The sequence below is a fragment of the Maritimimonas sp. 2210JD6-3 genome, from assembly GCF_056591795.1.
This window is the reverse complement of the sequence record NZ_JBWQOJ010000002.1, coordinates 57,672-115,342: the sequence shown is the minus strand read 5'-3', so window position 1 is coordinate 115,342 and position 57,671 is coordinate 57,672. Positions and strand designations below refer to the sequence as shown.

General features: G+C 32.4%; 51 protein-coding genes and 1 pseudogene (2 of these 52 cut by a window edge). 33 read left to right on the top strand and 19 right to left on the bottom strand.

The genetic code is table 11. The features are described 5' to 3' along the window. The 5 genes in view from nagB to AC1EUY_RS01970 are tightly spaced (at most 25 nt apart) and all read left to right on the top strand, a layout consistent with a single transcriptional unit that may run on beyond the window. Nucleotides 1-90, top strand: the 3' end of a protein-coding gene (gene nagB / locus AC1EUY_RS01990) for a glucosamine-6-phosphate deaminase (RefSeq protein WP_480193823.1). The gene continues 1,833 nt to the left of window position 1, outside the view; only the last 90 of its 1,923 coding nucleotides appear in the window; the start codon falls outside the window, past its left edge; its stop codon occupies nt 88-90. A 10-nt stretch (nt 91-100) separates the two neighbouring features. Next, nucleotides 101-2,140: a family 20 glycosylhydrolase gene (locus AC1EUY_RS01985; RefSeq protein ID WP_480193822.1), complete on the top strand. Its 2,040-nt coding sequence runs from the start codon at nt 101-103 to the stop codon at nt 2,138-2,140. Between the two features lie 5 nt (nt 2,141-2,145). Then, a complete protein-coding gene (locus AC1EUY_RS01980) occupies nt 2,146-2,694 on the top strand; it encodes a LacI family DNA-binding transcriptional regulator (RefSeq protein WP_480193821.1) in 549 nt (182 codons plus the stop codon). Nucleotides 2,695-2,704: 10 nt separating this feature from the next. Further along, nucleotides 2,705-3,565: an N-acetylglucosamine kinase gene (locus AC1EUY_RS01975; protein ID WP_480193820.1), complete on the top strand. Its 861-nt coding sequence runs from the start codon at nt 2,705-2,707 to the stop codon at nt 3,563-3,565. A gap of 25 nt (nt 3,566-3,590) precedes the next feature. Beyond that, complete coding sequence (locus tag AC1EUY_RS01970) at nt 3,591-6,851, top strand: VCBS repeat-containing protein (RefSeq protein WP_480193819.1); 3,261 nt, start codon at nt 3,591-3,593, stop codon at nt 6,849-6,851. Nucleotides 6,852-7,179: 328 nt separating this feature from the next. Here the strand turns inward: AC1EUY_RS01970 and AC1EUY_RS01965 are convergent, their stop codons facing one another. Together AC1EUY_RS01965 and AC1EUY_RS01960 are read right to left on the bottom strand one after the other, a co-directional pair. Further along, nucleotides 7,180-8,865 carry a sodium:solute symporter family protein gene (locus AC1EUY_RS01965; RefSeq protein ID WP_480193818.1) on the bottom strand — a complete coding sequence of 562 codons (1,686 nt, stop codon included), beginning with the start codon at nt 8,863-8,865 and terminating at the stop codon, nt 7,180-7,182. Between the two features lie 4 nt (nt 8,866-8,869). Continuing rightward, nucleotides 8,870-9,124: a DUF4212 domain-containing protein gene (locus AC1EUY_RS01960; RefSeq protein ID WP_480193817.1), complete on the bottom strand. Its 255-nt coding sequence runs from the start codon at nt 9,122-9,124 to the stop codon at nt 8,870-8,872. A gap of 63 nt (nt 9,125-9,187) precedes the next feature. Here AC1EUY_RS01960 and AC1EUY_RS01955 point away from each other — a divergent pair, with 63 nt between their 5' ends. Continuing rightward, a complete protein-coding gene (locus AC1EUY_RS01955; protein ID WP_480193816.1) occupies nt 9,188-9,970 on the top strand; it encodes a sulfite exporter TauE/SafE family protein in 783 nt (260 codons plus the stop codon). 325 nt (nt 9,971-10,295) lie between these two features. Here the strand turns inward: AC1EUY_RS01955 and AC1EUY_RS01950 are convergent, their stop codons facing one another. From AC1EUY_RS01950 to AC1EUY_RS01935, 4 genes are read right to left on the bottom strand one after another with little or no spacing between them, the layout of a single operon-like run. Continuing rightward, nucleotides 10,296-11,192 (bottom strand): Ppx/GppA phosphatase family protein, encoded by an 897-nt coding sequence (locus AC1EUY_RS01950; RefSeq protein WP_480193815.1) that lies wholly within the window; start codon nt 11,190-11,192, stop codon nt 10,296-10,298. 2 nt (nt 11,193-11,194) lie between these two features. After that, nucleotides 11,195-11,698, bottom strand: coding sequence for a SixA phosphatase family protein (locus tag AC1EUY_RS01945; RefSeq protein ID WP_480193814.1), 504 nt, complete (start codon nt 11,696-11,698; stop codon nt 11,195-11,197). Between the two features lie 49 nt (nt 11,699-11,747). Beyond that, on the bottom strand, nt 11,748-12,395 hold the full coding sequence (gene pdxH / locus AC1EUY_RS01940; RefSeq protein ID WP_480193813.1) for a pyridoxamine 5'-phosphate oxidase: 648 nt from the start codon (nt 12,393-12,395) through the stop codon (nt 11,748-11,750). A 1-nt stretch (nt 12,396) separates the two neighbouring features. Continuing rightward, entirely contained in the window at nt 12,397-13,866 is a 1,470-nt protein-coding gene (locus tag AC1EUY_RS01935) for a sodium:solute symporter (protein ID WP_480193812.1), read from the bottom strand. A 126-nt stretch (nt 13,867-13,992) separates the two neighbouring features. Here AC1EUY_RS01935 and recR point away from each other — a divergent pair, with 126 nt between their 5' ends. Next, entirely contained in the window at nt 13,993-14,610 is a 618-nt protein-coding gene (gene recR, locus AC1EUY_RS01930) for a recombination mediator RecR (protein WP_480193811.1), read from the top strand. 1 nt (nt 14,611) lies between these two features. Here the strand turns inward: recR and AC1EUY_RS01925 are convergent, their stop codons facing one another. Next, entirely contained in the window at nt 14,612-15,469 is an 858-nt protein-coding gene (locus tag AC1EUY_RS01925) for an AraC family transcriptional regulator (RefSeq protein ID WP_480193810.1), read from the bottom strand. A gap of 85 nt (nt 15,470-15,554) precedes the next feature. Between AC1EUY_RS01925 and AC1EUY_RS01920 the strand changes: the two genes are divergently transcribed. After that, nucleotides 15,555-16,277: a phytanoyl-CoA dioxygenase family protein gene (locus AC1EUY_RS01920; protein WP_480193809.1), complete on the top strand. Its 723-nt coding sequence runs from the start codon at nt 15,555-15,557 to the stop codon at nt 16,275-16,277. Nucleotides 16,278-16,308: 31 nt separating this feature from the next. Beyond that, nucleotides 16,309-17,118 carry a sugar phosphate isomerase/epimerase gene (locus tag AC1EUY_RS01915; RefSeq protein ID WP_480193808.1) on the top strand — a complete coding sequence of 270 codons (810 nt, stop codon included), beginning with the start codon at nt 16,309-16,311 and terminating at the stop codon, nt 17,116-17,118. Here AC1EUY_RS01915 and AC1EUY_RS01910 read toward each other — a convergent pair. The 6 genes from AC1EUY_RS01910 to AC1EUY_RS01885 form a co-directional block, all read right to left on the bottom strand. Further along, the gene (locus AC1EUY_RS01910; RefSeq protein ID WP_480193807.1) at nt 17,108-18,346 is read right to left on the bottom strand and encodes a TCR/Tet family MFS transporter; all 1,239 of its coding nucleotides are present in this window, start codon (nt 18,344-18,346) and stop codon (nt 17,108-17,110) included. The genes AC1EUY_RS01915 and AC1EUY_RS01910 overlap by 11 nt on opposite strands. Before the next feature lie 256 nt (nt 18,347-18,602). Beyond that, a complete protein-coding gene (locus AC1EUY_RS01905; protein WP_480193806.1) occupies nt 18,603-19,214 on the bottom strand; it encodes a hypothetical protein in 612 nt (203 codons plus the stop codon). Nucleotides 19,215-19,338: 124 nt separating this feature from the next. Next, complete coding sequence (locus AC1EUY_RS01900; RefSeq protein ID WP_480193805.1) at nt 19,339-19,893, bottom strand: CopD family protein; 555 nt, start codon at nt 19,891-19,893, stop codon at nt 19,339-19,341. Continuing rightward, nucleotides 19,894-20,925, bottom strand: a complete 1,032-nt coding sequence (hemH, locus tag AC1EUY_RS01895) for a ferrochelatase (protein ID WP_480193804.1) — start codon at nt 20,923-20,925, stop codon at nt 19,894-19,896. It lies immediately after the preceding gene. Between the two features lie 237 nt (nt 20,926-21,162). Beyond that, a complete protein-coding gene (locus AC1EUY_RS01890; RefSeq protein ID WP_480193803.1) occupies nt 21,163-21,336 on the bottom strand; it encodes a hypothetical protein in 174 nt (57 codons plus the stop codon). 71 nt (nt 21,337-21,407) lie between these two features. Then, entirely contained in the window at nt 21,408-22,991 is a 1,584-nt protein-coding gene (locus tag AC1EUY_RS01885; protein ID WP_480193802.1) for a M28 family peptidase, read from the bottom strand. Nucleotides 22,992-23,186: 195 nt separating this feature from the next. Between AC1EUY_RS01885 and AC1EUY_RS01880 the strand changes: the two are divergent. Further along, nucleotides 23,187-23,441 (top strand): annotated as a pseudogene (locus tag AC1EUY_RS01880) (transposase); the annotation flags it as partial. Nucleotides 23,442-23,532: 91 nt separating this feature from the next. On the opposite strand, the gene AC1EUY_RS01875 reads toward AC1EUY_RS01880, so the two are convergent. Next, nucleotides 23,533-24,948 (bottom strand): S41 family peptidase, encoded by a 1,416-nt coding sequence (locus tag AC1EUY_RS01875; protein WP_480193801.1) that lies wholly within the window; start codon nt 24,946-24,948, stop codon nt 23,533-23,535. Between the two features lie 67 nt (nt 24,949-25,015). Next, on the bottom strand, nt 25,016-25,819 hold the full coding sequence (locus tag AC1EUY_RS01870; protein ID WP_480193800.1) for a helix-turn-helix transcriptional regulator: 804 nt from the start codon (nt 25,817-25,819) through the stop codon (nt 25,016-25,018). 259 nt (nt 25,820-26,078) lie between these two features. Between AC1EUY_RS01870 and ligA the strand changes: the two genes are divergently transcribed. Together ligA and AC1EUY_RS01860 are read left to right on the top strand one after the other, a co-directional pair. Beyond that, a complete protein-coding gene (ligA, locus tag AC1EUY_RS01865) occupies nt 26,079-28,073 on the top strand; it encodes an NAD-dependent DNA ligase LigA (RefSeq protein ID WP_480193799.1) in 1,995 nt (664 codons plus the stop codon). A 597-nt stretch (nt 28,074-28,670) separates the two neighbouring features. Then, on the top strand, nt 28,671-29,324 hold the full coding sequence (locus tag AC1EUY_RS01860) for a lysoplasmalogenase (RefSeq protein ID WP_480193798.1): 654 nt from the start codon (nt 28,671-28,673) through the stop codon (nt 29,322-29,324). On the opposite strand, the gene AC1EUY_RS01855 is transcribed toward AC1EUY_RS01860, so the two are convergent. Beyond that, entirely contained in the window at nt 29,317-29,640 is a 324-nt protein-coding gene (locus AC1EUY_RS01855) for a YbaB/EbfC family nucleoid-associated protein (protein ID WP_480193797.1), read from the bottom strand. The two genes, AC1EUY_RS01860 and AC1EUY_RS01855, sit on opposite strands and share 8 nt — an antisense overlap. A gap of 100 nt (nt 29,641-29,740) precedes the next feature. Between AC1EUY_RS01855 and AC1EUY_RS01850 the strand changes: the two genes are divergently transcribed. The 3 genes from AC1EUY_RS01850 (at nt 29,741) to capB (ending at nt 34,307) form a co-directional block, all read left to right on the top strand. After that, complete coding sequence (locus AC1EUY_RS01850; protein ID WP_480193796.1) at nt 29,741-31,831, top strand: S9 family peptidase; 2,091 nt, start codon at nt 29,741-29,743, stop codon at nt 31,829-31,831. Nucleotides 31,832-31,889: 58 nt separating this feature from the next. Continuing rightward, nucleotides 31,890-32,927, top strand: coding sequence for a cysteate synthase (gene capA, locus AC1EUY_RS01845; RefSeq protein ID WP_480193889.1), 1,038 nt, complete (start codon nt 31,890-31,892; stop codon nt 32,925-32,927). A gap of 132 nt (nt 32,928-33,059) precedes the next feature. Continuing rightward, the gene (gene capB / locus AC1EUY_RS01840) at nt 33,060-34,307 is read left to right on the top strand and encodes a cysteate-C-fatty acyltransferase (RefSeq protein WP_480193795.1); all 1,248 of its coding nucleotides are present in this window, start codon (nt 33,060-33,062) and stop codon (nt 34,305-34,307) included. 49 nt (nt 34,308-34,356) lie between these two features. Here capB and tsaD read toward each other — a convergent pair whose 3' ends face one another. Further along, nucleotides 34,357-35,388 (bottom strand): tRNA (adenosine(37)-N6)-threonylcarbamoyltransferase complex transferase subunit TsaD, encoded by a 1,032-nt coding sequence (gene tsaD, locus AC1EUY_RS01835; RefSeq protein WP_480193794.1) that lies wholly within the window; start codon nt 35,386-35,388, stop codon nt 34,357-34,359. A 167-nt stretch (nt 35,389-35,555) separates the two neighbouring features. On the opposite strand from tsaD, the gene AC1EUY_RS01830 reads away from it, so the two are divergent. The 5 genes from AC1EUY_RS01830 to AC1EUY_RS01810 all read left to right on the top strand — a co-directional run bounded on the left by AC1EUY_RS01830 (nt 35,556) and on the right by AC1EUY_RS01810 (nt 43,627). After that, nucleotides 35,556-39,983, top strand: a complete 4,428-nt coding sequence (locus AC1EUY_RS01830; protein ID WP_480193793.1) for a translocation/assembly module TamB domain-containing protein — start codon at nt 35,556-35,558, stop codon at nt 39,981-39,983. Between the two features lie 95 nt (nt 39,984-40,078). Further along, on the top strand, nt 40,079-41,065 hold the full coding sequence (gene pfkA, locus AC1EUY_RS01825) for a 6-phosphofructokinase (RefSeq protein WP_480193792.1): 987 nt from the start codon (nt 40,079-40,081) through the stop codon (nt 41,063-41,065). Between the two features lie 10 nt (nt 41,066-41,075). After that, nucleotides 41,076-42,071 (top strand): type I glyceraldehyde-3-phosphate dehydrogenase, encoded by a 996-nt coding sequence (gap, locus tag AC1EUY_RS01820; RefSeq protein WP_480193791.1) that lies wholly within the window; start codon nt 41,076-41,078, stop codon nt 42,069-42,071. Between the two features lie 53 nt (nt 42,072-42,124). After that, on the top strand, nt 42,125-42,745 hold the full coding sequence (locus tag AC1EUY_RS01815) for a LysE family translocator (RefSeq protein ID WP_480193790.1): 621 nt from the start codon (nt 42,125-42,127) through the stop codon (nt 42,743-42,745). A gap of 21 nt (nt 42,746-42,766) precedes the next feature. Continuing rightward, nucleotides 42,767-43,627: a hydroxymethylglutaryl-CoA lyase gene (locus AC1EUY_RS01810; protein WP_480193789.1), complete on the top strand. Its 861-nt coding sequence runs from the start codon at nt 42,767-42,769 to the stop codon at nt 43,625-43,627. Between the two features lies 1 nt (nt 43,628). On the opposite strand, the gene AC1EUY_RS01805 is transcribed toward AC1EUY_RS01810, so the two are convergent. After that, on the bottom strand, nt 43,629-44,360 hold the full coding sequence (locus tag AC1EUY_RS01805; protein ID WP_480193788.1) for an SIMPL domain-containing protein: 732 nt from the start codon (nt 44,358-44,360) through the stop codon (nt 43,629-43,631). Between the two features lie 59 nt (nt 44,361-44,419). Between AC1EUY_RS01805 and AC1EUY_RS01800 the strand changes: the two genes are divergently transcribed. The 10 genes from AC1EUY_RS01800 (at nt 44,420) to guaB (ending at nt 53,581) form a co-directional block, all read left to right on the top strand. Next, nucleotides 44,420-45,961 (top strand): bifunctional metallophosphatase/5'-nucleotidase, encoded by a 1,542-nt coding sequence (locus tag AC1EUY_RS01800; RefSeq protein ID WP_480193787.1) that lies wholly within the window; start codon nt 44,420-44,422, stop codon nt 45,959-45,961. 64 nt (nt 45,962-46,025) lie between these two features. Further along, entirely contained in the window at nt 46,026-46,379 is a 354-nt protein-coding gene (locus AC1EUY_RS01795) for a DUF6686 family protein (protein WP_480193786.1), read from the top strand. Nucleotides 46,380-46,512: 133 nt separating this feature from the next. Further along, nucleotides 46,513-47,685, top strand: coding sequence for a porin (locus AC1EUY_RS01790; RefSeq protein WP_480193785.1), 1,173 nt, complete (start codon nt 46,513-46,515; stop codon nt 47,683-47,685). A 115-nt stretch (nt 47,686-47,800) separates the two neighbouring features. Further along, complete coding sequence (locus AC1EUY_RS01785; protein WP_480193784.1) at nt 47,801-48,340, top strand: FMN-binding protein; 540 nt, start codon at nt 47,801-47,803, stop codon at nt 48,338-48,340. A gap of 3 nt (nt 48,341-48,343) precedes the next feature. Next, nucleotides 48,344-48,841, top strand: coding sequence for a hypothetical protein (locus AC1EUY_RS01780; RefSeq protein WP_480193783.1), 498 nt, complete (start codon nt 48,344-48,346; stop codon nt 48,839-48,841). Nucleotides 48,842-48,926: 85 nt separating this feature from the next. Continuing rightward, nucleotides 48,927-49,646, top strand: coding sequence for a hypothetical protein (locus AC1EUY_RS01775; protein ID WP_480193782.1), 720 nt, complete (start codon nt 48,927-48,929; stop codon nt 49,644-49,646). 71 nt (nt 49,647-49,717) lie between these two features. Further along, the gene (locus AC1EUY_RS01770; RefSeq protein ID WP_480193781.1) at nt 49,718-49,945 is read left to right on the top strand and encodes a FeoA family protein; all 228 of its coding nucleotides are present in this window, start codon (nt 49,718-49,720) and stop codon (nt 49,943-49,945) included. After that, on the top strand, nt 49,942-51,909 hold the full coding sequence (gene feoB / locus AC1EUY_RS01765) for a ferrous iron transport protein B (RefSeq protein WP_480193780.1): 1,968 nt from the start codon (nt 49,942-49,944) through the stop codon (nt 51,907-51,909). The genes AC1EUY_RS01770 and feoB overlap by 4 nt, the downstream gene beginning before the upstream one ends. Further along, on the top strand, nt 51,909-52,034 hold the full coding sequence (locus tag AC1EUY_RS01760; RefSeq protein WP_480193779.1) for a FeoB-associated Cys-rich membrane protein: 126 nt from the start codon (nt 51,909-51,911) through the stop codon (nt 52,032-52,034). Before feoB ends, AC1EUY_RS01760 begins: the two co-directional genes overlap by 1 nt. Nucleotides 52,035-52,105: 71 nt before the next feature. Next, the gene (gene guaB, locus AC1EUY_RS01755; protein WP_480193778.1) at nt 52,106-53,581 is read left to right on the top strand and encodes an IMP dehydrogenase; all 1,476 of its coding nucleotides are present in this window, start codon (nt 52,106-52,108) and stop codon (nt 53,579-53,581) included. Between the two features lie 40 nt (nt 53,582-53,621). Here the strand turns inward: guaB and AC1EUY_RS01750 are convergent, their stop codons facing one another. Then, entirely contained in the window at nt 53,622-53,768 is a 147-nt protein-coding gene (locus AC1EUY_RS01750; protein WP_480193777.1) for a hypothetical protein, read from the bottom strand. A gap of 655 nt (nt 53,769-54,423) precedes the next feature. On the opposite strand from AC1EUY_RS01750, the gene AC1EUY_RS01745 reads away from it, so the two are divergent. The 3 genes in view from AC1EUY_RS01745 to AC1EUY_RS01735 are tightly spaced (at most 26 nt apart) and all read left to right on the top strand, a layout consistent with a single transcriptional unit that may run on beyond the window. Next, a complete protein-coding gene (locus tag AC1EUY_RS01745) occupies nt 54,424-55,200 on the top strand; it encodes an exonuclease domain-containing protein (RefSeq protein ID WP_480193776.1) in 777 nt (258 codons plus the stop codon). A 2-nt stretch (nt 55,201-55,202) separates the two neighbouring features. Further along, nucleotides 55,203-55,688: an ABC transporter ATPase gene (locus AC1EUY_RS01740; protein ID WP_480193775.1), complete on the top strand. Its 486-nt coding sequence runs from the start codon at nt 55,203-55,205 to the stop codon at nt 55,686-55,688. A 26-nt stretch (nt 55,689-55,714) separates the two neighbouring features. Continuing rightward, nucleotides 55,715-57,671: the 5' portion of a serine hydrolase domain-containing protein gene (locus AC1EUY_RS01735; protein WP_480193774.1), read on the top strand. Its footprint extends 974 nt past the window's final position; 1,957 of the gene's 2,931 nt are visible here — the first part of the coding sequence; its start codon is at nt 55,715-55,717; its stop codon lies beyond the right edge, outside the window.

Here is a 57,671-nt window from a genome sequence, read left to right as displayed (position 1 = left end):
GATAGAAATAGATTGACGGCAGATAAGTATCATAAATTAGGATTAGCAGATTATGCCGCGATTGAAGCATTTAAGAGACATTATTTTTAAGACATTTTTTTTGAAAAGATACACATACATACTGCTGTTTTTTATTACAGTAAAGATTTTTGGGCAAATAGATATTCAAGAGAAATATGATCTACTCCCTTGGCCAAAATCTGTTACTGAAAATAATGAATTATATACAATCAAGCCAAATTTTACTATCGGAGTCAATTATTTAAATGATAGATTGAAATTAGGAACGACCAAGTTTTTGAGAAGATTGACAGGTAGAACAGGTATTTTTATAAATGAGGGTTTTGCATTTAAGCTTGATAGTATAAAGACTCCTTCTTTAATTATTAAAATCGAAGAAGAAGCGAAATTATCAATTGATCTTGACGAATCTTATGATTTAGAGGTGACAGGCGGAAAAATAACTTTGAAATCTAAGAATGATGTTGGAGCCTTAAGAGGTCTTGAAACGTTATTACAGTTGTTAGATTATAATTCAAGTGAATATTATTTTAAAGGTATTGAAATTAGAGATATCCCTAGGTTTCAATGGAGAGGATTAATGATAGATGTAGCGAGACATTATCAACCATTATCGGTTCTTAAGCGAAATCTAGATGCCATGGCTGCCGTTAAAATGAATGTATTTCACTGGCATTTAACAGATGATCAAGGTTTTAGGATAGAATCTAAAATCTATCCAAAATTACATGAGTTGGCGTCTGACGGACAGTATTATACACATCATCAAATTCGTGAAGTAGTAAATTATGCTAATTTACTCGGAATTAGAGTGATACCTGAAATTGATGTGCCAGGACATGCTTCAGCTATCCTTACCGCATACCCAGAAATTGGTAGTAAAGATACGTTCTATAAGATAGAACGCTTTGCTGGAATTTTTGACCCAACATTAGACCCTACTAACGAAAAAACTTACGAGTTTTTAGATAAATTATTTAAAGAAGTTTCTGCACTTTTTCCAGATGATTACTTTCACATTGGTGGCGATGAAAATGAAGGAAAGCATTGGGATGAAAATAAAAAAATTCAAAAATTTAAAAAACAAAATAAACTACTAACGAATCATGACCTACAAACGTATTTTAATATAAGACTAGAAAAAATATTAAAAAAGTACAATAAAAAACTAATGGGTTGGGATGAGATCATGACACCAAATATGCCTAAAACTGCTATAATACATTCATGGCGAGGCAAACACGAAGGCTTTGAAAATGGAACTTTGGTTGAAGCGGTAAAGAAAGGTTATCAATCTGTATTATCGAACGACTATTATATTGATAGAATGCAATCTGTAGAACACTACTATACTTGTGACCCCATTGGAAATAATATTTTAAACGAGCAAGAAAGTAGAAGAGTATTAGGTGGCGAGGCTACTATGTGGAGTGAATTGGTAACTCCATTAACTATTGATTCGAGAATATGGCCTAGAACAGCTGCAATTGCAGAACGTTTTTGGTCTCCCAAAAATATAAGAAATATGAATAGCTTATACAGAAGACTTGGTATAGTAAGTTTTAGATTAGAAGAATTAGGGATTTCACATATAAAGAATCGCGACGTTATTCTTAGAAATATAACGAATAGCCAAAGTATAAATTCATTACAAACACTCGTTGATATTGCTGAACCTTTAAAGATTTATAGTAGAAACATGGGAGGAACAGAGTATAAATCATTTTCTCCATTTACTTTATTTGCCGATGCATGTACATCAGATGCTTCAGATGCATTAAATTTTAAATTTCTTGTAAAAAACTATTTGAATACACCTAATGAGGAGTATAAAAACCAGATTTTGTTCTATCTAAATAAATGGATTTTAGGATATAACGAGTTTAGGTCTTTGAAGATGAATCCAATCCTTGCTGATATAAAACCACACTACAAAAAACTGTATTATGTCGCTCAACATATAAAGCAATTATTAGGTTCTGATACATTGGTAAATACTGAGTTTTTAAAAGTTCAAGAAAATCTTGAAAGTTTAAAGACTCCTTTTGCTGATGTAGAAATCCAAATTATTAAAGAACTAGAGCAGCTTATAAACTTTTTACAGAATACTAAAAACTAGGTAAAATGACACTAAAAGATATTGCGAAAATTTCTGGATGCTCAATTTCAACAGTTTCAAAAGCATTGAATGATAGCCACGAAATAAGTAAAAAAACAAAGCTTAAAATATCTAAAGTAGTCTCGAAGTACAATTACAAGCCTAATTATTATGCAGCTAATCTTAAAAAGAAACAAAACCTTATTCTCGGGGTACTATTACCTAATTTAAACGAAGATCATTATTTAAAACTACTCGATGAAATTATAGAAGAAACAAGTAAATATGGACACCGAGTGATGACGTATCAATCTAGTAACCAAATATCTAAAGAGAGAAATTATATTAAACTTTTATCTGATGATATAATTGATGGGTTAATTTTTTCTCCTGTTGAAGAGGTAAGTTATTTATCAAACGATATTTTTTGGATAGCTCAACAAAATAATTATCCAGTAAAGTTTATTTCTAGAAAACGCAATGACAGAGAAAATTCTTTTGATTCTGGAAAAACTTTAGTTGATGATTTAATTGACAAAATTAAAAGAGGAGAATCGAAATTAATGGTCTCCTAAATTTAAAGATATGGTTATAGTAGCTGATAGCGGTTCTTCAAAGTGTGATTGGGTAATTTGTGATAGCAATGACAAAAAAATAAAAAGAATAAGAACGAAAGGATTAAATCCTAATATACTAAACACGATTCAATTATCTAAAATATTGCATAAAAGCGACTTATTTACGATTAAAGAAATTGTGACGAAAGTGTATTTTTTTGGTGCTGGTTGTAGAGCATTAAGAAATCAGAAGAAAATTAAAAAAGTACTTAATCTTTTTTTTCCAAAAGCAGCTATAATAGTAGAAGAAGATACGATGGCTGCAATATGGGCTTCTGGCCAAGAACCTTCAATAGTTTGTATAATTGGTACAGGTTCAAATTGTTGCTATTTTGATGGCAAAAAGATTATTACAAAGATTCCCTCACTCGGTTATATAGTTATGGATGAGGCCAGCGGAAACTATTTAGGTAAAAAACTTTTGAGGAGTTATTATTATCAAAAAATGCCATTAGAATTACGTCTATCATTTCAAGAAAATTATAATTTAAAACCGCATAAGATTTTAAATAAGCTCTATCAGGCTAAAACTCCCAATAAATATTTAGCAAAATTCGCAAGATTCATTTTTGAGAATGCTGAGCATCCATTTTGTAAAGATCTTTTAACCAAATCAATACGAAAATTTATTGAGAACCATATCGAATTGTATATAAAAGATTTCCCTAATAAACCCATACATTTTGTTGGTTCTATTGCGTATCATTCAAGAGATATTGTAGAGAAAGAATTGAGTAATAAAGGGTATATTGTTGGTAAATTCATAAGGCGACCAATTGAAAGCATAATTAAAGAGGTGTTAAATAAAGATGTCGTATTAATGAAATAAATTAAAAATATTGAAATATTTAATAATGAGATACACTATTTATTTAGCACTATTTATTCTTTTCTTATGCTGCCAAAAAAAAGAAGAAGTTAAAGAACAAACGCTATTCTCGATTATAGATAAAGAGCATAGTAAAGTAGATTTTATAAATAATGTTAAAGAAGATCTATATTTTAATTTTTTAAATTATCCATATATCTATAATGGAGGAGGTGTGGCTGTAGGAGATATTAATAACGATGGGTTAGATGATATTTACTTCACTGCAAATCAAGGATCCAATAAACTATATTTAAATACAGGAGAGATTAAGTTTAAAGATATTACCAATTCGGCTAAAGTAGTTGATAAAGATGGGTGGTCCACAGGTGTAACAATGGTAGATATCAATAATGATGGTTGGTTAGATATCTATGTTTGCAAATCAGGATCGCTGCAAAATCATGACTTAAGAAAAAACAAATTATTTATAAATCAGCAGGATAACACTTTTAAAGAAGAGGCTAATAAGTATGGTTTAGATTTTTATGGTTTTTCAATACAATCTCATTTTTTTGATATGGACAAAGATGGTGATCTAGATATGTATTTGGTGAACCATAGAGTTGATTTTAGAAATAATATTATTGTAGATATTGAAAGGGATAAAAATATTGAAGACTATGGTTCAGATCAGCTTTTTAGAAACGATTCAGGGAAATTTATTAACATTACCGATAGTGCTGGGGTGGCGAATAAAGCTTGGGGTTTATCGGCAACTATTGGTGATTTTAATAACGATAGTTGGCCAGATGTTTTTGTTGCTAATGACTTTTTTCATCCAGATTATCTCTATATAAATAATAAGAACGGAACATTTACCGATCAGTCACTAACAACATTCAATCATCTTTCAAATAGTAGTATGGGTTCCGATTATGAAGATATTAATAACGACCTGTTGCCAGATTTAATGGTTTTAGACATGTTGGCTGAAGATCATATTAGAGCCAAAAAGAATATGGCTTCAATGAATACCAATAGCTTTAAAATAATGGTAGATAATGGTTATCACCATCAATATATGGCGAATGTATTACAGTTAAATAATGGTAATGGTACGTATAGCGAAATAGGTCAGTTAGCTGGAGTTTCGAAGACAGATTGGTCTTGGGCATCTTTAATTGCAGATTTCGATAATGACGGCTATAAAGACATTTTTATTACGAACGGAATTGAACATGATCTTTCTAATCAAGACTTTAGAGATCAGATGAGAAGAAATATCATGAATAGAAAAAAAGTAACGCTAGAAGAAGCCATCAATATGATGCCTTCAGACAAGCTACAAAATTATATGTTTAAGAATAATAAAGATCTAACTTTTTCTAAAGTTTCAGATGAATGGGGCATTAGCGAAAAAGTAAATTCTAATGGAGTTGTTTATACTGATTTAGACAACGACGGAGATCTCGATTTAGTAATAAATAATCAAGGAGAAATAGCAAGTATATATAGAAATAATTCCACAAATAATTATATCACTGTTAGATTAAAAGGTCCAAAAGAAAATACTAAAGGTATTGGAACTGAGGTGTATGTTTATACAGCTAATCTTAATCAATTCAAAAAATTGTATAGCGAAAAAGGGTACCAATCTTCAGTGACTAAAAAACTCCATTTCGGACTCGATAAATCTTCAATAATAGATAGTATTAAGGTTATTTGGCCAGACAATTCTCAAGAAGTATTACAAAATGTTGAACCAAATAAAATAATTGAATTTGAATATGTTCATGCTAAGAAACATAATCAAGTTTTAAAGAATGAACAAAGGCTTTTTTCTAATATTGATCCTAAAGATTTAAATATCGATTATGTTCAACATGAAAATATATATGATGATTTTAATTTACAATTGTTACTTCCGCAAAAACAATCTGAATTGAGTAAGCCTTTGGCTGTAGGCGATGTAAATGGTGACGGATTAGAAGATTTTTATGTTGGAAATGCTAAAGATGCAGAGTCTGCACTATTTCTTCAGCAACCAGAAGGGAAATTTAAAAAAACTAATATACAGCTATTTAAAGAAGAAAGAATTTATGAAGATACCAATGCCGAATTTTTTGATGCTGATAGTGATGGTGATCTAGACTTATATGTAACTTCAGGGGGCTATGAAATTCCTGAGAATGACAAACTATTACAAGATAGATTGTATATAAATAAAGGCAATGGTGTTTTTTTTAAGTCTTCAAATTTGCCTAAAATGTTTGTGAATACATCGAGCTTAGCGGTTTCAGATATAGATAATGATGGAGACCTAGATGTATTTGTAGGAACAAGAGCAAAACATAGTAAATACCCTTTACATGATCGCTCATTTTTACTTGAAAATCAGAATGGAAAATTTGTAGATGTTTCTAACAGTAAAATTACCGGTTTAGAAGAATTGACACTCATCAATGATGCTATTTTTTCAGATTATGATAATGATGGAGATGAAGATTTGATTGTTGTAGGAGAATGGATGCCTGTCGTAATTTTTGACAACAAAGATGGAGCATTTCTTAGAAAGGAAATTCCAGAGATTGATCAGTATAACGGATGGTATATGACCATTAAAGAGATAGACTATGATAATGATGGAGACAAAGATTATCTTGTAGGGAATTTTGGGATGAATAATAAGTTTCATCCTACTATTGAAAAGCCTTTACATATTTATGCAGATTATTTCGATGATAACAATTCTTTTGATATGGCACTTAGTAAAGTATCAACATCAGGAGATCTTTTACCAGTTAGAGGAAAAGAATGCTCTTCTGAACAAACTCCTTTTTTAAATAAGAAAATAGGAACTTTTGAAGAATTTGCCAAATCTACAATGCCAGAAATTTATGGCGAATTACTTTTAGAAAAAGCAACACATTATAAAGTACATAATTTTAAGACAATATTATTGCAGAATTTAGGTGAAGGTAGGTTTAAAATACTTGAATTGACTAATGAAGCACAATTTAGCCCAACTTTAAGTTTTGAAACTTTTGATTTTAATAATGACGGACTTCAAGATGTTTTTGGTGTAGGTAATATTAATGAGGCAGAGGTAGAAACCATTAAGTATGATGCCTCTAAAGGATTTATACTTTTGTATGATGAAGGTGAATTTAAGTTTTTAAATGACAAATCTTATTTTAATAATAATGAGGCAAAAGCAATTAAAAAAATAATGATTAATAAAACCCCACACTTTATAATATTAAATAAAAGAAATAATTTAAAAATATTAAAGCTGAATAGTTGAAGTAGATTTTAGCCAAATCTAGGAAAAAATAATTGTTGTAATAGTTATAATTCTATAGAGAATATTTTAAACAAATAGGCTATCTATGTAGATATAAAATCAAAAGCTGATTATAAAAAGTGTATAAACCTTATACAAAGGATGTTTGGTGATTCTCCTCAAGAAACTAAAATGATTCGTTAAAGGTGTTCTTTCTGGCTGGTTTTTTTGCACTTCGTTTTTAAAATCTAGAACTCAAAAGTTAAACTTAATTTTAAATACAATACTTTTAATAATCATATTAAAATGATATTGAATATCTTACGAGTATCCATTTAAGAGAAAAAAATTAATGTGTTGCAGCTCCTGCATTCGATGGAATTCTAATATCGTCAACAATTTGTTGCACTTCTAATGGTGGTGCTGGTGTAAATTTAGAAACTATGATCGACACCGTAAAATTTAATAACATAGCAACTGTACCAAAACCTTCGGGAGAAATACCAAACCACCAATCTTCTTTTGTACCACCACCAAACCAATCGAATTTAAATTTTAGCATATAGAAAAGCATTAATAAAATGCCCACCACCATACCGGCTATAGCACCTTCTTTATTCATTCGTTTATAAAAAATACCTAATACAATTGCCGGAAAGAAAGAAGCAGCAGCTAAGCCAAACGCTAGTGCTACTGTAGCGGCAACAAAATCGGGTGGATTAATACCAAAATACCCAGCAACCATCACGGCAACTACCGCGGAGAGTCTAGCTGCTACTAGTTCGCCCTTTTCAGTGATTTTAGGATTGATTATTTTTTTGATAACGTCATGCGAAATAGAAGAAGAAATCACGAGTAATAAACCGGCAGCTGTAGATAGCGCCGCTGCTAAACCACCTGCAGCAACTAAAGCAATCACCCAATTGGGTAGCCTTGCAATTTCAGGGTTCGCTAATACCATAATATCTTTATCGATGATCAATTCATTTTTTAAAGTATCGGCAAGGTATTGTATTTTACCATCATTGTTTTTATCTTCAAAAGTTACCAGACCTGTAGTTTCCCAATTTTCAAACCATGAGGGTAATTCTTCTCTAGATTTATTGTTTACGGTTTCAATCATGTTCGTTCTGGCAAAAACAGCAACAGCAGGAGCAGTTGTATATAAAATCGCAATAAATAATAATGCCCAACCTGCTGATTTACGGGCATCACTTACTTTTTTTACAGTGAAAAATCGAACAATAACATGAGGTAATCCCGCGGTACCAATCATCAAAGCCGCCGTTATAAAAAAGACATCTATTTTAGATTTGCTGCCTGAAGTATATTCATGAAAACCTAAGGCTCTGTGTAAACCATCTAATTTATCTAATAAATACACGCCATCATTTCCTGCGGCTCCAAAACCGAATTGCGGTATTGGATTTCCTGTCATTTGAATTGAAATGAATATAGCTGGGACCATAAAAGCAAAGATTAAAACACAGTATTGTGCTACTTGTGTGTAGGTTATCCCTTTCATTCCGCCAAGAACAGCATAGAATAAAACGATAAACATCCCAATAATAACACCAGTGTTGATATCTACTTCTAAGAATCTTGAAAAAACAAGCCCTACACCACGCATCTGACCTGCTACGTATGTAAAAGAAACGAGTAATGCACATAGTACAGCTACGACGCGAGCGATATTCGAATAATAACGATCACCGATAAAATCTGGTACTGTAAATTTCCCAAACTTTCTAAGATAAGGTGCAAGCAATAAAGCTAACAAGACATAACCACCTGTCCATCCCATAAGATATACAGAACCATCATAGCCGCTAAAAGAAATGATACCGGCCATAGAAATAAAAGAAGCAGCAGACATCCAATCGGCAGCAGTTGCTAAACCATTTGCAATAGGGTGTACTCCTTTTCCAGCTACATAAAATTCACCTGTAGAACTAGCTCTCGACCAAATAGCAATACCAATGTATAAAGTAAAAGTAATCCCAACAATGATCCAGGTCCAAGTTTGAATATCCATGAATTTATTCGTTTACGCCGTATTTTTTATCAAGTCTATTCATTAATCTAATATATACAAATATGAGTACCACAAAAACATAGATAGCTCCTTGTTGTGCAAACCAAAAACCAAGTTTAAAACCACCAATTTTAACTGTATTTAATTGATCAACTAGTAGAATTCCAAAAAGATAGGAAACCATAAACCAAATTAATAGAAGTATAGAAAGATACTTTAGATTCTCTTTCCAATATTTTTTAAGTTGAGATGAACTCATGAGTTAGTTATAATTGCTCCAAGATAAAATTAATTTTTCTATTTTCGAAGCTAAACATGGCACATGATCGAATTTTCAGAATTACTAAATGTTTTTATACAGTATTGGGAGGTGATTTTGTTATTCTTTTTGATCGCTATTTTATATGCTGCTGTTGGTTTTGGTGGAGGATCTAGCTATCTGGCTATATTATCGTTAACCGGATTAAATTTCATTCAGTTTAGGGCTATCGCGTTGCTTTGTAATATTGTAGTAGTATCTGGTGGTAGTTATATTTTTGCTAAAAATGACCATTACAACTGGAGGAAGGTATTACCTCTGGTATTATTGAGTGTTCCGTTTGCTTTTTTAGGAGGTTATGTAAAAATAGGGCAAACGTTATTTTTCATTTTATTAGGAATAACATTGGTATCAGCGGCGCTGCTTATGTGGTTTTCAAAACGATTTGTAAGTGAAGTCAAAGAAAGTAAAGGTTCTACATCAAAAATTATTGATGCATTTATAGGTGGTTGTATTGGATTTTTATCGGGTATTGTTGGTATTGGTGGAGGAATCTTCTTAGCACCTTTGTTACATATCATAAATTGGGACACGCCCAAACGAATTGCAGCAACAGCGAGTTTTTTTATTTTGGTGAATTCTATGGCAGGTTTGTTAGGTCAGATTCAAAATCCTGATTTCTATTTTGAACCTACAATTGCCTTTTTATTAATGCTCACCGTTTTTTTTGGAGGTCAGATAGGCTCAAGACTAAGTGCTACAAAAATTCCACCATTTGTCTTGAAGAGAACTACTGCGTTATTAATAGCGTTTGTTGGAATTCGTATTCTATTTAAGTACATGTAATATTTTTATCTTAAATTATACTAATTGGTATAAAAATAAAATTATGAATTTCAATTTACAATTGCTACGCACTTATTTTACGGTCAGCTCTTTTGTAGCACCAAATTTTAGCGAATTTCAAGCATTTAAATTATTTCAAAAAGTAAGAAAAAAAGTGTTAGAAAAAAGAAAAGAAGAATTCTACAGAAAGGCCAGATATTTTATGATAATGTATTAAAGATTCTATATATTTTATTACGAGTTAGAATTTAGCCATTGCGCAATAACGATGTATTTTATTCATAATTAATTAGGGTAAACAATTGAATATACCGTGCAATGACTTCTAGTTTATCCTATTCTGATAAATGGTTTTAATGATGCCATCTGCCAATCCAATTTTTGGTACATGTATCTTACGAGCACCACTCCATTTCATAGAAGATAAATAAATTTTAGTAGCGGGTATAATTACATCAGCTCTATCAGGATTTAGACCCAATTCTGTGATACGTTCGTCATAACTCATCTTCTTTAAAAATTGATATTGAGCATCTAAGTAGATAAACGAAAGAGGTTTACCTAGCGTGCGACCAGACATTTTATACAACTTGTTTATATTACCGCCAGAACCTATTAATGCTAAGCGCTTAATAGTTGATGTATGCTTCTTTATCCATTTTTCAACATCTTTAAAAGCAGCTTTATTTTGTTCTTTGGTATTGTTAATGAGACGAACAGTTCCCATTTTAAACGACTTAGAATTAATAATTTTTCCCTTTGAAAAAAGGGTAAACTCAGTACTACCACCACCCACATCTACATATAAATACGAATGTTCACTATTAATTAATTCTTTAAGATCGGTAGCTGCAATAATGGCCGCTTCTTCTTTGCCATCTATAATATTGATTTCAATTCCTGTAGTTTTTAAAATTTCATTAGCGACTTCTTTACCATTTGAAGATTCTCGCATGGCAGAAGTGGCGCATGCTTTGTATTTTTCGATATTGTGAACTTTCATCAACAGTTTAAACGCCTGCATTGCGTCTATCATACGTTGTTTGTTAGCGTCACTTATTTTCCCTTTAACAAATGCATCTTCACCCAATCGAATGGGTACACGAATTAATGCAGATTTTTTGAATTGTGTTTCGCGATTTTTTTCAATAATTACATTAGCAACCAATAACCTCACGGCATTAGAACCTATATCGATCGCACCATACTTTTTTATTTCCAAAACTATTTTGTTTTTGGTAATTTATGGTGTTTGGGAAACTCTACAATAAACGTCTTTCCTTTTTTAAGATCTTTCCAATGTTCAATGTCAAAATTTATACCTATCACACCACACGTAGGTACGTGCCCGATGTACTTATCTCCAAACTTATTAACAAACGTACTAATTCCATGATCATGACTAAAAATAATAGCAGATTCAAAACCATCGTCAAGCGCTTTAACTGATTTAATAAGATAACCATCACTAAAACTATAAAGTGATTTGTTAATTTTTAGATTTGCTAAAGGATAGTTAAATGTATAACTAAAAATCATGGCGGTGTGCAAAGCTCTGTTGGCACAGCTAGACATAAAGACATCGGGTGTTTCAATTTTTTTTTCGAGTACCTCCGAAATTAAATAAGAATCATTAATTCCCCTTTTTTTTAAAGGTCTATCAATATCTTTTACGCCTTGATATTCCCATGAAGATTTAGCATGGCGTACAATGTAAAGTGTTTTCATTTAGCGAGAGTGAAGTCATTGATTTATTTAGTTAATCAAATATAGCTATTTAAGGAGCCAATCGCTCTTTTTTCCAATCAAAATTTTCTTGTAAAGTATAACGTAGTCTATCATGCATTCTATTCGGGCGTCCTTGCCAGAATTCTATTGACATAGGTTGTACCAAATAGCCTCCCCAGTTTTCAGGACGCGGAATTTCGCTTTCACGGAATTGCTCTTCGTAAGTTTTTAATTTGTTGTCGAGTTCTTCTCTTGAAGATACTACCTCGCTTTGATTAGAGGCCCAGGCACCCAGTTTACTTCCAACAGGTCGAGATTCGAAATAGCCATCAGAAAGATTCTTGGCAAGCTTTTCGGCTTTTCCTTTAATAATTATTTGACGTTCTAGACCTTGCCAAAAAAAGGATAGACATACATTTTTATTTGCTGAAATAGCTTTCCCTTTTTCAGAATGATAATTGGTGTAAAAAATGAAACCTTTATATGTGAATTTCTTCAAAAGGACAATTCGATTTTTAGGAAATCCGTCTAAGCTTATGGTTGCTAGATTCATTGCATTGGCTTCAAGGATATTCTCTGATTCATCTGCAATTAAAAACCAATCTCTAAATAATTCGATCGGATTTTCGGGCGTATTCTGCTCTAACAAAGCATCTTTTTCATACGATTGACGATAGTTGCTGAGGTCTTTTTCCATACTACAAAGTTACTTTTTCTTTGGTTCTAATTAACCAAAGGCCTATAAAAGTGATGAGACCATTTAAGGGTAGGATTTCCCAGTGGAATTTATAAGAGCCGATAATACTTTCAGGTAGATAGGTAATTGCAAAACTAATAATGATAGAAAGCAGCCCAACAATCCATGCATATATGTCTTTAATTTGATACTTAGTTAGTATGCCGAAAGCAAACAAACCAAGTAGTGGTCCATAGGTAAAGGTTGCGAATTTAAATAGATTACTTACTACATTTCCGTCAAGGTAATTAAAGGTAATTACTACCAATATCAATACAACCGAAACCGCAATATGTACTTTTTTACGCAGTGGTTTTTGTTCAGCTTTTGGTTTCTTTTCTATATTTAAAAAATCAACAGAAAATGAAGTAGTGAGTGATGTTAAAGCACTATCGGCACTAGAATACGCCGCAGCAATTAATCCTATAATAAAGGTAATGGCTAGTCCTTTTCCAAAACCTTGATTCATAGCAATTTCAGGAAATAAGAGATCGGTTCGAGTTCTCCCATCTATCACTGGAATTTCGATACCAAACTTTTCTGAATAGATAAACAATAATGCGCCTAACGATAAAAAGATAAAGTTTACGACTACCAATAAGGTAGCCATAGTAATCATATTTTTTTGAGCGTCATTCTTGTTTTTACAAGTCAAATTTTTCTGCATCATGTCTTGATCTAAACCTGTCATCGCAATGGCTATAAATGCACCACCAATAAAATATTTCCAGAAGTATGTAGTTTCATTAGGATTATCAAAAAAGAATATTTTTCCTCTTTTAGAAAACTCATCAGAGTTTAAAAACTCCATAAAAGACCAATCTAATTTTTGATTTATTAAGTAGATACCCACTCCAACAGCGACTAACATCGCCAATGTTTGCAAAGTGTCTGTCCAAACAATAGTTTTTATACCACCTTTAAAAGTATAGATCCATATCAATAAAATAGAGATAATTACTGTAACCTCAAAGGGAACATTCATTTGTTCAAAGACAATGTATTGCATGGCTAAAGCAACTAAGAACAATCTAAATGAAGCACCAGTAACTCTTGAAAGTAAGAAGAAAAATGCACCTGTTTTATAGCTTACCTTACCAAAACGTTTTTCTAAATATTCATAGATAGATGTTACATTTAGTTTATAATAAATGGGTAATAATACCAGTGCAATGATGAGATAACCAACAAAAAAACCAAAAACCCCTTGCATGTAGGCAAACTGCTGCCCACCAATTAACCCAGGAACAGAAATAAAGGTGACCCCTGAGAGTGACGCACCAATCATACCGAAGGCAACTATATACCAAGGAGAACTTCGTTTTGCCTTAAAAAATACTTCATTACTATCGTCTTTACCAGTTATATAGGATATGACTATCAAGATACCAAAGTAGGCAAGAATTAAAAGAATTATATGAAGCGGCTGCATGCTGTTTTTTGTATGTTAGTTGTGCTAAGATAGCTTATTTAACGTAGAGAGAAAAGAGGAAGCTAACTATCTTTTGTCTGTTGTATTTTCTCTTTTTTTTCTCTTTTAAGTTGTACATTTGCCCTTATGGATTTTTCTTCAAAATTGCTCGAAAATGCTGTTAATGAAGTGTCACAATTACCAGGTATAGGTAGGCGTACTGCTTTACGTTTGGTATTGCATTTATTGAAACAACCCAAAGAACAAACTAATTATCTGGCTAAAGCGATAGAAGAGTTTAGAAACAATATTAAACTTTGTAAAAATTGCCATAATATTTCTGATGTCGATGTTTGCGAGATTTGTTCAAATAAGCATAGAAATAATGAAGTTATTTGTGTAGTTGAAGATATTCGTGATGTGATGGCTATAGAAGGCACAGCACAATTTAGAGGTATGTATCATGTGCTTGGTGGAAAGATTTCACCTATAGAAGGTGTCGGTCCTCAAAACCTTACGATTGAATCGTTGATTGAAAAGGTAGCTAGCGGAAAGGTAAAAGAAATAATTTTTGCTTTGAGCTCTACGATGGAGGGAGATACTACTAACTTCTATATTTACCGTCAAATAGAAAAGTACGATATACAAGTTTCTACCATTGCCAGAGGAATAGCGGTTGGAGACGAACTAGAATATGCAGATGAGGTAACACTTGGTAGAAGTATATTAAACAGGATACCTTTTGAAAACAGTTTAAAAGCTTAATCTAGCTATTTTGTACCATATATTCTTTAGGAGTTAAACCTGTATATTTTTTAAAACTCGTAGCGAAATATTGAGAAGAATTAAAACCAAGATCAAAAGCTATACTGGTGATTTTCTTTTCTTTGAGTAGCTTTTCTTTAGCTTTTTCTATTTTTAATCTATTTATATATTCTTTCGGAGGCATTCCTATGGTTTGTTTAAACCAATATTTAAAATAGGAAGTTGATACATTTATTAATGTTGCTAATTCATCAACATAAATATTTCTAAAGTGATTCTCTATAATAAAATCATCAATTATTTTATGCTTTTCAGATTTAATAATAGATTGAGGTTTTTCAGCTAGAGCTATAATTTCTAAGATTATTTGAAGTATAAGTTGATTCGTCTTAATCGTTCCTAAAGTAGTTTTGCTTTTCTCAACTTCTAACTTTAATTGTTCTAGTAAAGGTTTTATCTTGAAAGCTCCTTTAATAATAGTATTAGACTTGGCTACTAATGAGTTTAATAAATATTTCGATTGGCTTGCTATAAGATTACACAGTCTATGGCTACTTTTATCTACATAAATTTGTAGCCAATATAATTCACCAATATCTTCTGGATAAATTCCGGTACTATGTTTTGCGTTTGGAGGAATAATTAGAATATCATTTCCATTCATTTTAATTAAACTTCCATTCATTTCATAAAACTGTTGTCCTTTTAAGCAAAAGCAGATTTCTATTATATTTTTATGAAAATGAGTTTCTAATTTAGGTGCTACTTTATAATAATTATAGTATCCAAAATTTTTACACTTTTTTATTCCTAAAGTTTCTAAATTAAATACCTTACGTTTATTTGTGTGATTTTGCATTATAAATGTTCAATTTTGTACTGAAGTACAAAATTAAAAGACTTTTGTATTGCTTTCATGTTTCTTTGTCATAAACTTTAATAAAATGAAAGCAGAATTTTTAAAGAACGGATACGCTAAGTTAGATAACCTTATTTTGGCAGATGAGGTTGTTAATTTAAGAGTAATTTATGATGAGTTGTTGAATGATAAACTACTTACTAAAGGTTTGAGAAGTGATTTAGCAGGTGGAGATTCAGATCAAAAAGTAGAACGAATAACTCAAATCATGAGACCAAGCACATTAAAGCCTGAATTACTAAATAGTTATACCTATAAACTTGTTTTAAGCAAAGCGAAAGAATTGTTAGGAGATGATATGGAACTAGATTTTGATATGCTAATTAACAAAGCACCCTTTACCGATACAGAAACACCTTGGCATCAAGATGCAGCTTATTGGATAAATATGCCTGACAAAAGATCGGTAAGTTGCTGGATAGCATTAGATAAAGTGTTTAAAGAAAATGGTTGTATGTGGTTTGTACCTAAAAACAATAACGAGCTAAAAGAGCATAAACAACTAGTAGAGGGAGGGTCATTAAGTTGTAATGTAGATATTGATACCGCAGAATGTATTCCTCTTAACCCTGGTGGATGTACTTTTCATGATGGGTTTACGCTTCATTTTAGTAAAGGGAATAGTACTTCTCACAATAGAAGAGCTTTAATATTAAATTTTAGACCGCAAAAAATGATAGATTTAGAAAGATCAAAAGGCATTGATCACACGGGGCAGCGAAAAGCTAGGAATACTAGAAATGATTAGGAACTAAAATAAGTAATAAAATTCAAAACCTGTGAAAATTAAGTTTATATATCCGCGTTGGGGAAGTGCTCAACTAAATTGGTCAGTTTTTTTACAAAAGGTTAAAGAGAATGGATATGAAGGAGTTGAAATAGATTTACCTTTAGGAGAAAAGAAAAAAGAAGTACTAGCGATTTTAAAAGATTTTGAATTAGATTTTGTTGCACAGCATTGGGAAACTAAAGAAAGTAATTTTTACAAGCATAAAGAAAGTTTTAAAAGATATCTATACAATTTAGCTGAAGGCTCACCTTTATGTATTAATTCTCATACAGGTATGGACTATTTTTCTTTTAAACAAAATGTAGCGTTAATAGAAATGGCAGCGCAAATTGAGCAAGAAACAGGGGTTAGTATAACACATGAAACACATAGGTCTAGATTTTCATTTGCAGCGCATATTTGTCAACAATATTTAGAAGAATTTCCTTTTTTAAAATTAACATCAGATTTTTCGCATTGGTGCTGTGTAGCAGAATCATTACTTGAAGATCAAAAAGCATCGGTAGAATTTGCTATTAAAAACACCTATCATATTCATGCTAGAGTTGGTTCTGCTCAAAGCCCTCAAATTATTGATCCGAGAGATAAAAATTACGCTAGAGAATTAAAGGTTTTTAAAGAGTGGTGGTACAAGATGTTGGTAAATGCGAAAAAGCAAGATCGATCTTTTATAACGATAACGCCTGAGTATGGACCTTTTCCTTATGCACTGTATCAGCCAAATACAGAAAAAATGTTTGTAGATCAGTGGGAAATAAATCAATTTATAAAAAGTGAATTAGCTAAATTTACGATCTAACTTTTAGTGTTTTCTTTAGCGATCTAAACGCTAAAAAAGCACTTATTAACATAAGTAAACCACCTAAAACAAAAGGGGCACCGCCAAACTCTAAAGGAGCATTTTCATTTGTAAAATAGTAGAATATACCAGTCATAACGGGCGGCCCTACAATAGCGGAGGCACTCATAATACTTGTTAAGGTACCTTGTATTTCACCTTGCTCGGTTGGAGGCACTTGTAATGAAATAATGGCTTGTAGTGCAGGCCCAGCAATACCACCTAAGCAATACGGAATTAGAAAGACGAATAGCATCCAGCTTTGTGTGGCAAAGGCAAATAAAAACATACCAATTGCATAGAGTGCCATGCCAATATAGATGCTTTTTTCGTTTCCTAATTTTGGATTAATCCATCGTATTAAAACGCCTTGAACTAATGCTACTAGCAAACCAATAATTCCTAGAGAAATACCGACCATTTTTTCGTTCCAATCAAATTGATACATGGTAAAATATGCCCAGTTACTTTGTATAGCATGCGAACCTGTGTATAGTAGAAAAACAGCGAACACTAGCCCGATTAAGGTTGGGTATTTTTTTAAGCTTTTGAAGCTCCCTAACGGATTTGCTCTTTTTATGTCAAAATTTCTTCTATTTTCTTTAGGTAACGATTCTGGTAATATGAAATAACCATAGCAAAAATTTAATAAGCATAAAACGGCAGTAGCGTAAAATGGTACACGAGGACCATATTGGCCTAAGAGTCCGCCGATAACAGGTCCGATGATAAAGCCTAACCCGAAGGCTGCTCCAATCAAACCGAAGTTTTTAGCTCTATTTTCGGGTGTACTAATATCAGCAATATAGGCAGATGCTGTGGTGATACTAGCTCCTGTAATACCAGCGATAATTCTACCTATAAACAACCAGGTAATGGTTGGGGCGAAAGCTAATAACAAATAATCTAAGAAAAAGCCAAAGAGTGAAATCAGAATAATAGGTCTCCGACCAAATTTGTCACTCAGATTGCCTACAACTGGTGCAAAAACAAATTGTGTAATGGCATAAGCAAATGTAAGCCAGCCACCAATTTTTGCGGCATCGCTAATATTACCACCAATAAGCTCTTCTATAAATTTTGGGATGACAGGAATGATAATACCCCAACCAATAACATCGAGCAGCATGGTTATAAAAATAAAGCCTAATGCAGCCGATTTCTTTTTGTTTTTTTTGGTTGGTTTCACGAATTAATTAATACCCTGCAAAGAAAATGAAAAATGATTTACTATTAGTTTTTTGTAGAAGTATATTTTTTTGAGTTCCGCTTATCGTGATTGTGTATGATTAGTTGCGTTGGCTAGGACTAAGTTAGCAAAAGAAAACGAGCCAGAGGAAAATCCGTAGGATTTTCCGATTAAGGAAACAAGATAGTAAATTGCGCAAGAATTTCCGAGCAGGAAATTCACAAGCAATAAACTATACACGTTTTGTTGGGTAGCGTTATTTTTTATTCAAAAATCTTTCATATTCCAATCGCTGCATTACGGTTGATGTATAAGGTGCAATTTCGGTATTTTCAAATTCCCATTTATCATACATATTGTCAACTTCTTTTAAGCTGATAGAATTTTTATTTTCATGAGGATAATATAAAAGTCTCCCTTTTTTTGTAAAATAGAGATTACTTTTTAATTCCGTCGAATAATAATTGACATATTCTTTGCTTGATTCGACGAGTTCAAATTCACTAGTCCATTTTTGACTCTGAACACAGCCATATTCGGTTCCATTTATTTTTATTTTATTAGACAATTTCAATGGGTGGTTGTTTGAAGTTTTAAATAATAATTCCGTTGTATAACAGTCTGGTGCTCCGCAGTCGAGTCCATGAAGGTCAAATGACAATTGAAATTTTAGAGAATCCTTTTCGATTGATATTAGTCCGCGTATATAATGTTCTTCAAAAATTGAATTCAACAACAATTTATCGTTCTTAACTTTCAGAAGTTCAATTCTAAGTGAATCCTGTTTTTTATTATAAAGTTCCATTGAGTTTTCTTGAGAAAAACAGGAAAAAGATAGAATTCCGATTAAGTAAATTAATTTTTTCAATTTTTAATAATGATACCCAACGTTAAGCTAAACGTAGTTTTAATTCCGTTTAGCGAGTGATACTGAAATAAGTTCAGCACAAGTAAGCGAAGTTCGAGGAAAATCTTTTAAGAAGCAAACTAAATTAATCTTTGGCTTCCCAATTTTTAGAAGCGCGAAGTCGTTTGTATACTCTAATTCCTAACATTAATACAATTGAAAATAGGAGGAGCCCTACAACACCATAGATCCAATTAACAGCATTTTTAAGGGTTACTAAAAAAACAACAGAAAATAGAATAATTGTGGCTACTTCATTCCAAATACGGAGCTTGTTAGATGAATAATTGACAACGTCTTTTTGAAATTCACTATAAATTTTATGGCAAAGTAGATGGTAGATATACAATAGTAGTACAAATCCTAATTTTACATGCATCCAGGGCATTTCTAAATAGGTAGGATTTTCGTACAACATCCAAAAAGCAAAGATACTTGCCAGAATTGCCGAAGGCCACGTAATAATAAACCATAAGCGTTTGCTCATCAATTTATATTGTGTTTGTAAAATACGCTTATCTGGTTCAGGCTTTTCTTCCGCTTCAGCGTGATAAATAAATAATCTAACAATATAAAATAAACCCGCAAACCAGGTTATGACAAAAATGATATGTAATGCTTTTATATTGAGAAAATCCATCTATACCAATACGGCTTTTTCTTGCCATTGTTCTACCCAATTTACCATCACATCTACCCAATCATCATTATCATTTAAACAGGGTATATGCTTATAACTTTCACCGCCCGCTTCTAAAAACTCTTCTTTACCTTCCATAGCGATTTCTTCTAGTGTTTCTAAACAGTCTGCCACAAATGCAGGTGTAATGACAGCTAGTTTTTTCTTACCTTCTTTTGGGAATTTTTCTAATTCAAAATCGGTATAAGGTTTTAACCAAGGGTCTTTTAATAAACGAGACTGAAATGAATTGCTATAAGTGCCTTCTTTCAATTCAAGGGCTTCAACAATGCCTTTTGTAGTTTCAAAACATTGGTGTCGATAACACGTTCTATGGGCTTTTGAAGGAGTGTCACAACAGCTTCCATCTATTTTACAATGTGATTGTGTGGTATCAGATTTATAAATATGACGTTCTGGAATACCATGGTATGAAAAAAGAATATGGTCATATGCAAAACCTTCAAGATGATTTTTAAGATTCTCTGCCATTACTTTAATGTATTCTTTGTTATTATAAAATACTGGCAAACAAACCATCTTTACATTGGGAAATTCATCTTTATTGACTTGTTTTGCTTTTTCAACCACAGTTTCATACGAACTCATGGCATAATGCGGGTACAGCGGTACTAGCAATATTTCTTCTACACCTTGCCCTACCAATTCTTGTATTCCTTTTTGAATACTTATAGAACCATAACGCATTCCTAACGCCACAGGAATATGCAGTTTCTTAGCTACTTTTTCTTTAAAGCGTTCAGAAATGACAATCAAAGGTGATCCTTCTTTCTGCCAAATTTTTTTATAGGCTGCAGCCGATTTTTTGGGTCTTGTATTTAGTATAATTCCTTTAATGAGTAGGTAACGCTTCCAATAGGGTATATCAATAACACGTTCATCCATTAAAAATTCATCTAAATAACGTCGTACATCTTTAGTTTTTGTACTGTCAGGTGATCCTAAATTAACAAGTAATACTCCTTTTTTCATGGTAAAAATTTCAGTTGCAAAAATACAATTATTGAATGAAAAGAAAATCAAAATAATGATTTACTCATTTTAAATAACGATTTGCGCATTCGAGCTAAGATTTTACGGATTTTAGTTGTTTTACTTTTGAAAAGTCATATGATAATGTTGATTTTTCCCATAGTAACCGATAGGTTACTATTTGAATACATAAACAAATCTATCTGATAATTAGTACTTATGTAGCCTCATCACCTGTTATAATATGCAATTAATAAAATTGTCTTTTACATCCTTCAAATAATTAATATCGTGAATAGGTGCTGGTGCTAAATCAAAAGAATGAAAATGTGTTTTAGAAACATATTCATTCTTATGAGTTACTTGCTTAAGTAAGTGCTCTATTTCAGTAAATTGATCTGCTAAAAACATATTTTTTATGTTGTAATAAAATAAAAACCTTGCCAAAAGACAAGGTTTTATATGACATATTTATACTGTACTTATTCTGCTTTTTTTGTAGGCTTATCAACTACGATGCGTGCATCACGGTTTGCCAGTTCCCAAGCCGTATGAAAAATTAAACGCGCTCTATTTTGCAATAAGTCGTATTCAATTTTATCTGGTGTATCACTTGGTTGGTGATAATCATCATGGGTTCCGTTAAAATAAAAGATTACCGGAATATCATTTTTAGCAAAATTATAATGATCTGAACGATAGTAAAAACGATTTGGGTCGTTCTCATCATTAAACTTATAATCTAACTCTAAATTGGTGTATTTTTTATTTATTTCTTCAGATAAGTTGTGTAAATCGGTACTTAATTTATCACTACCAATTAGGTAAATATAATTTCTATCACCTTCTGTACGCTTAGGATCAGAACGACCTACCATATCAATATTTAGATTGGCAACCGTATTTTCTAGTGGAAAAATAGGATCCATATCTGCGTAATATTGCGAACCTAACAATCCTTTTTCTTCACCTGTAACATGTAAAAATACTACGGAGCGCTTAGGGCCTTGTCCGTTATTTACCGCTTCTTTAAAAGCTTCCGCAATTTCTAAAATTGCCACCGTACCAGAACCGTCATCATCAGCACCATTATAGATTTTACCATCTTTTACACCTTCGTGATCTAAGTGTGCAGAGATTACAATCACTTCATCTGGCTTTTCAGAACCTTTAATATAAGCGATCACATTTTCTGAAGCTACATCTTTGCTATTGTTTTTATAATCCATCGTGAAAGCAACTTTTACCACAGCAGGTTTGTTATTGGTATCAATATCACTCACAATCGTTTCGGCAACCGAACTATTTACAAATAAATAGTGCATTTTATCTGCCGCTGCTGCATCTCCTTTTAAAGAATAGCTTCCGCCACGACTAAACATTTGAGCAATCATAGGGTAGATTTGCATATCGTACATTAAAATACCTTTTGCACCTTTTGCTGTGGCTAACTGACTTTTTGCAGAATACTGCTGACGTGTAGACCATTTCGAAGCTTTGTCGGTTCCAGAAACTACATAGGTACCGTCTTCTTTTTTAGGCTCACCACCTTTTACCAAAATATATTTACCCGTAACGTCTAGATCTTTATAATCTGAATAGTCACCATCTTCGATACCATAGCCTACATAGACAATTTCATCGAGGTTGAGGGTTCCTTCATCACCTTCTCGTACCGAAACCATGTCTTTGTTAATTTCGAAATCCGTACCGTTAATGTTTAGCGTTACCGTAGGCACTTCTTTCATTTCTAAGGGTACCTCTTGAAAATAATCATCACCACCTAGGGGTGATGCAATACCAAGATCTGTGTAGTGCTTTTTAATAAATTCAACTGCTTTTTTCTGACCAGGAGAACCTGTTAATCGTCCTTCAAATTCATCAGAGGCATAGGTATATAAAGCTTCTTTTAATTCTTCTGAAGTAATGGTGTTTGCAAATGCTGTAACATCTTTTTGTATAGGTGCAACAACAGCTGGTTTTGTTGTAGTACTCGTAGTATTTTGAGTAGCACCACAAGCAAATAGCATACCCGCAATACCTACCGATAGTAATATTTTTTTCATCTTTTTATAAAATTTTATTTTGTTGAAATGATTGTGTGATTGAAACGCGATAATACAAAAAAATAAGCAGTATTAAGAATCTCTGATTTCGTAGGTCGTTTATTTTAACAGGATTTTAGTAAAAGTTAAAATTTTGTAATTACGCTTATCCATTGTGTCTGTTGCACAAGATAGCAAACTTTCGTATTTTGCTTTATGCAAGGCAAAAAGATTTATCAAGAGAAATTGTTCAGCAGTTTTCAGTTGAGCAGCCACGTACCAGAAGATAATTTTTACTACCGCTTAAAAAGTGTACTTAATTTAGATTTTCTCTACCAAGAGACCCAACATTACTACGGTAATAGTGGTCAACAGAGTATTGATCCTGTAGTATTTTTCAAATTATGTTTAGTGGGTTATTTAGAGAATATTATAAGTGACAGAAAGCTCATTTCACATGCCAGCATGCAAAACCCTTAAAAATCAATATTGTAAAGGTTTTTGAAAAAAAATCATTGACTTGTGCAACGGTTACCGGTGTTAGCCGCTGCCTTGCTATTGTTTAATTCTCTAAATAATCAATAGCAAATTTCACCCAATCAGTAACAGTTTTGTCCAGATAAATATCAGGTTGAATTCCAATGTTGTCAATTGGATAATTAGGCAACCTTAAGGAACGATAAGTTGGTAAGAGTAATTTGTAATTATCGCAACCAAATTTGAAAAAGTAAGCATTGGCATAATCTAAAACTCCAGCTGTTGGTGTTCCTAATATTTTGACTTTTTTGCTTTGTTTCGCCTTTAAAACAAAATTCTCTGCAGAACTTCCTACTTTATTATTCGTTAGAATAATGACCTGTTTTGGGCTGTTTTTTACTTTTTTCATAGTGTCAATTTCTACGATTTTGTCATTAAGATTTATGAATTTTCCCAAATTTTGTTTGTAAATAATAATGAGACTATCTAATTCTTGAATTTTTGCTTTGTTCTTTAATGAGTCTTTTTCTTCAAGACCGTTTTTATATGTAGTAACTCCGTCAATCAAACCTTGAGTAGATAAAAGCTCTATGCCAATATTTCTTATTGGATTAGTAATTATTAATGGAAGGATTTTTTCATATGCATTATCAGTACCACCTCCATTGTTTCTAATATCAATAATAAGATTTTCACTATTTTCAATTGCTGTTTTATTATCAGTAATTAGCTTTTCAATACGCTCAACATAAGGATAGTTGAAACTTGATATTCTAATTAAAGATGATTTTTCTGTCAATTTATTGAAATAAAATCCGTCTAATTCATCTATTTTTCTTTTAACTTCTACCGAATCTAATTGCCGATTCAGGTTTTGTTTAACAAAGTTAAATTTTAAGTTATTTATGTAAAGAAGATAATCCTCATATAATTTAAAAGTGTCTTTGAATGAAGAATGGTCTGAAAAATAGTACGTAATGTTGTCTTTACCATTTAATTGAAATTTAATCTCTTTTGGTTTCCAATTAGAATTAGCTGTTTCAATAACAAATCCTGTATATTGGGTTTCGCCTGTTTTTTTTATTCCAACCAAATAGCTTTTATCCTTCCAAATTCCCTCCAATTTATCGGTTGATTTTTGTAGTTTTCTTTTAAAGCTCGCAATATTTATATCTATTTTTTCAGGTTCGTTTTTTTTCTCTTTGACTATCGGTTTTTCTTGTTCATTAGGTAAAATCCAAATATGTCCATCTTTAAAGAATGATGTATATTTTTTAAGAACATTAATGCATTGCAAATTGTTTGCTTTTTTGGATTCGATAATCAATTGTTTCTTTAAACTATTGTAAATTAAGGTGTCTTTGGTTTTTTCTTGAAACCCTGGATAATTACTTTCAATTTTTGTAATTAGATTATCAAGTGCTTTTTCGCAATTGCAGTTTTGTTGCCCAAATGCCGAATTTATGACAAACGTACTTATTAAAATGAGAAGCTGTTTCATCTGTATCTACTTTTAAGAACAAAGAAAGAAAATAGGAAGTTTAAAAAATTGGAAAAATCATTCACTTTCATTTTTTGTTATAAATCCACACTAAATTACTTTGCTGAACTGATATTTTAGCATTTAATTGGTTTGGTGAGTAACCTGAAAATGATTTGAAATCATTTATAAAATGAGCTTGGTCATAATATTGGTTAAGATGAGCTATACTTGTCATTGAATTTTGATTTTTAAGAACTTGATTTAAAGCATTTCTAAACCTTATAGTTTTTAAGTATGATTTAGGATTTTGACCTACGTAATTTTTGAATAGCCGGAACAATGAGGAAGTACTTATAACAAGTTTTTTAGCTAATACTTCAACTGTAAAATTAGCATTGCCATTGTAGGTTTCTATAATGTACAAAGCTTCTTTCAATTTATTTGGTATTTTAAAATTTAAGTTATTTAAAAGTAACTCTTCGAGTTTATCGGCTTTTTTTGAAAATTCATTTTCTTCAAATATTTGTTCTAAAACTATATTGTCAACATTAGAGAAAACATCAAAAAAATTATCTGAAAGCATTAGATTAGAGTAGGATTCGTTTGTAAATGCTTTCAAAGCAGAAGGATAAAAAAGAACACAAATCTGGTCAAGGTAGGAATCTATATTCACAGTAAACGGCATTTTGTGAAACCCATAAAACTTGTTTATAAAATTTTCTCCTCCTTTAGTTATTATACATTTGTTGTTATTAGATTGGTTGACATAATTTATATCGTTTTCCTTATAAATCGCAAGGCAAAGATTATTATTTGGAAATGTTGTATAATTTAAAAAATTAGTGTCAGTTTTGTTGAAAAACAAAAAATATTGAATGTATTTATTCAATATTTCGCTTTTTGGTTTAATAATTACAGATTTCATTTTTATTTACGAGGCTTTTTAGGTTGCAGCTAACGTAAAGATATGGTTCCGTTTTAATACTTCGACTGCGCTCAGTACAAGTTACCTATATCGATTGATAAGCGAAGTTCGAAGAAAATATGTTAAGAAACAAACTAAATTACGTTTGAGAAGTAAGATGGTTTTCCTGTTTTTTTAACTACTAGCTTTTCACTATTTTTAGCCTTCTTATTTAGATAACTTAATGCCAACACCCAAAGAACAAATAGACCAACTCAGAGTGACGCTTCGTGAACATAATTATAACTATTATGTATTAGACACACCCACTATTTCAGATTATGAGTTCGATAATAAACTCAAAGCGCTAGAAACACTCGAAGCAAAACATCCTGAGTATTTTGATGCTAATTCGCCCACACAACGTGTTGGCGGCGCTATTACCAAAAATTTTGAAACGGTCACCCACAAAAACAGAATGTATTCTTTAGACAATAGTTACTCTAAAGAAGATCTACTCGATTGGGAAAAACGCTTGCAAAAAGTTCTTGGCACCACCGATATTGAATATACCTGTGAGCTAAAATATGACGGTGCGTCCATCAATCTTACTTACGAAAATGGTGCATTACAAAGTGCCGTAACGCGCGGTGATGGCTTTCAAGGTGATAATGTTACCACCAATATTAAAACGATTCGTTCTATACCCTTACAACTCAAAACAAATCAGGTTAGCGATTTCGAAATACGTGGTGAGATTATTCTTCCGCTTGACGGCTTTAACAAAATGAATGAAGAACGCCTTGCAAGTGGAGAAGAAGTCTATCGTAACCCCAGAAATACAGCGAGTGGTAGCTTAAAATTGCAAGATAGCGCTGAGGTAGCGAAGCGGCCCTTAGATTGTTTACTCTATCATATGGTGGGAAAGCTGCCTTTTAAAACGCATTATGAAGCCTTAGAAAATGCACGATACATGGGTTTTAAAATACCCAAGGCCATAAAAGTAGCCAAGAGCATTGATGCTGTACTAGATTTTATAAACTATTGGGATGTTGAACGCCATAATTTACCCTATGAAACCGATGGTGTGGTGGTAAAGGTAAATTCGTTATACCAACAAGAGGAATTGGGCTATACCGCCAAAGCACCACGTTGGGCAATCGCTTATAAGTTTAAGGCAGAACAAGAGAGCACGGTGTTGCATACCATTACCTATCAAGTAGGGCGTACAGGTGCTATAACACCTGTAGCGAATTTAGAACCCGTACAGTTGGCAGGTACCATAGTAAAGCGTGCCTCATTACACAATGCCGACCAGATAGCAAAGCTAGATATTCGTGAAAACGATACTGTTTTTGTAGAAAAGGGCGGAGAAATTATACCCAAAGTGGTAGGTGTAGATCTGTCTAAAAGAGCTTCAGATTCTGTGCCAACGCAATACGCTACCCATTGCCCAGAATGTGCTACCGAGCTTGTTCGCAAAGAGGGTGAGGCACAACATTATTGTCCGAATGAAAATGGTTGCCCTACACAAATTACAGGGCGTATTCAGCATTACATAAGTAGAAAAGCAATGGATATTGATGGTCTAGGTGCCGAAACCGTTGAATTGTTGTACAAAGAAGATTTAATTAAGAACTATGCCGATCTCTATGATCTTACGGTTGAACAAGTGATTCCGTTAGAGCGCATGGCAGAAAAATCTGCACAAAATTTAGTGGCGGGTATTGAGGCTTCTAAGCAAAAACCATTTGAAAAAGTATTATTTGCATTGGGTATTCGATTTGTGGGTGAGACTGTAGCGAAGAAATTAGCAAAACATTTTAAGAGTATCGATACACTCATGCAGGCTTCCTTTGAAGAATTGATTGCGGTAGATGAAATTGGCGATCGCATAGCACAAAGCATTATCGATTTTTCTCAAAATCCTCAAAATAGGGAACTCATTGAAAGGTTGCGACGGTATGGAGTGCAACTAGCACTTTCCGCGGAAGCGCAAGAAGGTCAAACAGATATATTGGCAGGCAACGTATTTGTAGTATCGGGGGTTTTTACTAAATTTAACAGAAATGAGCTAAAAAAGTCTATTGAAGATAATGGGGGCAAGGTGTCTAGTTCTATTTCTAAAAAAACCACATATGTCATTGCAGGCGATAATATGGGGCCTAGTAAAAGAACAAAAGCTGAAGATTTGAACATTCCTATTATTAGTGAAGATGATTATTTAGCGATGCTATAGAAAATAAAAGCAACAAAACAGGTTATATTGTTTATTATGCTAGTTATTGCAACAAGCAAGTATGTGTATACCATTTTCTATTAAGCTTATTCATTTTTCAAAGCCTTACTTGGCGCCCTTAGTTGTATTGTACTATATTTCTAATTAAACCTCGTCAAGGTTTTTTTGTATTGGTATGCGTTGGTCTGTTTTTAAGCTTATTAATATGCTAATCATTGCTGATAAAATAGGAAAGATGAATACAGCTAGATTTTTTAAAATAGCCATGGTAATGATCGTAATTTTGATGAGTGTCTTGTATTTTATGCTTTATAATAAAGATCAAATTGTCATGTTACACTTCATATTCGGAATTATTACACTACTTTACGCTTCTTTTTCGGTCTATTTATATTTAGATAGAAAGGATAAGGTTTCTATGCTCAATCTAACCAGATTTATCTTATATCTTTATAGGCACCGTAGCGAGAGGCTTTGATCATCTTCACAAAGGTGATCCTATTTTTAATATCATTAATTACACCCTTTCACTATATTGTATCAATACAATCTATGCAGAAGAAACAAGAAGAATAAATGTAGAAGTACATTAATTTTATGAGAGCAAAACTATTTCTGATCTTATTTTTTACCTGTTCATGTATAGATGTATATGCAATTATAACATCAAATAGTATGCTGAGATTTATTTTCAAGCCTCTTATAATGATTAGCTTGCTATTGTATTATCTTTCTGCTGAAAGGAACCCTAAGAGAATATATGTAGGTGCACTTATTTTTTGTTTTTTAGGTGATGTGTTTCTATTATTTTCTGAAAGTAATTTCTTTATTTTAGGATTACTTTCATTTTTAATAGCGCATATTTTTTATATCATCATTTTAATATGTAAAAATGAGTCTGTCGATTTTAATATAATTCTGAAAGCTTCAATCCCTTTTATCGTATTCTTTTTCATTTTAATTACATCTCTCTATAAGCACTTAGATGAAATGTTAGTACCTGTAATTATTTATGGAATTGTTATTTGTAGTATGGGTATGATGACACTTCATAATTATTTAAGAGAAAATAATAAAAGTAACACTCTTTTTTTAGCTGGTGCTAGCATTTTTATCGTCTCAGATAGTTTGATAGCAATCGATAAATTTCTTTATGCAGATGTATTATTTTCGATAGCAATTATGGTCACCTACGTTATAGCGCAATACTTAATCTGTAAAGCTGTATTTTCAACCAAATATATTACATAAAATTATCTAGACCAAGTATGTTAGGCATTCCGTCTTTTGCAGCAGCAGCTAATTCTGCTTCATTTATTTTGGTAGCTTTTGAAATGGCATCATTTAATGCTAAAATCAAATAATCTTCTAAGGCTTCTTTGTCTTGTAATAAAGCGTCAGCAATCTCTATAGATTTCACTTCACTATTAGCGGTTATGGTAACCTTTACTGCACCACCATTTGAAGTGCCATCAACATACACGGTATTTAGTCTAATTTTTGTTTCTTCTACTTTTTGCTTAGCATCTTTTAGCTTTTGCATCATTCCTTGTAAATCTCCGAACATACTTAAAATTTATTTTTTGCGGTTACAAAAATAGCGCTTTAGAATAATTTTAAAACATTATAATAATAACTATTACTTTTGCAGCTTCAAGTAAAATAAAATGACCGATATAAAGCCTCCTATAGCGCCTAAAGAACCTAAAGAATTTGTTGAGCATGGCAACAAACGCATAGATGATTATTACTGGATGCGTTTAACAGACCAACAACGTAATGAGAAAACACCCGATGCACATACCCAGAAAGTGTTCGATTATTTAAATGCAGAAAATGAGTACTATGAGGCTAAAACAGCACATACGAATACTCTAAAAGAGTCGCTTTTTGAAGAGATGAAAGCTCGTATTAAAGAAGATGACGAATCGGTGCCATTTAAAGTAAATGGGTATTACTACATTACTCGATTTGAAAAAGGAGGGCAATATCCAATACATGCTCGAAAAAAAGAAACTTTAGATGCCAAGGAAGAGATTCTTTTTGATGTTAATAAAATGGCTGAAGGTTTTGACTACTATTCCTTAAAAGGATTAAGCGTGAGCGATAACAACAAAATTGCTTCATTCGCAGTCGATACGGTAAGCAGACGTCAATATACTATACAATTTAAAGATTTAGAAACAGGTAAATTGTATCCAGAGAAAATAGAAAATACTACTGGAGGCGCTACCTGGGCGAATGATAACAAAACCGTTTTCTATACGAGAAAAGATCCGTTAACACTACGAAGTGAAAAAATATACAAGCATGTTTTAGGTACCGACCCTTCACACGATGAAATGGTATATCATGAAAAAGATGAAACTTTTGGTGTTTTTGTATTCAAAACAAAATCTAAACGATATCTCATGATAGGTTCTTTTAGTACGTTATCTCAAGAGTATCAAATGCTAGATGCAGATACTCCTAACGGAACCTTTAAGGTGATTCAACCACGTGAAAATGATTTAGAATATAGTGTATCACATTATAAAGATGATTTTTATATTCTTACCAATAAAGATGGGGCTACAAATTTTAAATTGATGAAAACTTCTGTCTATAAAACGGCAAAAGAGCATTGGGTTGATGTAATTCCGCATAGAGAGGATACGCTGTTAGAAGACATTTCCATTTTTAAAGACTATTTAGTTCTTGAAGAACGTACGAATGGTCTTAACAAAATACGTTTTAAACGTTGGGATGGTACAGAAGATTATTATTTACCATTTAATGAAGAAACGTATTCTGTAGGTGTGTATAATAATCCAGAGTTTGATACCACTATTATTCGTTATGGATACAATTCGTTGACAACACCAGCTTCTGTGATTGATTTTAATATGAACGATCGTTCAAAAGAAATAAAGAAAGAGCAGGAGGTACTTGGTGGAAAATTTGATAAAAACAATTATATCAGCGAACGTATTTGGGCTACTGCGAGAGATGGCAAAAAAGTGGCCATATCGTTGGTTCGAAGAAAGGATACAACGTTTACTAAGAATACGCCTTTTTTGTTATACGCTTACGGATCATATGGTAGCACCATACCAGATGGTTTTAGTACAACGCGCCTAAGTTTACTAGATAGAGGATTTGTTTTTGGTATTGCCCATATAAGAGGAAGTCAGTACTTGGGAAGAGAATGGTACGAAGAGGGCAAGCTGTTTCATAAAATGAATACATTTACAGACTATATAGATTGTAGTAAACATCTTATTAAAAAAGGATATACCTCAGAAAATCATTTATATGCCATGGGAGGCTCAGCTGGTGGATTGTTAATGGGAGCTGTAATTAATATGAATCCAGAATTATACAATGGTGTTATCGCTGCAGTTCCTTTTGTTGATGTGGTAACAACGATGTTAGACGATAGTATTCCGTTAACGACATCAGAATATGATGAGTGGGGCAATCCGAATAAAAAAGAATATTACGAATATATGTTGTCTTATTCACCGTACGATCAAGTAAAAAAACAGACCTATCCTAATATGTTAGTTACAACGGGCTTGCACGATTCACAAGTGCAATACTATGAGCCAGCTAAATGGGTAGCAAAACTAAGAACACATAAAAATGATGATAATCTTTTATTGATGCATACAGATATGCAATCGGGTCATGGAGGTGCCTCAGGTAGATTTAATGCACTTAAAGATACTGCTCGTGATTATGCTTTTTTTATTGATTTAGAGGGTATAAAAAAGTGATTAAAAAAAAAATAGTAAATTTGCGCGGTTATTTTAATAACAATCGATTACAACTATGATGAAGCAAAATTTAGGTGTAAACCAAAATGTGTTAGAACTAATAGGGAGTACTCCGATGATCAGATTAAATAAGATCACCGAAAATATTGAAGGAGAGTTCTATGCTAAGTTTGAAGGTTTCAATCCAGGTCATTCTTCTAAAGATAGAATAGCATTACATATTATAGAGCAAGCTGAAAAAAAAGGAATTCTTAAAAAAGGAGCTACTATTATTGAAACTACTTCTGGTAATACAGGATTTAGTATTGCAATGGTAAGTATTATTAAAGGATATGAATGTATCTTAGCGGTGAGTTCAAAATCGTCTGGAGATAAAATAGATATGCTTAAGGCTATGGGAGCTAAAGTATATGTATGTCCTGCACATGTAAAGGCAGATGATCCACGTTCTTATTATAATGTTGCTAAAAAATTACACGCTGAAATTGCTGATTCGGTATATATCAATCAATATTTTAATGAATTAAATATTGATGCGCATTACAATACAACAGGCCCAGAAATTTGGGAGCAAACAAATGGTGAAATTACGCACTTGGTAGCGGCTAGTGGTACCGGAGGTACCATTTCTGGAGTAGCCAAGTTTTTAAAAGAACAAAACCCAAATATTAAAATTATTGGAGTTGATGCGTATGGATCGGTATTACAAAAGTTTCATGAGACAGGAGAATTAGATCCTAAAGAAATTTATCCATATAGAATCGAAGGATTGGGTAAAAACTTAATTCCTGCAGCTACTGATTTTGAAAGTATTGATAAATTTGAGAAAGTAACCGATGAGAATAGTGCACACAGAGCACGCGAGATAGCTTTAACAGAAGGTATTTTTTCAGGTTATACAAGTGGAGCAGCAATGCAAGCCGTAATGCAACTAGCAGAGAAAGGTCAGTTTGATACTCAGAGTAAAGTCGTGGTCATTTTCCCAGATCATGGTTCACGTTATATGGCAAAAGTATATAGTGATAAATGGATGCAAGATCAAGGCTTTTTCGATTCTCAAAAACACGTTCAAGAAGAAATTCAGTATATAAAATAATACACATTTACGATGTGATTTTAAGAGCTGTTTTCGTTGAAAACAGCTCTTTTTTTGTTGAAAAAAACCAATAATACGCTTTGTTTACCCTTAAAAAAGTAGTTAATTTGCACCCACCTTAAAGTCAGTGAGATGAAGGATTTATTTGAAAGAATTGTACAAGATAAGGGCCCTTTAGGGAAATGGGCAAAACAAGCTGAAGGTTACTATGTATTTCCAAAGTTAGAAGGACCTATTTCTAATAGGATGATTTTCAACGGTAAGAAAGTAATTACTTGGAGCATAAATGACTATTTAGGCTTAGCTAACCATCCAGAAATACTAAAAGTAGATGGCGCTGCTGCTTCAGAACACGGTATGGCATATCCTATGGGAGCCAGAATGATGTCTGGTCATACAAAATATCACGAACAATTAGAAAGAGAATGTGCTGAATTTGTTGGTAAAGAAGCTGCGTATTTGGTGAATTTTGGATATCAGGGTATGGTGTCTGCTATCGATGCATTAGTTTCTAAAAATGATGTCATTGTGTATGATATGGATACGCATGCATGCATTATAGACGGTGTTCGTTTGCATGCTGGTAAACGTTTTGTCTATAAGCATAATGATGTAGAAAGTTTAGAAAAAAACTTGCAGCGAGCTGTTAAAATGGCAACCGATAACAATGGGGGAATTTTAGTGATTTCTGAGGGTGTTTTTGGTATGCGAGGTGAGCAAGGTAAATTAAAGGAGATTGCAGAACTGAAGAAAAAATACAATTTTAGACTGTTAGTAGATGACGCTCATGGTTTTGGTACCTTAGGAGAAGGTGGTAGAGGTACGGGTTATGAACAAGGTGTACAAGATGATATAGATGTATATTTTGCAACATTTGCAAAATCTATGGCAGGTATAGGTGCCTTTTTTGCGGGTGATAAAGATATTATACAGTATTTACAATATAATATGCGTTCACAAATGTTTGCGAAATCACTACCTATGCCAATGGTGAAAGGCGCATTAAAGCGTTTAGATATGTTGCGTACTATGCCTGAGCTAAAAGAGAAACTTTGGGAAAACACCAATGCTTTACAAAACGGATTGCGTCAAGCAGGTTTTGATTTAGGTACCACACAAACATGTATTACACCTGTTTTCTTAAAAGGTGACATCCCAGAAGCGATGGCTATGGTTCATGATCTTCGTGAAAACCATGGAGTTTTCTGTTCTATTGTAGTCTATCCTGTGATTCCGAAAGGATTGATCATTTTACGATTAATACCTACGGCTACACATACACTTGAAGATGTTAAAGAAACGATTGAAGCTTTTTCTGCAATAAGATCTAAATTAGAAGGTGGCATCTATAAAAGAATTGCAGCTGCCATGCAGGCTTAATATATAAAAGAATAGCTATTCAAAAACGCTACTTTTTGGTAGCGTTTTTTTATTCAGTAACTTTTAATCGTGCTTTTGCAGAAATGTTTAGATCGTCAAAGGTGCCTTCTAAGTATTTATAATACCCAGCAATACCAATCATGGCAGCATTATCGGTAGTATATTCAAATTTAGGTATAAAAGTTTTCCAACCATATTTTTTTTCGGTTGCTAGCAAAGCGGCTCTTATACCAGAATTTGCAGAAACACCACCCGCAATAGCAATATTTTTAATTTCTGTAGATTTTACAGCCTTCTTGAGTTTTTTCATCAGAATTGTAACAATCGTATATTGAATAGAGGCGCATATATCATGAAGGTTTTCTTTGACAAAATTTGGATGTTCTTTTTCATTCTTTTGAATAAAATACAGAATCGAAGTTTTTAATCCGCTAAAGCTAAAATCTAACTCGTTTTTTGTTTTCGGATTTGGAAATTCAAATGCTTTCGGATTTCCTAATTGTGCATATTTATCTATTAACGGACCACCAGGATAACTAAGACCTAGTATCTTTGCTGACTTGTCAAAAGCTTCTCCTACGGCATCATCTATAGTTTCGCCTAAAATTTCCATATCGAAATAATTAGAAATTTTGATCAGCTGTGTATGTCCTCCGCTAATGGTAAGGCATATAAAAGGAAAATTAGGTTTCTTTTGAACTTGATCATCAATAAAATGAGCCAAAATATGCGCTTGCATATGATTTATCGCTAGTAACGGAATCTTTAAAGCCATGGCCATAGATTTTGCAAAAGAGGTGCCTACTAAAAGAGAACCTAACAAACCAGGCCCTTTTGTGAATGCTATCGCATGTAAATTTTTCTTATCGACATTGGCTTTTTTTAAGGCTTGGTGAACTACAGGTACTATGCTCTGCTGATGTGCTCTCGAAGCTAATTCGGGCACAACACCTCCATATTGCGCATGAATCTCTTGATTCGCAATTATATTGGCTAATACTTTGTCATTCTCTAAAACGGCAACACTTGTATCATCACAAGAAGATTCAATCGCAAGTATATATGTTGAATTTTTGTTCATTAACTTTTAAAAAAGGCACAAAAATTGTGCTATAAAATTGTTTACTTTTAAGTTCGCAAATTTATAACAAATAACCTATCAAAAGATTTTTAAAAATAACAAAGCGGTTCCTTGTAGGATTTATCCTTTTAGTGTTGTTGCTTGTTTTTTTACTAAGTCTTCCTTCAGTGCAAACGTTTTTAGGAAAACGTGTTACTTCCTACCTTAATGAAGCCTATAATACGAACATGGTCATTGATAAAGTAGATTTTTCATTTGTTGGTAATGTAAATCTTAAGGGTATTGAAATAAAAGACCACAAAAAAGATTCTCTTATATATGTTAAAAGTTTAGTGACTTCTGTTTTTAGTTATCAAAATATTCTTGATAATAAGCTTGAACTTGGTGATGTAGAAATTGAAGGACTTATTCTTACTATGATAACTCATGAAGGAGAAGACAGCGACAATCTTTCAATTTTTGCAGAGAGTTTTGACAATGGTAAAGGTTCAAGTGAAATACCATTCTTAATGACTTCTTCTTTATTGAATCTTGATAATGTGAATTTTATACTTTATGATAAGAATAAGCAACAACAACCTATAGTCTTTTATAAAGGTATTAATGGCAAAGTAGAAGATTTTAAAGTAGAAGGTCCCAATGTATATGCAGCTATTAGAGATTTAGCATTTATAGAAGACCATGGTATAGAAGTAACAAGTTTATCTACAGATTTTACCTATACAAAACAACAGATGAACTTTAAAAATACGGTCTTAAATACAGATAAATCTTCGATTAGTGGTGATGTAGTGTTCAATTACAATAGGGAAGATTTAGCTGATTTTACTAATAAGGTGCAAATAGATGCTGATTTTAAAAATTCGTCTGTTTCATTAGTCGATGTAAATAAGTTTTATAACGAATTTGGTGAAAATGTAAAGGTTGATTTTAAAACTAAGTTCAAAGGTGTTCTTAATGATTTTGTGCTTACTGATTTTTATTTGGTTTCGAATCGCAATTCTATTATCGATGGTGAATTACATTTTAAAAATGCGATAAATAAAGAAAAAGGATTTTCTCTTGATGCAAGAATCTATGAATTGACTTCAAACTATTATAATTTAAAAAGATTATTGCCAAATATCTTAGGTAAAGCGTTGCCTACAACATTCGATACGTTCGGACAATTTTCTGTAGCGGGTAATTCTTTCATTACACAGCAAGAAGTAGATGCACAAGTTACTATTAAAAGTGCTTTAGGAAGAACTATATCTGATTTAAACTTGACTAATATTGATGATATTGATAATGCAAAATATAAGGGAAGTATTGAGTTCATTGATTTGAATTTAGGCAAAATTGTAAATGACTCTTTAATAGGAAATGTGTCACTTATTGCAGATGTTGACGGCAAAGGGTTTACCTTAGAAAATTTAAATACAACAATAAAGGGTGATGTTTCGAAACATCAGTATAAAGGATATACTTATGACAATATACATGTAAATGGTGTTTTTCAGAATCAAAAATTTAATGGTCAATTAAAAGCCGATGATGAAAATCTTAAAATGGATTTCACCGGATTGGCAGATTTATCTGGGAATGATTATAAACTCGATTTTAAAGCGAATGTTTTATATTCAGATTTTAATAAATTAAATCTGTTTAAAAGAGATGAAAAAGCAATATTAAAAGGTGATATTGATGTAAAATTAGTGGGTAGTACATTAGACAATATTGTTGGAGAAGCTCGCTTTAAAAATGCTTCTTATACGAATCAAAATGACGATTATTTTTTTAAAGATTTCAATATTACCTCAAAGTTTCAAGATAGTACTAGAGTTTTAACTTTCAATTCATCAGACATCGTAGAAGGTACGATGAAGGGTAGATTTCGATTTAAAGAATTAAAAATGCTGGCAACCAATTCTTTAGGGAGTATTTATACTAACTATGTTCCTAATAAAGTTACCTCTGGGCAGTTTTTAAATTTCAATTTTAAGATTTACAATAAAATTGTAGGTGTATTTTTCCCTAAAGTAAACCTAGGTTCAAATACCACCATTAGAGGTGAAATCAATTCAGATCAAAATAAGTTCGAGCTTTTGGTAAAATCGCCAAAAGTAGAAGCTTATGAAAATGTTGTTGAAAAAATAAGACTTCAGATCGATAATAGAAATCCGCTATATAATACACTACTAAGTCTCGATAAAATAGATACTAAGTATTATGATATAGAAAATTTAAATCTAGTGAACGTTACCCTAAATGATACCCTGTTTTTCAGAACAGAATTTTTTGGTGGTAAACGGAATAATGAAAAATTTGATTTGAGTTTTTTTCATACCATCAATGAAAACAATAAATCGGTAATTGGGCTTAAAAAATCTAATATTAAGTTTAAAGAGAACGAGTGGGTGATAAACCCAACAGACAATAATCAAAATAAGGTAGTCATTGCCGATAATTTTAAAACCTTTGCTTTTGATCGGGTAAATGCTACATCGGGATTACAAAAAATTGATTTTGCGGGAGTTATTAGCGATGGTGGTAATAAGAACCTAAGTGCTAATATAGAGAATGTTCAATTAGAAGGTATAACACCTTACATTGATAACTTAGACTTACAAGGTTTGGTCAATGGTACGCTCAGTTTTAAGCAAACTAACGGAGACTATTTACCTACAGCAGATCTTAAGATAGACAAGTTGTTTATAAATGATGTTGAACAAGGCAACTTAGCTATTAATGCCTCAGGCTATAATTCTTTAGATAAGTTTGTTGTAACTGCTTCACTTCAAAATAGAAATATAAAAAGTATAGATATCAAGGGAGAAATTGATTTAGAGCCGCAACAGCCTACAATTTTCGGTAATTTTGAATTAAAGAAGTATGATTTAGTTGCGTATAATCCGTTAGGTGAAGGTGTACTTGATAATCTACGAGGTACTGTTTCTGGCACTGGTGTAGTAACAGGGCTTCTTAAGAATCCTGATATTAACGGTAATTTATATTTAGAAAACGGTGGCTTAGCTTTTCCATATTTAAACGTTGATTATGATTTTATAGGTAGTTCTAAAATTGAACTAACAAATCAAACATTCAATTTTGTTTCTACGACACTTGTCGATGTAGTACATGATACCGAAGGCAAACTTACAGGAAAAATAACTCATAACAGTTTTAATGATTGGTACCTCGACCTTAAGGTAGAAACTGATAATTTATTGGTTTTAAATACAAAAGAAAGCGAAGAAATCCCTTATTATGGTACTGGGTTTTTAGGAAAAAATGATGCAACTGGTGAAATTGCTACCGCCACGATTAAAGGTTATACCGATAGGTTGAATATCGATATAACGGGAACTACAAAACCAGGTACAGAATTTATTATTCCATTAAGTGATGTAAGTACGATTGGAGACACGCAACTCATCACTTTCGTTAGCAATATGAATAAAGGGGAAGATAAAAATGTGGTTGAAGAAGTAGTATTCGACGAAATAAAAGGCCTTTCACTAAACTTTGATTTAGAAGTAAATACGGATGCCAGAGCTGAAATTGTGGTAGATAAAAATACAGGGAGTGTATTAAGTGGTAGAGGAGATGGATTCTTAAATATTGCCATCAATACGAATGGTAGATTTGATATTTTTGGTACCTATGTAGTTAACGAAGGTATTTATGAATTTAGAAATATTGTTAATAAAGATTTTACAGTACAACCTGGAGGCTCTGTAATCTGGACAGGTAATCCATTTGATGCCTACTTAAACAATATCACTGCAGTGTATAGAACAAGAGGTAATCCGGGTATTTTATTAGATAATAATTCAGCTCGAGAAATAGATGTTGATCTTATCGCAAAAATATCGGGTCAATTATTAAATTCTAATATTGAGTTTGATTTAGAAATTCCAAATTCTAGTGCGGCTCTTAATTCTGAGTTACAATTTAAATTGAGCGATCAAGACAAAAAAATGAGTCAGTTTTTCTCATTATTGGCATTTGGGGATTTTACCAATATTGATGATAGTAACTTTTCTGTTGATATAAATGCTACCGGAGGTACTATAGTTTCAGAGAAAATATCGAATGTAATTTCTAATCTTTTAAAGAGTAAGGGTGATAAGTTTAATATTGGTGTATCCTATGATTTAGGCACAAGAAACAATTTAAATAGTAATTTAAATACTGATGACCAATTAGGTTTTACAGCAAGTACACGATTAGGTAAAAATATTATCATAAATGGTAAAGTGGGTGTGCCTGTTGGCGGAAATACACAGTCTAGAATTGTAGGTGAAGTAGAAATAGAAACACCCTTAAATAAAGAAGGAACTTTTAGAGCTAAAGCATATAATAGACAAAATGAGGTTCAGTTTGCTGTGGCGAACGAAGAAGGATACACGCAAGGTATTGGTTTGTCTTATCAAGTAGATTTTGATAACGGTAAAGAACTAAAAGAAAAGATTTTTGGTAAAAAGGAAAAGAAGAAAAAAAAGGTTAAAAAAGTTATTGATAGCACCAAACTAAAAAATAAACTTATAGAATTTTCTACGATTAAAAAAGATACACTCAAATCAAAGAAAAAAAGTAAAAAGCCTAATTGATTTACCAGATTACGTCGATAACGTTTTCGTACAAAATACTTCATTTTATAAGCAATTAAAATTATAAGTTTTAATTTTACAAGACTAATTAAACCATGAGTAAAGTAATCAAAAGAATAGGGTTAATCACCTCAGGGGGTGACGCTCCAGGCATGAATGCTGCTATACGAGCTGTTGTTCGTGCTTGTTCCTACTACAAAGTTGAATGCTTCGGATTTTACAGAGGCTATCAGGGTATTATCGAAAATGATTATATCGCACTAAATGCAAGAAGTGTAAAAAACATTATTAGTAAAGGTGGTACCATCCTTAAGTCTGCTAGATCTGAAGATTTTAGAACCAAAGAAGGGCGAAAAAAAGCACATGAAAATCTCAAGAAAAATGAGATTGACGGTTTAATTTTAATAGGTGGTGATGGTACTTTTACAGGAGGTGTAGTTTTTGGTAAAGAACATGACATCCCTTTTGTAGGAATTCCAGGTACCATAGATAATGATATTTCAGGTACTCAATTTACGATAGGTTATGATACTGCATTAAATACAGTAGTTGAGGTTATTGATAAAATACGTGATACTGCAAGCTCACACAATCGCTTGTTTTTTATTGAAGTAATGGGGCGTGATGCTGGATTTATTGCACTAAATGCAGGTGTAGGAGCTGGGGCAGAAGAGATATTGATTCCCGAAGAAAATTTAGGATTAGATAGGTTGCTCGAGTCTTTAAAGAAAAGTAAAAGAAGCGGTAAAACCTCGAGTATCGTTGTTGTTTCAGAAGGAGATAAAATTGGTAAAAATGTATTTGAATTAGCCGAATATGTGAAAGAGAATTTACCAGATTACGAAGCACGTGTTTCTGTTTTAGGCCATATGCAAAGAGGCGGTTCACCTAGTTGTTTTGATAGAGTATTAGCAAGTAGATTAGGAGTCAAAGCGGTAGAAGAGCTATTAGATGGCAGATCAGACATTATGGTAGGTTTAGTCAATAATAAAGTAATTACGACAAGTATAGAAGAAGCTATTAAAAGTGAGCATAACATCAATAGAGAATTATTAAGAATATCAGATATATTATCTGTATAATAAAAAGAATATGATAAAAATTGGAATTAATGGGTTTGGTCGTATCGGCAGAATAGCGTTTAGATCGGCAATTAAAAGAGGTAACATACAAATAGTAGCTATTAACGATTTGTTAGAGGCAGATTATTTAGCATATTTATTAAAGTATGACTCTGTACATGGGCAGTTTGATGGAGATATAATTGTAAAAGACGGAAAGTTAGTAGTAAACGGAAATGAGATTCGTGTAACTTCAGAGCGCAACCCAGAAGATATTAAATGGGATGCAGTTGGTGCAGACTATGTAATCGAATCGACAGGTATTTTCACTACATTAGAAAAAGCACAATTGCATATAAATGGAGGCGCTAAGAAAGTATTTATCTCTGCACCTTCTAAAGATGCACCTATGTTTGTAATGGGAGTGAATCATAAAGAAATGAAAGCTATAGATACAATTGTCTCTAATGCTTCTTGTACTACAAATTGTTTAGCACCTGTAGCTAAAGTATTGCATGATAATTTTGGTATTGCATCTGGTTTAATGACGACAGTACATGCTTCTACGGCTACACAAAAAACGGTAGATTCTCCATCAACTAAGAACTGGAGATTGGGTAGATCTGCTATTGGTAACATTATTCCTTCTACTACTGGAGCGGCGAAAGCTGTTGGCAAAGTAATACCAGAATTAAATGGAAAACTTACCGGAATGGCTTTTAGAGTACCAACAATGGATGTTTCTGTAGTTGATCTAACGGTGAACTTAGAAAAATCTACTTCGTATGAAGAGATTTGTAAGGTGATGAAAAAAAACTCAGAAGGAGCTTTAAAAGGTATTTTAGGCTATACAGATGAGGCAGTCGTATCTCAAGATTTTGTGGGAGAACCAAGAACTTCTGTTTTTGATAGTAATGCAGGTATTGGCTTGACAGATAAGTTTGTAAAGATTGTTTCATGGTACGACAATGAATATGGCTATTCAACTAAAATTGTTGACCTGTTATTGCATGGAGCTTCTCTATAAGAAGTAAAAAATATGTACATTTAAATCCTGACTATGAGTCAGGATTTTTTTTTATGGATTATACAATACTCTTGTCTTTTATAGGTGCCACCGCTGCCTTATCAATTTCACCAGGACCCGATAATATTTTTGTGCTGATTCAAAGTATAGTCAATGGTGTAAAATATGGGTTGGCGACTGTTTTGGGTTTAATGTCTGGATGTTTAGTACACACAACATTGGTTGCATTTGGCGTATCAGTAATTATAAAAGAAAACCCTAAACTCTTTTTTGCAATTAAGGTTTTTGGCGCTACTTATGTATTATTTTTAGCATATAAGGTATATACCTCAAGTTCTGAAATTACCTTAACGGAAAGTGCGGTCGAGAAAAAGAGTTTTTTAATGTTATTTAAGCAAGGTTTTTTAATGAATGTGTTAAATCCTAAAGTGTCTATATTTTTTCTTGCTTTCTTCCCAGGTTTCTTATTTAGTGATACGCTAAATACGGTTACCCAATTTTATGTGCTTGGCTTTTTATTTATTTTAACTTCATTCACTATATTTTCTTCAATTGTTTTATTAGCAGGAAGTATTTCGAATAGTATAAAAAGTAATTCAAAAATAGGTTTGTATTTAAAATGGATGCAAATAATGGTATTTGTAGCAATTGCCATTTTTATTTTAGTAACTTAAAAAGTACTATTTTTATCAGCAATGACAGACCAAGTAAAAATCATTGAATGTCCTCGCGATGCGATGCAAGGTATAAAAGAGTATCATATACCTGCAGCTACAAAAGCTAATTACATAAATTCATTACTTAAAGTTGGTTTTGACACCATAGACTTTGGTAGTTTCGTATCACCCAAAGCGATTCCGCAAATGAAGGATACAGCTGAGGTTTTAGGACAATTAGACCTATCGAATACAGAGAGCAAATTACTGGCAATTGTCGCCAATATTAGGGGTGCTAATGATGCGATACAGTTTGACGAAATTGACTATTTGGGATATCCTTTTTCTATTTCAGAGAACTTTCAAATGCGAAATACAAGTAAGACCATAGCGCAGTCTGTTGAAGTCTTAGATAGCATACTGAATTTAGCAACAAAATCGAGCAAAGAAGTTGTGGCATATCTTTCGATGGGTTTTGGCAATCCTTATGGTGATCCATGGAATGTAGATATTGTTGCAGATTGGACTGAAAAACTTTCTAAAATGGGCGTTCGTATTCTTTCGTTATCAGATACCATTGGTAGTTCTACACCCGATATTATAACCTATTTATTTTCGAACTTAATCCCAAAATATCCAGAAATAGAATTCGGTGCGCATTTACATACTACGCCAACACTATGGCACGAAAAAGTTGACGCTGCCTATACTTCAGGATGCAGACGTTTTGATGGTGCCATCAAAGGTTTTGGAGGTTGCCCAATGGCAAAAGATGAATTAACAGGAAATATGCCTACAGAGCATTTAGTAGCTTATTTTAATGAAAAGAAAGTGAATATAGGTGTAGATCAAGATACTTTTAAGGTATCGTATAATAAATCAACAGAAGTTTTCCATTAATTTATTTCACCTTATAATTCAATTTCATAGTAATAGAGGCTGTCTTCTTTTTTGCTGAGGTATTAAATGTACCTCCCCAAGAGTAATTTTCATTTGAATTTTGACCCGTAATTTGAAAGATACCCATTTTTGCATCTATAAGATCTCCTAAAGTCGAACCCGAATTTTCTGCAATTTTTTCTGCGCGTACCCGAGCATCTTCAGTAGCTTTAGAGATCATTTCAATCTTTAAATCGGCTAATTTGGTATAATAATAGCGAGGCGGTTGTGAATAAAATTGAACTCCTTTATTTAATAATTCGGTAATCTCTCGCGAAATTTTTTCAACCAGCGCTACATTTGTTGACTCAATTTTAATAGATTGAGATAACTGATATCCTATAAATTTATCTCCCATATAACGACCTGTTTCAGAATAATTCTGTTCTTTCTTTTCTGATGTAGTTACTGCTTTAAAAACAATCTCATTTGTATTTACACCTTTGTCATTTAGGTAATTCGTAATGATCTTTTTATCATTTTCTAAACTAGCATATGCTTGTTGGAGGTTTGAGTTAAGCGTTGAATAGCTTCCTTCCCAAACGATCAGATCACTTGTAAAATCTGCTTTACCTAAACCAGTAACTGTAATAGTACCATCTTTACTATTTCTATTTTTAAAAGCATTTCCTAATAGAGCAGCTGCTATCACGATGGCCAATCCAAAAATGATGGCATAAACATTATTTTTCATTGAATTTGATTTTGTTCTACTAAGTTATTAATTTAATTTTATGCAATAGAATTTATGACATGAAGATTTTTAAATCCCTTTTATTTGTATTGTTTATAACTGTATTTATTTCATGTAGAACACAACAGCCAATAACGAAGAATCAAGTTATAGTAGATGATGGTAAAATTGAACTCACTTTTTTGCAGTTAAATGATGTCTATGAAATTGCTCCATTAGAAGGTGGTAAAGTAGGAGGGATGGCTCGTGTAGCAAGTGTCAGAAATAAACTACTCGCTGAAAATAAGAATACATATACTTTTATGGCAGGTGATTTTTTAAATCCTTCTTTGTTGGGTACACTAAAAGTTGATGGGCAACGAATTAAAGGAAAGCAAATGATTGAGGTGATGAATGCTTTGGGAGTTGACTTAGTGACTTTCGGAAATCATGAGTTTGACCTTAGTAAAAATGAACTCCAACAAAGACTTAACGAATCTGAGTTTGCATGGACTTCTGCCAATGCACGTCAAAAATTTTGTGGTACTACATTTCCTTTTTATAAAGAAAAAAAAGGCATAAAAGAATTTACTTCTGATACACATATTATCGAAGCAAAAGACACTGATGGAACTATTGTAAAGATTGGTTTTTTTGGTGTCGTAATTCCATCGAATCCGACAAGTTATGTTGCATACACAGATATGTATGAACAAGCAAAAAGAGCGTATAATGATTTAAAAGATAAAACTGATTTTGTAATTGGTTTAACACATGTTGAGATAGAACAAGATCAGAAAATTGCCCAACTGTTACCACAAGTACCCCTAATTATGGGAGGTCATGAACATAATAATATGCTGGTAGAAGTTGACAATACAAAAATTGCAAAAGCAGATGCTAATGCAAAGACAGTTTATGTGCATAGAATTAATTATGATAAAAGAAATAAGAAACTTCAACTAAGATCAGAATTAGTACCCATTAATGCGAAGAGTGGCGAAGATGAAAACGTAACAAAACTTGTAAATAAATGGAATAAAGTTTTAGAAACTAAGATAAAAGAGATCGTATCTGATCCTAACGAGATAATTTATGTTACAGAAAAACCTTTAGATGGAAGGGATAAACCCATAAGAAGCCATCAAACGAATCTTGGTAAATTAATTACTGAGGCAATGTCATATGGTTTTAATGATGAGGTTGATTGTGCTTTAGTAAACGGAGGTTCTATTAGAATTGATGATCAATTAGAAGGCAATATTACCAGTATCGATATTTTTAGAGTATTACCTTTCGGTGGAGGGATTTTAAAAGTAGCTATCAAAGGAAATTTATTAAAAGACGTACTTAACTATGGCAAGTCTCAGGCGGGAGATGGAGCCTATTTACAACGATACAATGCTGAATTCGAAAATGGTCAATGGCTTGTTAAAGGCTACCCCATTAATGAAACCAAAACATATACGGTTGCTTTTAGTGATTATCTCTTAAAAGGATTTGATATTCCTTTTTTAAAACCTGATAATAAAAGTGTAGTTTCAATCTATACTCCTAATAAAGAAGAACTAACTTCTGACATTAGAAAAGTGGTCATTAACTATTTGAAATCTTCAAAATAATTATTTAGAATAATTCTAAATAATAAAAATCTTCTAGTATATTTGTCAACTAATAGAGGCAAATATGTGTTCTGAAATTAAGATTATAAGTAAAACTGAAAATGGTATTGTGTTTCAATGTAAGAGTTGTGAAAACTTTCAAGTGCAATTCAAAAACTTAGATTTTAGTTTTAATGATAAAGAATATTACCACTTTTGCAATTATATTACTTCAATTGATGCTGGGTATTACGAATATCATTTCAACGATGAGTTACATGGTAAAAAAATACAACTTCCTATTGGGCATAAAAACTTACTTATCTCATTAAATATTGAAGAACTTAAAGAGCTTAAACTACTTTTTTCACATCGATTTAATAGAGATTATGAGTATTTGAAATTTCATCAAATTCAAAATCAATTGTTTATGAATTGATTAAGGTGCTTTAAATCAATTATTTAATCCTTTATTTAAAATTATTCTAAATAACTTTTGTTATTTAATTATCTGTAATGTACATTTGCCATCGTAATTTAAATATTATTTATAATTAATCTAAATAAAAACAATGAAAACTTTTAAAATTGTCTTAGTAGTCATGCTTTTTAGTATGATTTCTTATGGTCAAACTGTTCCAGATTCGTTATATACAAACCCTCAAAACCAGCAAAATGCAGCACAACGTATTTTATCAGGTAATATTAATACAGGTGTAACTGTTGGTGGTTATGGCGAAATATTATATAATCAACCCGAAGGCGACAATGGTGAATTAGATGTACAACGTTTAGTCATACTTTTTGGATATAAATTTAACGATCGTACACAATTCGTTACTGAGATTGAGTTTGAGCATGTACAAGAAGTATTTGTAGAGCAAGCATTTTTACAGTATAGTTTAAATGACAATGTGAATCTACGAGCTGGTTTGATGTTAGTACCTATGGGTATTGTCAATGAATATCACGAACCCACTACTTTCAATGGTGTTGAGCGCCCAAGTATCGATGGTGCCATTGTACCTACAACATGGCGAGAAATTGGTTTTGGAGTATCTGGTCGATTTGATAATGCATCTTTACGTTATCAAGCCTATATAATGAATGGATTTAAATCTACTACACCCGATGGTGACGGTGTAAGAGGATTTTTAGGCGGAAGTTCGGGTTTACGAGGAGGACGTCAAAAAGGAATTCAATCTACTATTAACAAGCCTACCTTTTCTGCTAAACTAGATCATTACGGTGTACCCGGATTACGTTTAGGTTTGTCAACCTATTTAGGAAGAACACAAGCTGATGATGATGTAGATGATCTTGATGGAGCCGATGTAGGTGTTACTATGATAGGAGCCGATGCACGTTATGCATATCAACGATTTACCGCGAGAGGACAGTTTATTTATGCTAATATTTCAGATGCTGAAGCTTATAATAAACTTACTGGAAGAAATTTAGGAAGTGCTTTGCAAGGGTGGTATCTAGAAGCAGCGTATAATTTATTGCCTCAAGAAAAAAAACAACAGTTATTTGCTTTTGCCCGTTACGAAGATTATGATACGCATCAATCTGTTGATAGAAATCTAGAACGAAACTTATCATATGATAGAGATGAATGGACTTTTGGTTTAAGCTACAAATTGGCGCCTGGAGCCGTTGTAAAAGCAGATTATCAATTTAGAGATAATGCAGCGAATACAGGTACTAATAGATTGAATTTTGGAGTGGGAGTATGGTTCTAAAAAAAGATTTTATTTAAGTAGTTGGTTTCTGTTCAAAACCGAAATAAGTTTAAGATTTATTTCGGTTTTTCATTTTTATTTAGATTTATTATAAATAAAATTTTACATTTGCATCATGAGTTTTTATAAGACTTTTAATGTTATTTTACTTTTAACGGTATTTATTTTAATGTCGTTTAATACAATACCTTCTAAACTAAAAAAGAAGATTGATAAAGAGGTAAAAACTACATTTAGTACCGAATCATTCACTTTTCAAGCTGTTGTAGTTAAGGATGCTATAAATGTTAAACTTCAAAAAAAAATAGAAGAAAACACTTTGTTTAAAATACTGTCAGATTCTAAGTTAATAGGGTATGCTTATGTAGATAAAGCTCCAAGTAAAACAGATGAGTTTGATTATTTAGTACTATTTGATACGGCATTTATCATCAAAAAAACCAAAGTGTTAATTTACAGAGAAGACTATGGAGGAGAAATAGGAAGTAAGCGTTGGTTAAAGCAATTTAATGGTAAAAGTTGTAAAGATAAACTAGCCTATGAAAAAGATATCATTGCAATATCTGGTGCTACTATTTCTGCAAATTCTATGACTATTGCTGTAAATAGCTTGCTACATTCTATTGATATTCTTCAAGAGCATAAAGCTATTTAGTATATGCAAGTTGACGGATTGCTACTTACTTTTCCTAAAGAGATTAAGCTTTTAATTGCAGCTTTTTTAGTAGTATTAAGCATTGGTTTTTTTACGGGTCTTTTATTTGTGAATACAACAACTTCATTGGTGCCAGAAGGTATTGAAGAAAATTATAACGGCAATGAACATATAGAAGATGCCAAGGTAATGAAGTTTAAAAAATCTGAGCGCGAAATTCTTACTACGGTACATTCTCACATCTTATCAATGTCACTCATTTTTTTTCTTGTTGGGTCATTATTAGCTTTAACTAAAATGAAAAATAAAAAAATTAAATTGTTCTTAATGATAGAACCCTTTATTTCGATTATATTAACTTTTGGAGGTATTTATTTATTATGGAAAGGCTTGGCATGGATGAAATATATCATTATACTTTCGGGATCATTGATGACACTTTCATATACTGTCTCTGTACTTATAATTTTAAGTCAGTTACTCAAAAAAGAAACTACTTAAATTTTACTGATTCTAAATAAAGCCTTTTTTAAAAGTGTCTTTAAAATAATTGATTTTGTTGTATTTTTATAAAAAGAAAACGAAGATGTTGAAAGAAATAAATTTATACGAGCAGCTACGAAAAGAACGCAACAAAACAGTAGGTGAAAACAATATCCTCCATTGGGTTGAAAATATATTTAATGACCTAGATAAAGATCGCGAAGCAACACTTCAAAAACTTCAAAACCATCAAGAAAAATCTGAAAATAAGTTTGATATTGATAGTATAGACGCTGGTTATATTTTTCATATAGATCAAATTAGAAAAATATGTATTGACTATAGACTGCGTTTTCTTCCTACAAAATATTTTAAGGGTGAATATCCAGAAGAAGTTATTTCCAAAATTCATCAACTAGAAAAAATACATAATACCACACTCACTAATTTTAAGATCATTGTGCCCTCTAAACTTTTTGTGCTAAAAAAAGCAGATGATCCTGTATTGTTTGCACCTATGGGTAAGGGTTATTACTATTTGATTTATAAATGGGGAAAAGACCTACACCCATTGCGTAAATACAAAATGTGGTCATTAAAAAATGTAGGTAATTTAGGTTTTACAATATTTACGGTATGTATTTTACTTACAATACTTAGTACGAATTTCATTTTTAATGGCAATACAAAACCAGTGTATCATTTAATGCTATTTCTATTTTACTTTAAATTTGCCATTGGTTTTATACTTTTTTATGGTATTGCTTCGGGGAAAAACTTTAGTGAGTATATCTGGAGAAGTAAATACAATAAAGTGCAATAGATTACCATTCCTAAATTAGAATTATTCTAAATAATAGCGTATTTTAGCAAGCTAAATCTGCTATTTAGTTTATGAAGATCACCATTGATGATTTGGTAAAGGGAGAGCGTGCGGTTATCAAAAAATTTCTTGTAAAAAAAATTCCACTCAAGCTTATAGAAATGGGTTGTATAGAAGGTAGTTATGTAGAGTTGGTTCAACATGCTCCATTTTCTGATCCATTATATTTAAATATTAATGGCACCTACTTAGCTATTAGAAAAAAAACAGCTGCTAAAATTCAAGTAGAACGTGTATGAGCAAGTTGTTAAAAGTTGCCTTAGTAGGTAATCCAAATACCGGAAAAACGTCCTTATTTAACAGACTCACAGGTCTAAATCAAAAAGTAGGTAATTACCCGGGTGTTACAGTAGATAAAAAGACAGGCATTTCTAAATTATCACCCTCAGAAAAAGCTTCTGTTATCGATTTACCAGGAACCTATAGCTTAAATCCATCTTCTTTAGACGAAGACATTGCTGTAAAAGTACTCGCAAATAAAGAAAATAAAGAATACCCACATGTAGTAGTGGTGATTGCTGATGTAGAAAATCTTAAACGTAATCTATTACTTTTCACACAAGTTAAAGATCTAGGATTACCTACTATTCTTGCTATTAACATGCATGACCAGATGCGTAAAAAAGGTATTTCCTTAGATGTAGAAAGCCTTGAACAAGATTTAAAAACGAGCATAGTACTCATCAGTACTAAAGAGAATACGGGCATCACTAAACTCAAACAAGCTATTATCAATTATAAGACACTTTCATTAGAACCTTGTTTTGTTTATACAGAGGGTATTCTCGATAAGAAGGATAAGAAAAGAGATAAGAAACATAGAGATACCATAAAAAGATATCAATTTTTAACAGGGATACTTAACAAGTCATATACTTTTAATCGAGATAAGGCTACTGATCTTCGTACAAGATTAGATGGAGTATTAACACATCCTATTTTTGGATACCTTATTTTCTTTGCAATTTTATTTTTAATTTTTCAAGGATTGTTTTATTGGTCTGAGAAGCCAATGGACTTTATAGACGAATCTTTCGCGTCGTTAAGTGAGTGGGTAAAAAATAATGTGGCTCCAGGCGTATTTACCAGCCTACTTGCCGAAGGTATTATTCCAGGTATTGGTGGTGTCGTTATTTTTATTCCGCAAATCGCATTTCTATTTATGATCTTAGCCATACTAGAAGAAACAGGTTATATGAGTAGAGTGGTTTTTTTAATGGATAGAATCATGAAGCGATTTGGACTAAGTGGTAAGAGTGTTGTACCACTTATTTCGGGTACAGCTTGTGCGATTCCTGCGATTATGTCATCGAGAAATATAGAAAGTTGGAAAGAGCGTTTAATTACCATTTTAGTAACACCTTTTACAACATGTTCAGCAAGAATTCCAGTCTATGCCATCATTATAAGTTTAGTGATACCTAACAAAAATGTATTGGGAGGTATTTTTAATTTACAAGGATTAACCTTAATGGCGTTATATCTTTTAGGTTTTGCATCGGCGATCATTGCAGCAGTAATATTAGAAAAGACTTTAAAAATAAAGTCTAAATCTTATTTTGTAATTGAGATGCCAGATTATAAAATGCCACTGCTAAAGAATATATTTTATCATGTATTAGAGAAAACCAAAGCTTTTGTTTTTGGTGCAGGTAAAATCATATTAGCGATTTCCATCATTTTATGGGTATTAGCTTCTAATGGACCTACACAAGAATTTAAAAACGCAGCACAAATTGTAAAAAAAGAACATGTAAATCTTGATAATGAAGAATTGGCTACTAAAATAGCTTCGTATAAATTAGAGAACTCTTATATCGGCATAATGGGTAAAACCATAGAGCCCATTATTAAACCATTAGGCTATGATTGGAAGATAGGCATAGCATTAATTACATCATTTGCAGCCCGTGAAGTCTTTGTAGGAACCTTAGCAACAATTTATAGTGTGGGTAGCGAAGAAGAAGCTTCTATAAAGAATAAGATGCAAAAAGAGAGAGATCGTATTTCTGGCAAGCCAATCTATAACTTGGCTTCTGGTATATCAATCCTATTATTTTATGCATTTGCCATGCAATGTATGAGTACATTGGCAATTGTAAAGAGAGAAACCAGATCTTGGAAATGGCCTTTAATTCAATTAGTTGGTATGACAGCTATTGCATACCTTAGTGCTTTAATCGCTTATCAATTCTTAAAATAATGGATTGGCTACAGAATATATTGGTGATAATAGCATTGGTATTAGCAATATGGATGTTATATACTAAGTTCTTTAAAAAAGATACCCAAGAAGGTTGTGATAATGATAATTGCGGATGCCATTAGTTTTTAAGTTTTTAATTATTTTTTTGCTTTAAAAAGAGTATATTTGCTCGCAATTAAATCTTAATTGCATCATGAAAGCTCATCAGTCAAAATTTGTAGGAGAAGGTTTAACCTATGATGACGTACTTTTAGTTCCTGCTTATTCAGAAATTTTACCACGCGAAGTTAGTATTCAAACAAAATTTACAAGAAATATTTCTATCAATGTGCCTATTGTATCTGCTGCTATGGATACAGTTACAGAATCTTCAATGGCAATTGCAATGGCAAGAGAGGGTGGCATAGGCGTACTCCATAAAAATATGACGATTGAACAGCAAGCTGCTGAAGTACGAAAAGTAAAACGAGCGGAGTCGGGTATGATTATTGACCCCGTAACTTTACCAGTAACTGCAAAGGTAGTAGATGCCAAGCGTAATATGGCAGAGCATAAAATTGGTGGAATACCCGTGGTAGATGATTCTGGGAAATTATTAGGTATTGTAACCAATCGTGACCTACGCTTTGAGAAGAATAATGATCGTGAGATTGCTGAGGTGATGACAAGTGAGAATTTAGTAACAGCAGGTAAAGGAACTTCTTTATCAGACGCTGAAGTTATTTTACAAGAAAATAAGATAGAAAAATTGCCAGTAGTTGACGATGATTATAGATTAATTGGCTTGATTACTTTTCGCGATATTACGAAACTTACCCAAAAGCCCACGGCTAACAAAGACAGTTATGGACGATTAAGAGTTGCTGCTGCGGTAGGAGTAACATCAGATGCTGTAGATAGGGTAGAAGCTTTGGTAAAGTCTGGTATTGATGCGGTAATTATAGATACTGCACATGGTCATACCAAAGGAGTAGTCAGTGTTTTAAAAGAAGTAAAAAAGAAATTTAACAGTCTAGATGTTGTGGTTGGGAATATAGCGACACCAGAAGCGGCAAAATATTTAGTTGAGGCGGGTGCAGATGCGGTGAAAGTAGGTATTGGTCCTGGTTCAATTTGCACCACAAGAGTAGTTGCAGGGGTTGGATTTCCACAGTTTTCGGCTGTTTTAGAAGTAGCAGATGCTATTAAAGGTTCAGGAGTTCCCGTAATTGCCGATGGGGGTATTCGTTATACGGGCGATATACCCAAAGCGATTGCTGCAGGTGCTGATAGTGTGATGTTAGGTTCCTTATTAGCTGGCACAAAAGAATCCCCAGGAGAAACCATTATATACGAAGGACGCAAGTTTAAATCATATCGTGGTATGGGTTCTGTTGAAGCAATGAAGCAAGGTTCTAAAGACCGTTATTTTCAAGATGTAGAAGATGATATAAAAAAGCTAGTACCAGAAGGTATCGTTGGTCGTGTACCTTATAAAGGAGAATTGGTTGAAAGCATACACCAATTTGTTGGAGGCTTACGGGCTGGTATGGGGTATTGTGGAGCAAAAGATATAGAAACATTAAAAACTTCTGGGAAGTTTGTAAAAATTACTTCTTCGGGTATTCATGAAAGTCATCCTCATGACGTAATGATTACCAAAGAAGCACCAAATTATTCGAGAAGGTAAACTTTAATTTTATACGGCTTTGTTATAATGCGTTTTTATTTTAATTCGCCATTTTCTTTAAGAAATCTGAATATTTTTTATCTACTTCCGATATAATGTTTACATTGTTATAATTCAGCCATTTTATTTCTTCAATTTCACTTTTCGGTTTTAAAACTCCACCACATTCCGCTTTATAACAAGTCATTTTAACTAAAACACCTTCTTTTGCTCCGTCAGGTTGAGCTTTGAAAGTTCCGATATATTGTAATTGTATTGTTTTTAATTTGTACGTCTAATTTCTGCAATATTTCTCTTGCAAGAGTCTATTCGTCAGTTTCTGCTAATTCCCTTTTTCCTCCTGCAGTATAGTATTTTGATTTTCCTTTAGATTTTGTGCTTAAAGTTTGTCCATTTTTCGTTTCAACTAAACGCTATTTTTATCAACTTCTTTCATTTTTCGGTCGGTTTTTGTCAAATGCATTACAGCGTTAAGCTTGGTAGAGTTTTAATCGAAAAGAATTCCCTGCATGCATGCATCGGGGTATCCGTTGAAATTGTCATTCCTGTGAAAACGGGAATCTAAATAATTAGGATTTCGATTTTTGACCCTGAGGTCAAAATGAAACTGGCGAAATACCCCTGTGGCTTGCCCTGGGGATAGTTGGTTTCAAGAAATTCTTTATTTCTTTAGCGAGTGATAAGCGAATTTAGCCGAAAATTTGTTAAGAATCAAGAGAAATTAAAAAGTGGTTGTACATCTTCAATTTGTTTAAAAATCGGTTAAAAAGTTCTACGAAACTAAGTGTTAAATACATATTATATAGAGTGCCAAATTGTATATTTGAGAATAATTTTTTTAAATGGAGCTAAACCTAAAAAAACCGATTGTTTTTTTTGACCTCGAAACTACTGGGGTAAATATTGCAAAAGATCGTATCGTTGAAATCTCGATACTTAAAGTATTTCCTAATGGTAATAAAGAAAGTAAAACATGGTTAGTGAATCCTGAAATAGAAATACCACCAGAAGTAGCTGCGATACATGGTATTACTAATGAAAAAGTGGTTACAGAGCCTACGTTTAAAGAACTCGCTAAAGAAGTAAGTAAATTAATTGAAGGTTGTGATCTCGCTGGTTTTAACTCAAATAGATTTGATATTCCGCTATTAGCAGAAGAATTATTACGGGCTGGCGTAGATTTTGATATGAAAAATAGAGTAGCGATAGATGTACAGGTGATTTATCATAAAAAAGAACAACGTACATTGAGTGCTGCGTATAAATTTTATTGTGATAAAGAATTAGAAAATGCACATTCAGCAGAAGCGGATACCAATGCAACGTATGAGATTTTAAAAGCACAATTAGATAAATATGATGATGTAGAAAACGATATAAAGTTTTTGCATGAATATTCAACACATAAGAAAAGAGCTGACTTTGCTGGTTTTATCGTTTTTAATGATAAAGATGAAGAGATTTTTACGTTCGGTAAATACAAAGGGCAGAAGGTAGCAGATGTGCTTGAAAAAGATAAAGGCTATTATTCTTGGATACAGAATGCTGATTTTCCGTTATATACGAAAAAGGTATTAACCAATATTAAATTAAGAGGATTTAACAATAAACTGTTTTAGAAATGCATGTAGATTTTAATGAGTTAAACGGTAATGCTAGAGTTTGGGTATATCAAGCAGATCGTGCTCTAACTGATGATGAACGAATGCAAGTTTCAGAGAAACTTCAATTTTTTACCCAACACTGGAAAGCACATGGTGATGATTTAAAGGCTTCTTTTTTAATACGATATAATCAATTTATCATTATTGCGGTCGATGAACATTTTAATAATGCAACAGGTTGTTCAATAGATGCTTCGGTACATGTAATACAAGAACTCGAAAAAAAATTAGGTATTAGTCTTACCAATAAAATGAATATTGCATTTAAAAATGGCGAAAACATACATACAGTTTCGATGCAACAATTTAAAGATTTTGCCAAAGCTGACAAAATAAAAAATGATACGGTCGTTTTTAATAATATGATTACTTCTAAAGCTAATTTCGAAACCGCTTGGGAAGTACCTGCAAGTAATAGCTGGCACGTACGCTATTTAAACTAATACACTCAAAATAAGCTGATTTATCTATGAAATTGAATCTATCTAAAATAGGCATATTTGTCATTGTACTTTTCACTACGATTGCTATGCGATCTCAGAATGTTGATCCTTTAGTAAAGTTAGATGATTATGGGCAAAGAACATGGGTAGATAGTATTATGAAATCAATGACTGTAGAGGAAAAGATAGGACAGTTGTTCATGATACCTGCATATTCTAATAGAGATATTACACATCAGAAGAAAGTAGAAGCACTGATTAAAAAATATAAAGTAGGCGGGATTATATTTTTTCAAGGCACACCTGACAAACAGGTGAAAATGACCAATGGTTTTCAGAGTGTTGCTAAGATTCCGTTATTGGTTGGTTTTGATGGTGAATGGGGATTAAATATGCGTTTACAAAATACCTATAAGTTTCCATGGAACATGACTTTGGGAGCTATTGAAGATGACACATTAATTGAAGAATTTGGAAAGCAGGTTGGTAAACATGCAAAAAGAACAGGGATACATATTAATTTTGCACCCGTAGTTGATGTGAATATTAATCCTAAAAACCCAATTATTGGTAATAGGTCTTTTGGAGAAGACCCGAAAAGAGTAGCAGAAAAGGCAATTGCTTTTACCAAAGGTATGCAGAGTGAAAATGTATTGGCAAGTGCAAAACATTTTCCGGGGCATGGTGATACCGATACCGATTCACATCATGCGTTACCAGTAATCCCATTTACAAAAGAACGTTTAGATTCTGTTGAGCTATATCCTTACAAGAAAATTTTCGATGCAGGTATTGCTAGTGTAATGGTAGCACATTTAAGTGTTCCCGCATATGAATCGAATCAAAGTTTACCTTCTTCGTTATCTAGAAATATCGTAACCGATTTATTAAAAGATAAATTAGGATATGAAGGTCTTATACTTACCGATGCATTAAATATGAAAGGCGCTGCCAATTTTTCTGACTCAGCCGAAATTAATTTAGAAGTAGTAAAGGCAGGAAATGATATTTTACTGATGCCTAATGATATACCAGAATCTTTTGAACGGTTAAAAGAAGCTTATGAAGAAGGTATTATTACCGCAGAAAGATTAAATCATTCGGTACGTAAAATATTAAAAGCCAAATATTGGGCGGGTTTAAGAAATTTTCGACCAATTAACGAAGATAATGTGGTTGAAGACTTAAATACCATTGAGAATAATGCTATGCATCACAAGTTGATGGAAAATGCCATCACACTTATAAAAAATGACAATGATGTCTTACCGATTCAAGATTTAGTTAAAAATAAGATTGCCTATGTAAAATTAGGAGATGCTGAAAATGAAACTTTTGTAAATAGGTTGAGAGATTATGCTGCTATTGATGTGATCGAAGAAACCAAGATAGATCAATTGATGAAGAGGTTGAAACCTTACGATGTTGTGATTTTAGGATATCATAAGTCGAATGCGAATCCATGGAAAGATTTTAAATTTAAAATCCATGAAATGGTTTGGATACAAGAAATCGCTCGTACTAAGAAAGTGATTTTAGATATTTTTGCAAGCCCTTATAGTTTGTTAGATATAACATCATTCACGAACATTAATGCCGTATTAGTGTCGTACCAGAATAGTAATATAGCACAAGACTTATCAGCTCAAATGATTTTTGGAGCCTTGGAAACCAAAGGTGTTTTGCCAGTAAGTATTAACGATGATTTTCGTGCAGGGAGCTGTATAACTTCAAAAAGTTTATTCAGATTAGCCTATGATGTTCCAGAAAACGTAGGAATGAGTAGTGAAAAATTGCAAAAGATAGATTCAATTGCTCAAATAGTACTTACTAATAAAATGGCACCTGGCATGCAAGTATTAGTTGCTAGAAAAGGGAAAGTAATCTATCGAAAGAGTTTTGGAAATCATACGTATAAGGGTAAGGTAAAAGTTAAGAATAGCGACTTATATGATCTTGCTTCGCTTACAAAAATCTTAGGAG

What these genes read in the sequence shown, in the direction of transcription:
- AC1EUY_RS01795 (WP_480193786.1), top strand. Translation starts at nt 46,026, where the DNA reads ATGTGTTCTGAAATTAAGATTATAAGTAAAACTGAAAATGGTATTGTG.
- pfkA (WP_480193792.1), top strand. Translation starts at nt 40,079, where the DNA reads ATGAGTAAAGTAATCAAAAGAATAGGGTTAATCACCTCAGGGGGTGAC.
- AC1EUY_RS01875 (WP_480193801.1), bottom strand. Translation starts at nt 24,948, where the DNA reads ATGAAACAGCTTCTCATTTTAATAAGTACGTTTGTCATAAATTCGGCA.
- AC1EUY_RS01760 (WP_480193779.1), top strand. Translation starts at nt 51,909, where the DNA reads ATGGATTGGCTACAGAATATATTGGTGATAATAGCATTGGTATTAGCA.
- AC1EUY_RS01980 (WP_480193821.1), top strand. Translation starts at nt 2,146, where the DNA reads ATGACACTAAAAGATATTGCGAAAATTTCTGGATGCTCAATTTCAACA.
- AC1EUY_RS01850 (WP_480193796.1), top strand. Translation starts at nt 29,741, where the DNA reads ATGACCGATATAAAGCCTCCTATAGCGCCTAAAGAACCTAAAGAATTT.
- AC1EUY_RS01920 (WP_480193809.1), top strand. Translation starts at nt 15,555, where the DNA reads ATGAAAGCAGAATTTTTAAAGAACGGATACGCTAAGTTAGATAACCTT.
- AC1EUY_RS01855 (WP_480193797.1), bottom strand. Translation starts at nt 29,640, where the DNA reads ATGTTCGGAGATTTACAAGGAATGATGCAAAAGCTAAAAGATGCTAAG.
- AC1EUY_RS01975 (WP_480193820.1), top strand. Translation starts at nt 2,705, where the DNA reads ATGGTTATAGTAGCTGATAGCGGTTCTTCAAAGTGTGATTGGGTAATT.
- AC1EUY_RS01745 (WP_480193776.1), top strand. Translation starts at nt 54,424, where the DNA reads ATGGAGCTAAACCTAAAAAAACCGATTGTTTTTTTTGACCTCGAAACT.
- AC1EUY_RS01775 (WP_480193782.1), top strand. Translation starts at nt 48,927, where the DNA reads ATGTTGAAAGAAATAAATTTATACGAGCAGCTACGAAAAGAACGCAAC.
- AC1EUY_RS01815 (WP_480193790.1), top strand. Translation starts at nt 42,125, where the DNA reads ATGGATTATACAATACTCTTGTCTTTTATAGGTGCCACCGCTGCCTTA.
- AC1EUY_RS01900 (WP_480193805.1), bottom strand. Translation starts at nt 19,893, where the DNA reads ATGGATTTTCTCAATATAAAAGCATTACATATCATTTTTGTCATAACC.
- capB (WP_480193795.1), top strand. Translation starts at nt 33,060, where the DNA reads ATGAAGGATTTATTTGAAAGAATTGTACAAGATAAGGGCCCTTTAGGG.
- AC1EUY_RS01810 (WP_480193789.1), top strand. Translation starts at nt 42,767, where the DNA reads ATGACAGACCAAGTAAAAATCATTGAATGTCCTCGCGATGCGATGCAA.
- AC1EUY_RS01970 (WP_480193819.1), top strand. Translation starts at nt 3,591, where the DNA reads ATGAGATACACTATTTATTTAGCACTATTTATTCTTTTCTTATGCTGC.
- AC1EUY_RS01740 (WP_480193775.1), top strand. Translation starts at nt 55,203, where the DNA reads ATGCATGTAGATTTTAATGAGTTAAACGGTAATGCTAGAGTTTGGGTA.
- capA (WP_480193889.1), top strand. Translation starts at nt 31,890, where the DNA reads ATGAAGCAAAATTTAGGTGTAAACCAAAATGTGTTAGAACTAATAGGG.
- AC1EUY_RS01960 (WP_480193817.1), bottom strand. Translation starts at nt 9,124, where the DNA reads ATGAGTTCATCTCAACTTAAAAAATATTGGAAAGAGAATCTAAAGTAT.
- AC1EUY_RS01780 (WP_480193783.1), top strand. Translation starts at nt 48,344, where the DNA reads ATGCAAGTTGACGGATTGCTACTTACTTTTCCTAAAGAGATTAAGCTT.
- AC1EUY_RS01925 (WP_480193810.1), bottom strand. Translation starts at nt 15,469, where the DNA reads ATGCAAAATCACACAAATAAACGTAAGGTATTTAATTTAGAAACTTTA.
- AC1EUY_RS01805 (WP_480193788.1), bottom strand. Translation starts at nt 44,360, where the DNA reads ATGAAAAATAATGTTTATGCCATCATTTTTGGATTGGCCATCGTGATA.
- AC1EUY_RS01935 (WP_480193812.1), bottom strand. Translation starts at nt 13,866, where the DNA reads ATGCAGCCGCTTCATATAATTCTTTTAATTCTTGCCTACTTTGGTATC.
- tsaD (WP_480193794.1), bottom strand. Translation starts at nt 35,388, where the DNA reads ATGAACAAAAATTCAACATATATACTTGCGATTGAATCTTCTTGTGAT.
- AC1EUY_RS01800 (WP_480193787.1), top strand. Translation starts at nt 44,420, where the DNA reads ATGAAGATTTTTAAATCCCTTTTATTTGTATTGTTTATAACTGTATTT.
- AC1EUY_RS01955 (WP_480193816.1), top strand. Translation starts at nt 9,188, where the DNA reads ATGATCGAATTTTCAGAATTACTAAATGTTTTTATACAGTATTGGGAG.
- feoB (WP_480193780.1), top strand. Translation starts at nt 49,942, where the DNA reads ATGAGCAAGTTGTTAAAAGTTGCCTTAGTAGGTAATCCAAATACCGGA.
- AC1EUY_RS01750 (WP_480193777.1), bottom strand. Translation starts at nt 53,768, where the DNA reads ATGACTTGTTATAAAGCGGAATGTGGTGGAGTTTTAAAACCGAAAAGT.
- AC1EUY_RS01945 (WP_480193814.1), bottom strand. Translation starts at nt 11,698, where the DNA reads ATGAAAACACTTTACATTGTACGCCATGCTAAATCTTCATGGGAATAT.
- AC1EUY_RS01885 (WP_480193802.1), bottom strand. Translation starts at nt 22,991, where the DNA reads ATGAAAAAAATATTACTATCGGTAGGTATTGCGGGTATGCTATTTGCT.
- pdxH (WP_480193813.1), bottom strand. Translation starts at nt 12,395, where the DNA reads ATGGAAAAAGACCTCAGCAACTATCGTCAATCGTATGAAAAAGATGCT.
- AC1EUY_RS01860 (WP_480193798.1), top strand. Translation starts at nt 28,671, where the DNA reads ATGAGAGCAAAACTATTTCTGATCTTATTTTTTACCTGTTCATGTATA.
- AC1EUY_RS01790 (WP_480193785.1), top strand. Translation starts at nt 46,513, where the DNA reads ATGAAAACTTTTAAAATTGTCTTAGTAGTCATGCTTTTTAGTATGATT.
- hemH (WP_480193804.1), bottom strand. Translation starts at nt 20,925, where the DNA reads ATGAAAAAAGGAGTATTACTTGTTAATTTAGGATCACCTGACAGTACA.
- AC1EUY_RS01890 (WP_480193803.1), bottom strand. Translation starts at nt 21,336, where the DNA reads ATGTTTTTAGCAGATCAATTTACTGAAATAGAGCACTTACTTAAGCAA.
- ligA (WP_480193799.1), top strand. Translation starts at nt 26,079, where the DNA reads ATGCCAACACCCAAAGAACAAATAGACCAACTCAGAGTGACGCTTCGT.
- AC1EUY_RS01770 (WP_480193781.1), top strand. Translation starts at nt 49,718, where the DNA reads ATGAAGATCACCATTGATGATTTGGTAAAGGGAGAGCGTGCGGTTATC.
- AC1EUY_RS01965 (WP_480193818.1), bottom strand. Translation starts at nt 8,865, where the DNA reads ATGGATATTCAAACTTGGACCTGGATCATTGTTGGGATTACTTTTACT.
- gap (WP_480193791.1), top strand. Translation starts at nt 41,076, where the DNA reads ATGATAAAAATTGGAATTAATGGGTTTGGTCGTATCGGCAGAATAGCG.
- recR (WP_480193811.1), top strand. Translation starts at nt 13,993, where the DNA reads ATGGATTTTTCTTCAAAATTGCTCGAAAATGCTGTTAATGAAGTGTCA.
- guaB (WP_480193778.1), top strand. Translation starts at nt 52,106, where the DNA reads ATGAAAGCTCATCAGTCAAAATTTGTAGGAGAAGGTTTAACCTATGAT.
- AC1EUY_RS01785 (WP_480193784.1), top strand. Translation starts at nt 47,801, where the DNA reads ATGAGTTTTTATAAGACTTTTAATGTTATTTTACTTTTAACGGTATTT.